We start from the raw sequence: 57,671 nt of genomic DNA on the forward strand, positions 1-57,671 counted from the left end.
GAAATCTACAGTCAGATTCAATACTTGATCTGCCGTGCATTCGTCATTTGTTATTTTTAGACCTGTTTGCGATGTAGAATAGATGATTCCATTAGCAGGCCATGTATAAGTCTGTCCAGAACATATCGATTCTGCAGTTACGATATCGGCGGGTTTAGAACCTACGGTCAGATTCAATACTTGATCTGCCGTGCATCCGTCATTTGTTATTTTTAGACCTGTTTGTGATGTAGAATAAGTGATTCCGTTTGCTGGCCATGTGAAGGTCTGTCCAGAACATATCGATTCTGTAGTTACAATATCGGCAGGTTTAGAACCTACAGTCAGATTCAGAACTTGATCTGCCGTACATCCGTCATTAACTATTTTTAATGCATTTTGTGATGTAGAGTAAGTGATTCCATTAGCAGGCCATGTGAAGGTCTGTCCAGAACATATCGATTCTGTAGTTACAATATCGGCAGGCTTAGGAGTTACAGTTAGATTCAGAACTTGATCAGCCGTGCATCCGTCATTTGTTATTTTTAAACCTGTTTGCGATGTAGAATAAGTGATTCCATTAGCAGGCCATTTGAAGGTCTGTTCAGAGCATATCGATTCTGAAGTTACAATATCGGCGGGTTTAGAACCTACGGTCAGATTCAATACTTGATCAGCTGTGCAACCGTCATTTGTTATTTTTAGACCTGTTTGCGATGTAGAATAAGTGATTCCGTTAGCTGGCCATGTATAAGTCTGTCCAGAACATATCGATTCTGTAGTTACAATATTGGCAGGTTTTGGAATCATAACATATTCATATACAATATCAGCAGTACATCCGTCATTTATATCTTTATGCAGACTATAATGGAATTCTCCTTCACAATATGTTATTGTCTCAATAATATCTGCTGGTTTAGGAGTTATGGTCAAATTCAATATTTGATCCGCCGTACATCCGTCATTGTTTTTAGTATATGTTCCAGTTGCATTATAGTCTAGTCCAGTAACATTCCAATGGAAGGTTTCACCAGAACACCTTGTTTCGTTAGTTGTGATATCAGCTGGCTTATTTTTGATGGTCAATTTTAAAACCTGATTAGCCGTACACCCGTCATTCGTTTTGGTGTATGTTCCAGACGAGCTGTAATCCATTCCGGTCACATCCCAATGGAAAATTGTTCCTGAACAGATTGATTCTGTTGTCACAACATCAGCAGGTTTAGAACCTACAGTCAGATTCAGAACTTGATCTGCCGTGCATCCGTCATTAACTATTTTTAATGCATTTTGTGATGTAGAGTAAGTAGTTCCGTTAGCCGGCCATGTATAAGTCTGTCCAGAACATATAGACTCTGTAGTCACAACGTCAGCATCTTTAATAGGCAGACTATTAATTTTTGCATATGCTGAAATAATTGATCTGCAAGATCCTGATTTTGCTGCTATAGTATATGTTCCCGATGAAACAGTTATCTGATTTCCTATTATTGTCCCAGTTGGTGGACTCATTTCGTACGTATACGCAGGATTATAATTGGTAATCGTAAAACGTCCTATTTGATTTGTGCATGTAGGCTGCGTTATGGCGCTTAAAATTGGAGTGGCAGGTGTTTCGGGCTGCGCGTTTATTGAAATTGTTGCTTCGCTAGATACACAGGTTCCTGATTTTGCAACTAAAGTGTAATTTCCTTCTGGTGCAGTTACTTGATTTCCAATAATAGTAGTTCCAGCCGCAGGATTCATTTCATAAGTATACGCAATGTTATAATTAGTAATGGTAAGGCTTCCCATTACTTTTGAGCAAGTTGGTTGTATTATAGTGCTTATAGTTGGAACTGGTGGCAATGAAGATTGTGTGCTAATTTGAATAGGCAATGAAGTACTAGAGATGCAATTTTCTACTTTAGCTACAACAGTATAATTTCCTGCCGGAGCATTTATTGTTTCTCCGTTTTGTACCACTCCTGTGTTTGGCAGTATTTCATAAGTAAACAGAGGATCATAATTGATAATGGTAAAAGATCCTTTGGCATTAGTACAGGTTGGTTGAATTACATTGTTTAATATGGGTTGTTCTATTGAACTTTTTGAAATTATTGACACAACATTACTGATACTAGTGCATGTTCCAGAAGTAACTTTTCTTCTGAAATAAGTAGTAACGTTAAAAGGATTTGGAGCATAATTTCTGGTAATGCCATCCGTTGATTTAAAAGTTATATTGTCTGTACTGCTTTCCCAGAGATAGTTTACGGATGATGCATCTAAATTTGAACCCATAATCATAACTCCATTTCCAGAATCATTATTGCAAAAAAAAGGAAGTGACTGTAGCGTAATCGTGTTGTCTGCAATTGTCGTACAAGTAGGTGTATAGGTTATTGTTGAAGTATTGGATGTTTTTCCGTAGGAATCGTTAAAATTATAATAAATGGTTACAGGAGTAATTACCTTATTGTCGACGGGTGTGAATGTAACTTTTCCTGTTACGGAGTCATATGTAAATGTTCCTTTTTCAGCAATAGTTGTAGTAGTTTGAATTCCTGGAATAGAAGGATCTAAATCTATAGTTTGCTTATTTACAGTGCCAAACTTATTTACGGCGCCATTATCGTTCGCAGTTATATCGCTGGAAATTGCGATTTGACCAGCAGGTCCTGAAAAAGCATCAGGATTTGCAATTGGATTAAGTAGTGTCGTTAAATCGGTAGTAATTTGTAAATTACGGATCTCATGGTAACTTGTTAACGCTCCAGTTGAAGACGTAATTGCCATTTTCAATGAAGGAGGAGGAGGTGTTGTATAAGCATAGTTATTAATTACTAAAGTCTTAATTTTGTTGTGCGTTATGTATACGTTAATAAAAAAGCCTCCAGTAGGACGTGGTGTTAAAACTATTTCGGCCTTTCTAAACCCGTTCAAGTCGCTAGAAACAGTTACATCTCTTATGTTACCTTTAACAAAAAAACCGCCTGGAAGTGAGGTAGTTTGGATTGAGGTTAAATAAGGATAACCGGTAAGCCCTGTTCCAGCACCTCTTAAAGTAATTCTATCGTATTCTAAACTCACACCACCAGTTTTACCGTCAGAAGTAGTAGAAAAATTACCAGATTCATCTAATCCAATTCCTAAATATCCTTTCGAAAATCCGTTTTGTTTAGGATTAGAGCTTGTATTTTGCGCATAACCTAATCCAGAACCGTAGGCACCTGGGGTTATGGGACTCGCTGTAGCATCAAACAAAACGAAAGCGATTCCATCAGCAGCACGTGTTCCAGGATAATTTCCTCCAAAACTGTAATATTCAAATGAAATGGTCATTCCATTGCCAGATGGAAAAGCAAGTTGATCCCACCAGACAAAGCCTTTTTGGTCTTCTTTATAATTGGTTAACCTTAGGTATCCTTCACCTTCAGCATCATTATAATTGTCTTTTAAACCTGCTCCTGCAGTTAAAAAGGCGGTTGGGGAACCGCCAAATTGTGTGCTAGGAGCAGTTGAGTTTTTAAAGCTTTCAAAAAAAGGAAATTGTGCCTTTGCCTGAAAAGACAATAAAAACGTCCATAAAAAAAATACAAGTTTATAGCCTGTCAGATTGTTTATAGTAATTTTATGCATAATGAAAATTATTATAGAGATTAGGAATATTATTAATTGCAAAACATGAGATCAACTTATGCGTTGACATATAGATGTTTTATTTCAAGTAATTCGAAAAGGGTAAGCGGAGAAATTTGTTAGTGGAGAGGTAATTTTTTTCTTGGTTAAGAAAAAGATAAAGTCACAAATATCAAACTTTTTTGTAGTTATTAACCTACATATAAAGTCATAAAAGTATTAGAATAAGCCAAGTTTTTTTTAAACCAGTAAATGGTTTATTGCATTGGTTATATTATCCAATTGTCTGTGTGTAATAATCGATTAAATAGAAAATAAAAAAATACTATCTTTACCGATCAAACGTTTATGAACTTAAGCTGCATTTTGGCAGCACTACATATATAATTATGGCATGTACAAGTTGTTCAACCTCAGACGGTGGCGCACCAAAAGGTTGTAAAAATAATGGGACTTGCGGCACCGATAGCTGCAATAAATTGACGGTTTTTGACTGGCTTTCTAACATGAGTCCGTCTAATGGAGAGGCGATTTTTGATTGTGTTGAGGTTCGTTTTAAAAACGGACGCAAGGAATTTTTTAGAAATTCAGAGAAATTAACTTTAAGTATTGGTGATATTGTAGCAACTGTTGCTTCGCCAGGACATGATATTGGAATTGTGACTCTTACAGGAGAATTAGTAAAGATTCAAATGAAGAAAAAGGGAGTGAATTACGAAAGTAACGATGTTCCAAAAATTTACAGAAAAGCATCTCAAAAAGATATCGATATTTGGTCTGTTGCCCGTGATCGTGAAGAACCAATGAAGGTTCGTGCGCGTGAATTGGCGATTCAGCACAAATTGGAAATGAAAATTTCGGATATCGAATTTCAAGGAGATGGATCTAAAGCGACTTTTTACTACACAGCAAATGATCGTGTCGATTTTAGAATGCTGATTAAAGATTTTGCGAAAGAGTTCAGCACCAGAGTAGAAATGAAACAAGTTGGTTTCCGTCAGGAAGCGGCTCGTTTGGGTGGAGTTGGTTCTTGCGGACGTGAGCTTTGCTGTTCGACTTGGCTTACAGATTTCAGAAGTGTAAATACCTCTGCAGCTCGTTATCAGCAGTTATCATTGAATCCGCAGAAATTAGCGGGACAATGCGGTAAATTAAAATGCTGTCTAAACTATGAGTTAGACACTTACATGGACGCACTAAAAGATTTTCCTGATTACGATACAAAATTGATTACGGAAAAAGGCGATGCTGTCTGTCAAAAACAAGATATTTTTAAAGGATTAATGTGGTTTGCGTATACAAATAATTTTGCAAATTGGCACGTTTTAAAAATCGATCAGGTAAAGGAAATCATTGCTGAAAATAAGCAAAAGAATAAAGTTTCTTCTTTAGAAGATTTTGCTGTTGAGGTAGTTGCAGAGCCAGAAAAAGATTTCAATAACGCAATGGGACAAGAGAGCTTGACTCGTTTTGACCAGCCAAAAAGAAAGAAAAAACCAAATCGCAAACGTAAACAAAATGCAGAAGCGGCAGGTGTTGCGACTCCAGTAAAACCACAACAAGAGAAAAATGTAAACAGCGCTAAACCAGCAGGGAATAATAATCCAAACAACGCTGGAAATGCGAATAATGGTAATTCTGGAACTAAACCAAACAATCCAAACAAGCCAAATCATAAGAAAAAGCATAATTCGAATAAAAATAATCCGAATAAGCAAAATTCAAATGAAAATAAACCTGCTGAACCTAGAAAACCAATAACGAATACTAAAAATGAGAATAAAAAATAGCGGAATTCTTCTCTTGGCAGCAATACTTCTTTTTTCTTGTGATAAAAAAAGAGTATTTGATGAGTATAAATCTGTTGGAAGTGCGTGGCATAAAGACAGTATTATAAGCTTTGATCTGCCGGTTTTAGATTCTACAAAAAAATACAATGCCTTTGTAAACATACGAGATAACAACAATTATCCGTTTAATAATTTGTTTTTGATTGTGGCTTTAGAAACTCCAAGCGGTTTCACAAAAGTAGATACGTTAGAATATCAAATGGCAGCACCCGACGGGACTTTATTAGGAAACGGATTTTCTGATATAAAAGAAAGTAAGCTCTTTTATAAAGAAGATGTAAAATTTACAGGAAAATACAAAGTTCACATCAAACAAGCTGTTAGACAGTCAGGTAAAATTCCTGGGGTTGAAGCTTTGCAAGGAATTACAGACGTTGGTTTTAGAATAGAACAAAAAGATTAGAAAAATAGTTATGGCTGCTAAAAAAAACAATCCATCAAATAAAACTAAGGATATTAATTATTACAAGAAGAAATTCTGGAGAGTATTTGCTTACTCTTTATTAGGAGTTTTAGCTTTCTTCTTATTTGCTTCATGGGGTTTATTCGGATCTATGCCTTCATTTGAAGATTTAGAAAATCCAGATTCTAACCTTGCTACAGAAATTATTTCTTCTGACGGAGTAGTATTGGGTAAATATTTCAAAACCAATAGATCTCAGCTTAAATATTCAGATTTGCCAAAAAATTTGGTAGAAGCACTTGTTGCTACTGAAGATGCGCGTTTCTACGAGCATTCAGGAATTGACGGACGAGGAACTTTAAGAGCCGTTTTTAGTTTAGGAACAAATGGTGGTGCAAGTACATTAACACAACAGCTTGCAAAACAATTGTTTCACGGTGAAGGATCTAAGTTTTTACCATTTAGAATTGTTCAAAAAATTAAAGAATGGATTATCGCCATTCGTTTAGAAAGGCAATATACTAAGAATGAAATCTTAGCGATGTACTGCAACGTTTATGACTTCGGAAATTATTCTGTTGGAGTAAGTTCTGCGGCTCAGACTTATTTTTCTAAAGATCCAAAAGACTTGACAATTGATGAATCGGCTATTTTGGTTGGAATGTTCAAAAACTCAGGTTTATACAATCCAGTTAGAAATCCAGAAGGAGTAAAGAATCGTCGTAATGTGGTTTTATCTCAAATGGCAAAAGCAAAAATGATTTCAGAAGCGGAGAAAGAAAGACTTCAAGCTTTGCCAATTACTTTGAAATTTAAGCTAGAAAGCCACCGTGAAGGTATTGCAACATATTTTAGAGAGTATCTTCGTGATTACATGAAGAAATGGGTTGCAGAAAATAAAAAACCTGATGGCTCTGACTACGATATTTACAAGGACGGTCTTAAAATCTATACTACGATAGATTCTAGAATGCAAACTTATGCTGAAGAGGCTGTTGCAGCACACATGCAAAATCTTCAACAACAGTTTTATATTGATCAAAAAAACAATAAAAATGCTCCTTTTGTAAACATTACACAAGCTGAGACAGATAGAATCATGATGCAGGCGATGAAGAATTCTGTTCGCTGGGCTCAGATGAAAGAAATGGATAAAAGTGAAGATGATATTATTGCTTCATTTAAAGTAAAAACAAAAATGCGTGTCTTTACTTGGAAAGGAGAAAGAGATACTGTAATGACTCCGCTGGATTCTATTCGTTACTACAAGCACTTTTTACAATCTGGTTTAATGTCGATGGAGCCTCAAACAGGAGCAATTAAAGCTTGGGTTGGAGGAATCAACTATAAATATTTCCAATACGATCACGTAGGACAGGGAGCAAGACAAGTAGGTTCTACTTTCAAACCTTTCGTTTATGCAACAGCAATCGAAGAATTGAATATGTCTCCTTGTGATTCTATTTTGGACGGACCGTTTATGATTCATAAAGGGCGTCACCACGTAACAGAAGATTGGGAGCCAAGAAACTCAAACCATACTTACCGTGGTATGGTAACTTTAAAACAAGCTTTGGCTGGTTCTATTAATACAGTTTCGGCTAAATTAATTGACAGAACAAGCCCTGAAGCAGTTGTAGAATTGACGAAGAAATTAGGAGTTAAAACAGAAATTCCGGTACAGCCATCTATCGCACTAGGAGCTGTAGATATTACGGTTGAAGACATGGTTGCGGCGTATAGCACATTTGCAAACCAAGGAGTTTATGTAAAACCACAGTTTTTAAGCAGAATTGAGAATAAAAGCGGTGAGGTTATTTATGAGCCGATTCCAGAGTCTCATGACGTTTTAAATAAAGATATTGCTTTTGCAGTAATCAAATTGCTTCAAGGGGTTACAGAAAGTGGTTCTGGTGTGCGTTTACGTACGCAAGGCGGTGGAAGTGGAGATAACCGTTGGACAGGATATCCATACATGTTTACAAATCCAATTGCAGGTAAAACTGGAACAACGCAAAACCAGTCTGATGGTTGGTTTATGGGAATGGTTCCGAATTTAGTGACTGGAGTTTGGGTTGGATGTGAGGATCGTTCAGCACGTTTCAAAAGTTTGACTTACGGACAAGGAGCTACGGCAGCTTTACCAGTTTGGGGTTATTATATGAAAAAGTGCTACGCCGATAAAGATCTTCAGATTTCAAAATCTGAATTTGAACGCCCAGCGAACCTTTCTATTAAAGTAGATTGCTATCAAAGACCAGCTGTCGTGAAAGACACTACGCAAACTGAACAAAATACTGACGAGTTTGAATTGTAACATTGTTGCAATAATGCTTATCTAATTATATGTCAATCCCTTTACTAGTCTTTTGAAAGATTTGTAAAGGGATTTTTCTTTTGGTTTTATTTTTACGAAATCGTTATAATTTAATCTAAAAATCTTATTTTTATCAAAAATATTCAGCAATAAAGATAGTTTGTTATGATAACAAAAAAAGTAAATAGTGTTCAGGAAGCTATTGAAGGAATTGAAAACGGTATGACCATCATGTTTGGCGGTTTCGGATTATGCGGCATTCCTGAAAATACAATTGCAGCGTTGGTAAACACATCAATTTCAGATTTAACCTGTATTTCTAATAATGCAGGTGTAGATGATTTTGGTTTAGGATTATTGTTGCAGAAAAAACAGATCAAAAAAATGATTTCTTCGTATGTGGGAGAAAATGCAGAATTCGAACGTCAGATGCTTTCAGGAGAATTGGAAGTTGAATTGACACCACAAGGAACTCTTGCAGAACGCTGTCGTGCGGCTCAAGCAGGAATTCCAGCATTCTTTACACCAGCAGGTTATGGAACTGAAGTGGCGGAAGGAAAAGAAGCAAGAGAGTTCAACGGAAAAATGCACATCATGGAAGAAGCTTTCAAAGCCGACTTTGCCATTGTGAAAGCTTGGAAAGGTGATGAAGCGGGAAATCTGATTTTCAAGGGAACAGCCAGAAACTTCAATGCTTGTATGGCGGGTGCAGGAAAAATAACAATTGCAGAAGTTGAAGAACTGGTTCCAGTTGGGACTTTAGATCCAAATCAGATTCATATTCCGGGAATTATGGTGCAACGTATTTTTCAAGGAGAAAAATTTGAGAAACGAATTGAACAACGTACTGTAAGAGCTAGAAATTAGAAAATGAGAAAATGTGGCAATTAGATAATTAATTCAGGATTGTGTATGGAATTATCTTATTATCAAATTGACTAATTGGCAAATTAAAAAATATGACTAAATTTAGTATAGCTCTTTTTTCGTTTTTATCGTTTCAGGTTTTTTCTCAAGGCACGAATGAACTTCGAGATCAATTGCAACAAATTATTTCGAGTAAAAGTGCAACTTTAGGTGTTTCTATTAAAAGTATTGAAGATAAGGATACTTTAAGCATTAACGGACATTTAAAAATGCCGATGATGAGTGTATTTAAATTTCATATTGCTTTGGCGGTTCTGCATAAAGTTGATGAAGGAAAACTTAATCTTGCTCAGGAAATCTTTGTGAAAAAGAAAGATTTGAAGGAAGATACATGGAGTCCGATGAAAGTAGATTATCCAGAGGGAAATGTAAATTTGACTTTAGATAAAATACTTCGCTACACGGTTTCGCATAGTGACAATAACGGATGTGACATTTTGATCGATTTAGTCGGAGGTACAAAGTACATTCAAAAGTTTATAAGTGATCAGGGTATCAAGGATTTCGTTATTAAAATGAACGAAGACCAAATGAAGACGTGGAAAAATCTTTATGTCAATACCACAACCCCAATGGCAACAACAGAATTGCTGGAGAAGTTTTTTAAAGGTGAGGTTTTAAAAGAAGAAACAACAAAGTATTTATATCAAATAATGGTTGAAACTTCAAGAGGTCTTACTTGGATGAAAGCTGGACTTCCTGAAAACACTGAACTAGCACACAGAACTGGAATTTCGGGAACAAATGATAATAATCTGAGAGTTGCAATGAATGATGTTGGAATTGTAAAACTTCCAAATGGAAAACATTTTATTCTTTCTGTTTATTTGAAAGATATTACAGAGAAAAAAGAGGACACAGAAAAAATAATAGCGGACGTAACAAAAGCAGTTTGGGATTATTTTATTAGATAATTAGACAATATGTCAATTAGATAATTAATTTAGATTGTGTTAAGCATTTTCTAATTATCAAATTGACTAATTGGCACATTAAAAAGACACATTAAAAAATTATGGCACTTAGTAAAGAAGATATAGCAAAGCGAATTGCAAAAGAGGTAAAAGACCGTTATTTCGTGAATCTTGGAATTGGAATTCCAACTTTGGTAGCGAATTATGTTAGGGAAGATATAGCAGTAGAGTTCCAAAGTGAAAATGGAGTTCTTGGAATGGGGCCTTTTCCTTTTGAAGGAGAAGAAGATGCCGATGTTATTAATGCAGGAAAACAAACTATTACGACGCTTCCAGGAGCAAGTTTCTTTGATTCGGCTTTTAGTTTCGGAATGATTCGCAGCCAAAAAGTAGATTTGACAATTCTAGGAGCAATGGAAGTTTCTGAAAACGGAGACATTGCCAACTGGAAAATTCCTGGCAAAATGGTAAAAGGAATGGGAGGCGCAATGGATTTGGTAGCTTCTGCTGAAAATATCATCGTTGCCATGATGCACGTAAACAAAGCAGGAGAGCCAAAAATCTTAAAAAGATGCACTTTGCCATTAACAGGCGTAGGATGCGTTAAAAAGGTTGTAACCGAGCTTGCAGTTCTCGAAGTAACAGAAAAAGGTTTTAAGCTCTTAGAACGAGCGCCAGGTATCTCAGTTGAGCACATCGTTGCTTCAACTGAAGCTGATTTGATCATTGAAGGAGAAATTCCTGAGATGTCAATTTAGAGGGAATTGCCGCAAAGGTACAAAGACTCAAAGTTTATTAAATAAAAAAACCGTCCAAAAGGGCGGTTTTTATTTTTACTTAAAAAATCTTTGAGTCTTTGTGCCTTTGCGGCAAAAAAAATATTATAAATTAAATGAAGCTCCTAAACTAAAAGTCGCTTGATTATTTAAATGATAGAAAGGATCATTATTTGAACCGTATTTTGCGATTGGGAATCCGATTTCTGTGAAAACACCAAATCCGTCAGTAAAGAAGTAACGACCTCCAACATGACCTCCAAAATTATGTAAACCTAAGCTTAATCCAGGGTAAACGTCTAATTCTTTTACACCAATCACACTAGATAAGTTAGCATTGATTCTTGCTTTTGCATCAAAACGATCTGAGAAATCTGGCTCAGCATCATAGTAAGCATCAGAACTACCGTGGTAGAAACCATTAAAATTATCAAATCCTAGGATGTAGTTAGCCACAAAACCAAAAGAGAAATTTTCTCCTAAACCAAAATCAACAGAACCTTGAATTCCAGAACCACCATCTTGTAAATTAGCTCCTACGTTTACTTTAATATCTCCCTTTCCTTTGAAAGCTTCTTGAGCATTAACAAATCCGAATGTCACTAAAAACAAAAGTGTAATAACCTTTTTCATAAAAATTTAATATTAATTATTGTGGCAGCAAATGTAATTTTTAAATAAATTAATTCCTACCTTTTTCGTTAAAATAGAGTTCGTTTAATGGCTCGCTTTGCCAGTATTCCTTGGTATCGATGTCTAGAATAGTAAGCGGACCTCTAAATGCAGCGCCTGTATCTACATTCCATACACAAGCTCTATTTACAGGAACCGTTTCGCCGATTCGGGTAACTGGAGTATGGCCAATATAAACTTCCTTATAAACGGTAAATCTTTTAGGATAGTGTAAGTCGTCTTCCTTTAATTTTGGGTCTAATGAAAGAGCTGTTTCCCAAAGCGTTCTGTCCCAGTAAAATAGCTTTGAAAAATATTCCCATTTTATGCCATTTAAATTAGTGAATCCAGCGTGTACAAACAAACGATTCTGCTCATCAAGATAATAATCCTGAAGACTTTCTAGGAATTCGATATGAACTTTCTTTTTCTCTTCCGAAATCTTGGCATAACCTTCAACAGTCGCTTTTCCGCCATGTTTAAACCATGTTTCTTCGTCTAGATCATCGTGTCTGTTTTCTAGCCACTCTAAAGCAAGCTGGTCGTGATTTCCTCTTATGCAGATGCAGTTTTGTTTGCTTTTTAAATCAATCAAATAGTCAATTACTTCAACAGACTGACTCCAGCCGTCAACATAATCGCCCAAAAAAATTAGAGTATCTTCTGTAGTAACTTTGGCTCTCTCGAGTACTTGTTCAAGTGCAAGTAATCCGCCATGAATGTCACCTATAACAAATGTTCGCATTATTTAATTTTTCGAGTAGAAGAACAAAAATAGAAAGAATAATTGGTTTGAACTCATCGAATTCAGATTCTTTAAAAATTGATATGATTTATAACTGTTTACAGTACTTTTTTATTGTTTTTCCTCAGTAAATTTGCAAAATGTCTGACACACCAACATATCGCAAAATCATTCACATCGATATGGATGCTTTTTATGCATCGGTAGAGCAGATGGACAATCCAGAATTAAGAGGAAAACCTGTTGCTGTTGGTGGTTCTGAGAATCGAGGCGTGGTTTCGGCAGCAAGTTACGAAGCTAGAAAGTTTGGCGTGCGAAGCGCTCTTAGTGGGGTTTTGGCCAAAAAGTACTGTCCTGAAATTATATTTGTTAGACCAAGATTTGATCGATACAAAGAGATTTCATCCAAAATCCATAAGATCTTTCATGATTACACTGATTTAGTCGAGCCACTTTCGCTTGACGAAGCTTATTTGGATGTTACCAAAAACAAAAAAGGAAATCCAAGCGCTAGTCTTTTGGCTCAGGAAATTAGACAAAGGATTTTTAATGAAGTGGGGCTTACTGCTTCTGCCGGCATTTCAATCAATAAATTTGTTGCCAAAATTGCCAGCGATTATAATAAGCCAAACGGACAAAAAACAGTAAATCCAGATGAAGTAGAAGCTTTTCTGGAAGATCTGCCTATTCGTAAGTTTTATGGAGTTGGGAAAGTCACGACAGAAAAAATGTATCAGCTCGGAATTTTTACTGGAACCGATTTGAAAAGCAAATCTCTAGAGTTTTTAGAGAAGCACTTCGGAAAATCTGGAACCTTTTATTATCATGTTGTTCGCGGGATTCATAATAGCGAAGTGAAATCTTCTCGAATCACTAAATCAGTAGCGGCAGAACATACTTTTGATGTGAATTTGTCTTCTGAGATTTTTATGATGCAACAGTTGGAGCGTATTGCAACTTCGTTAGAAAAACGCCTGCAAAGACATAATATTTCGGGAAAAACCATTACGCTCAAAATCAAATACAGCGATTTTTCGCAACAGACAAGAAGCAAAACTCTGCCTTATTTTATTTCTGATAAGAGTTTGATCATGGAAAACGTTGAGGAATTATTATATCAGGAAAAGATGAAAGATTCTGTGCGATTGCTCGGAATTTCGTTGAGCAATTTGAATAACGAGGTGAAAAAAGCAGTTGTAGTGCAGTTAAAGTTTACTTTTTAATAACAATTTTGAAAAGTTCAAAAAAAGGTTTTAGATATGAATAACAAGATTTTTCTGCTATCTTTGAGTAAAAAGATTTTATCTGTCTTCTGAATTGATTTTGTATGAAAAATAGAAATTCCGATGATCCGCTACAGCGAAATTCAGTTCCAATTCTTTCTTGGGATTTTCACTACGAATATCTGAACGAGCTAAAAGCATTAAATACTGATTTAAAAAGGGTAAGCCAAATCTCTAATGAATTTATCTGGGACGAAAATGAGCTTAACATTCAGGAAAGAATCAAAAATGAAGTGGTTTTAATAACCGACTTAGATTTGAAAATAGTTTTCGCGTCAAGCGGAATAAAAAAAATGACGGGCTATAAGGAAGAAGAAATCTTAGGAAAAACGCCAAAGATGTTTCAAGGCCCAGCAACTTCGCAAAAAGATTTAAAGGAAATTAGAGAAGCGGTAAAAAAGCAAATTCCTTTTGCCAAAACCCTCGAAAATTATAGAAAAAACGGCCAAACGTATAAGTGCAAAATTGATGCTTTGCCAGTTTATAACTTGAAAGGCGAAATATCACATTTTATAGCCTTTGAAAAACAGGATTTAAGCTCGTAGTTATTTTGCAACAAAGGCACTAAGACGCGAAGATTTTTTTTAAAGAAGGGAAAAAGAAAGCCACCTATTGGTGGCTTTTATTATAAAAAACTTTGTGTCTTAGTGCCTTTGTGGCAAAACACTTTTATAAGTTAGCAAAGAAGTCATTTCCTTTATCATCAGTGATAATAAAAGCAGGGAAATCTTTAACCGTGATTTTACGTACAGCTTCCATTCCTAATTCTTCAAAGTCAACCACTTCCACTTTTAAGATATTATCTTGAGCTAGAATCGCAGCAGGCCCTCCAATAGAACCTAAATAGAATCCGCCGTATTTGTTGCAGGCATCAGTAACTTGTTTAGTACGGTTTCCTTTTGCCAGCATAATCATACTTCCGCCATTTTTCTGGAATTCATCTACATAAACGTCCATACGTCCAGCAGTTGTTGGTCCGAAACTTCCAGAAGCCATTCCGTCTGGAGTTTTTGCTGGACCAGCGTAATACACTGGGTGATTTTTGAAATAGTCAGGCATTGGTTTTCCAGCGTCTAACAATTCTTTGATTTTTGCGTGCGCAATATCTCGAGCTACAATTACAGTTCCGTTAAGTTTTAAACGAGTTTTAACTGGATATTGAGACAATTTTGCTAGAATATCTGCCATTGGCTGATCTAAATCAATTTCTACTGGAGCCTCCAAATGTGGAGCCGTTTCTGGTAAAAACTGTTTTGGGTTTACTTCTAATTGCTCAACGAAGATTCCATCTTTCGTAATTTTTCCTTTAATGTTTCTGTCTGCAGAACAAGAAACCCCTAATCCAACCGGACAAGAAGCCGCGTGACGAGGCAAACGGATTACACGAACGTCATGTGTGAAATATTTTCCTCCAAATTGTGCTCCAATGGCACTTTCTTGGCAGATTTTCTGAACTCTTTCTTCCCATTCGTGATCACGGAAAGCTTGACCAGCCATGTTTCCTGAAGTAGGCAAGTGATCATAATATCCAGCAGAAGCTTTTTTAACAGCGCTTAAGTTGGCTTCAGCAGAAGTTCCACCAATTACTAATGCTAAGTGGTATGGAGGACAAGCAGAAGTTCCTAAATCTTTGATTTTTGTGCGAATGAATTCGTCAAGCGATTTTTCATTCAACAAAGATTTAGTTTGCTGATATAAATATGTTTTGTTTGCAGATCCTCCTCCTTTTGCCATAAACAAAAAGTCGTAAGAAGTTCCTTTTTTAGCATAAATATCAATTTGCGCCGGAAGATTTGATCCTGAGTTTTTCTCTTCAAACATCGAAATCGGAACAATCTGCGAATAACGTAAGTTTCTTTTTTGATAAGTATTAAAAATACCGCGGCTTAACCATTCTGCATCATCAACACCCGTAAAAATGCTTTCGCCTTTTTTAGCCATTACGATAGCAGTTCCCGTATCTTGACAGCTTGGTAATTGGCCTTCGGCAGCTACAGAAGCATTTTGAAGCAAATTGTAAGCTACAAAACGATCGTTGTCTGTTGCTTCTGGATCGTCAAGAATTTTTCTTAGTTTTTGCAAGTGAGTCGTTCTCAACATAAACGAAACATCTGTCAAAGCTTCTTCAGCTAATAATTCTAAACCTTTTGGGTCAACGGTTAAAACTTCACGTTCTCCAAATTGTTCTACTTTCACAAAATCAGAAGTGATTTTGCGGTACTGCGTATCATCCTTTAAGATCGGATAAGGATCTTGGTATATAAAATCGATCATTGTTTTGTTTTTTTACAAATTTAGAAATTATTTACCTAAGAAAGAATTTGAATTAGAACTCTTCTGCAGATGTTTTTATTCTGAAGCATTAAATTGATCAAACGTCATCTTTTTTTCAAAGTACGGTTTGTCTCTGGCTGACAATAACATCTTTTTCCATTTTTTGTCTTTAAGTTCAAAAGATATTGAGTCTGAGTGAGAAAGGATTCCCATGTCAAGGTTCTCGTCTTCGTCTGCAGGTACAAATGCAACAGTTTTGCAATAAAAGGATTTTGGGTCAGAATCGGTAGAAGGGTTTATTATTTCAACCCAGCTTCCCCAGCCGCTGTCAGACATAGAGCTCCATTGGTGAACCAATTGTAATCCGTTATTTTTTAGATAAAACAAGTAGTTGTCATGCGAATAACCGCAAGCAGGATATCCAAATGTGATCTGTATAAACGGAGAATTTTTAGAAGTTTCAGATGTTAAACCATAAGAGGCTGTCCACTCAGAACCTTTTTGAACACTTTTTATCGCAACTTTAGAAGATGCGGTTTTGGTTTTATTCTGATAAAAGTCTAAGCGGTATTTTGCAGTAACAATACTGTCTTTATCAGCTTGCTGATCTACCAAATGTGCTAGGATAAAATCTGTAGAAGATTCTGTTTCGCCAGTAAAAATGGCCACAGTGTCTGTTTTAATAATTTTGTCATCAGCTGAAACTTCTAGGGTCTCTTGAGGTTCAATGATTTCTGCTGTTGTTGGTGGTGCAGCATCTGTAGGTTTTGTTTTTTGGCATCCGATAAAAATAAGTAGAGAGAAAAAAAGAATGTGGCTTTTCATTTTTTGGGGATATTTTAATTGTTTTTTTATTTCTAGAGAAACCTCTAAAATATAAAATTATCGGAATTTTTTGAAGAAAAAATCAAAAAGAAGCACATGAATAATTTGTATAATTACATTCATGGCTTCTTTTAAAACTTTAATTAATTGCTCTTTATTCTTTGTAATAAAGATATTTATAGGGATTTTTTTAGTGAAAGAAATTATTCTTTTTTAAAAAAACCAAGTCGCTACAAAAATCGCTGTAATAACGCAGATCAAATCTACCAAAAGCATTGTGCCAAGGGCGTAACGTGTGTTTTTGATATTTACAGATCCAAAATAAACTGCAATTACATAAAAAGTACTTTCAGCACTGCATTGGAAAATACTGCTCAGTCTTGCTGTTAAAGAATCGGCTCCAAAAGTATTCATCGAATCAATTAAGAAACCTCTTGAACCTGCAGAACTAAACGGACGAAGCATGGCAACAGGAAGCGCATTTGTAATTTCTTTGCTTACACCAAGATTCGAAAAGATAAATCCGATTGCATCACTGATGATTTCAAATAAACCGCTGTTTCTAAACAATGAGATTGCAACTAACATTCCTAAAACATAAGGGAAAATTGTAACTCCAGTTTTAACTCCGTTATTAGCGCCCACTACAAAAGTGTCAAAAACTGTAGTGTCTGCTTCTCTGAATTTTTTCTCATGTCTGAAAGAAAAAATCAGTGTAAAGACAATAATAGCCAATAATATTAATCCGGAAAGGTTAGAAGTGAAATAGTTTTTTCCAATTAAATCTAAATGATTTACATACATCAGCAATCCAACAATTGCCGCAATTAACCCCATTAACCCTATTAGAAGTGAAGCGCTTTTGAAATTGATTTTCTGTTTGACTCCAACAATTAAGAAAGCGGCAATGGTTCCGATAAATGAAGTAATAATACATGGCAACATCACATCGGCAGGATTACTTGCATTTGCAGCCGCACGATAACCGATAATTGAAGTTGCGATTAAAGTTAAACCAGAAGCATGAAGACACATAAACATAATTTGTGCATCGCTGGCTTTATCTTTTTCGGGGTTTATTTCCTGTAAACTTTCCATGGCTTTCAATCCAAATGGTGTTGCAGCCGAATCCAATCCCAAGAAATTGGCAGCAAAGTTTAAGGTCATGTAGGATATCGAAGGATGGTTTTTAGGAATACTTGGAAATACTTTTACAAATACCGGACTTAAAGCTTTTGCCAAGTTTCCAGAAGCTCCAGAAACGATTAAAAGTTCCATTAATCCGCAGAAAAAAGCTAGGTAAGCAATAAGAGGCAAAATTAAATCGACTAAAGTGCTTTTGCAAGTTGGCAATAAACCATCAGATTTCTGAAGACCGCTGTAAATTTTTACGGTTTTGTTTTTGTAAACATAAGTCGTGTCGGCATTTAGCGTATCACGATTGATGATCATGGTTTGATCTGGCGCTTTTTTTATACTGTCTTTTAAGAAGGCGGGAAGCTCTTCAATGTATTTTTCAGAAACTAAAACAGGATCGTCTTTTTTTCCATTTAAGACAGAATCAATGGTATAAGTATTGGCAGTAAATAAACTGACTACAATAAAAAGAATCGAAGAAATAAAAATAACTAACCAAAATCTGCTCAATACCATAATTACAATTTTTTGTAAATGTAATTATTTAGCAATAAAATGCATAAATATTTTGTTTAATGAGCGGTATTTGATGGTTATAAAAGATATAAATGTTTGCGAATTTGTATTTTTAGGAAAACTCAAAATGTTTATATATCGCTCCGCTGGAGCTTTTGTATACTGTGAAAATTAGATTTTCTATAAATATTTCGCTCTTCCAGAGCTATTAAACTTTATAAAATAAAATTATATGCAAATGAAAAAGCTCTGGAAGAGCGAAATATTTATAGAAACCATTCAAGCTATAATTAAAGAGCCCCAGCGGGGCGAAATCTACGGATCTATTTTTGAAATTGATTATTCAATTACAACTTTGGTTTCCAAATAAGTTTCAAAAGCTTTAATTCCTTCAAAGAGAATTTCCTTTTTTGAATTTTCAGTTTCATTAAAAAACTCCGTTTCAATTTTCACATGATCTTTTTTAATGGTTCGTTTCCAGATTCCAATCACTTTTCCATTTTCTAAAATGATAGGTTTAAAAATGCCATTATTGGTAAAAGTTTTAGATTGGTGATCTCCTGAAAATGAAACTTCACGCGTTTTGTATGAAATCAAAATTTCGTCGAATGCTGGCAGAAAATGAACGCTTTCGCGAAAGTGATCTTCTAAAGAACGATCTTTAGCAAACCAATAAGTCTGATTATCAATGGTAACAGAACTTAATTGCAACTCAATTGCGTTAACTGCTTTTTGGCATATTGTTGGTGCAAAACCTGACCACCACGAGAAATCAAGTACGGTGGCTGGGCCATGACTCTCAAAATAGCGCTGAGCGAGTTTTGCTATTCCTTCTTCTTTTGATAATTTAGTTTTTGGTTTAGAAACTCTTTCTTCGAGCAAAGCATAAGTAATTTGTTTGCCTTTCATTCTTCCATTACAGACCAAACCATCCAACTCTGCATTCATCATAATGGCCGCACCTAGAAAATCTTCTTTCGATGTTTTTTTGATGTTAAGCTCTTGCATAATTTCATCCCGAGTCAAATGATTGTTTCCCGATAACAGCTTTTCAATTGTATTGTTGATCTGAGTGAGCTTTTTTTCATCAACACCAAATTTTTTAGCGCCAGAAATAGCAAGCTTTTTTATTTGCGGAGCAGAGACTTCTAGCATCCAATAAATATCATTGGCAGAAACAAAATGCCAAGTTGGTCGCAGAATATGAGTTCGGATAATTTGAGCTGAATTTATTGCTTCCTCAATTTCTTTTTCGCTTGAATTGCAACGAGAACCAATTGCCCATTTTGCCATAGCATAATCCTGAGCCTGCATAGCGCCAAAATGATACACGATTTGCTCAGGAGAACATCGGTTTTCCTGATAAAGCTTCTGAGAAGCCATACGATGATGTGAAATTTCGGAATGAATCATTTTTTTAAACCATATAAGTTATGTGAGTTCATGCAAAAGGATCTTAGAATCTTAGTAACTCAGAATCTTAGCATCTAAAGAAGTTACACATGAATGATTTCATCATCAATTAGCAAATCTTCTCGACGTAAACGCAAGAAAATCTGAGCTACAGCAATTGTATCTTTTTCGCAATAGGTAATGATTCGGTCAATATCTTTTTCGACATAATAGACATGAGCAACCTGACTTCCGTCAATATCGCCTTTTGGCGATGGAACGCCAAGAATTTTGGTTAGCAATTTTAAAGAAGTATAATGTTTATAATCGCCAAACTTCCATAATTCTAAAGTGTCTAGATGTGGAATTTCCCAAGGTTTTTTTCCAAATAAATTCAATTTGTCGGGAATTGGCATTTGATTGATGATCATTCTTCGGGCAATAAACGGAATATCAAATTCTTTAGAATTATGCCCGCACAGCAAATGTTGGGGTTGATTGAAATGATTGTTGACTAGATTAGAAAAGTCTTTTAGGATTTTCTTTTCTTCACCAAAAAACGAAGTCACTCTAAAATTGCGTACATCTCCTTTGATGGTAAAAAAACCGACAGAAATGCAGATTATTTTTCCGAATTCGGCCCAAATTCCGGCGCGTTCGTAAAATTCTTCTGGAGAGAATTCGTCTTTTCTTTGATATTGTGTTTTCAAATCCCAAAGCGATTGCATTTCCGCGTCAAGCGAATTGAAGTTTTCTTCTTCGGGAACAGTTTCTATATCTAGAAAGAGAATGTTATTTAGGTTTATCTTTTCAATCATATTTTATTGGCCACGAATTCACGAATTGAACTAATTTTTTATTCTGTATAAATGTACACAAATTTAAATTTTTAATCTATCGTAAATAAAAACTGAATGAATTATCCTTCTTTTCAGGTGAAATTTAGAATAAACTTTGTTGTAAAGACGGGCTTTCATGTTCCAAAAGCCATTTTTTGCGGGATAAACCTCCCGCGTAACCGGTCAAAGATCCATTTGTGCCAATAACGCGATGGCAAGGAACTACAATCCAAAGCGGATTCTTGCCATTTGCCGAAGCTACAGCACGAATAGCTTTTACATCTCCGAGTTTTTTGGTCTGATCCATGTAGCTTACCGTTTTTCCGTACGGAATTTCAAGAAGAGATTTCCAGACTTTCTGCTGGAATTCGGTTCCTTGCGGATTCAGTTTGAGATCAAAATCGGTTCTTTTGCCTTCAAAATATTCATTCAACTGCAAAACGGCTTCTTTTAAAACTTCTGGAATTTCCTTAGAAACTTCATTCGTGCCAACATCAGAAACAGAAATTACGGCAATACCATTTTCATCTCCAATTATTTTGGTGATTCCTAGAGGCGAATTGATATAGACTGTTTCCATGATTTTTAACCGCAAAGGCGCAAAAGTTTATCGCGAAGTTCGCAAAGTTTTTTTAAATCGATAAATTATATAAGTTAAATCTGGGAAGGATTTTACCAGCCACCACCGCCTCCGCCTCCGCTACCACCGCCAGAGCTTCCTCCTCCTGAGCTTCCACAGCTGGAAGATGTCGAATAAGTAGTGTACGAGGTGCGAAAACTCATAAAAAACGCTGGAGAAGAAACATAGTTGCTACTATCCGTTTTAATCCATTTATTGGTATAATTTAGTTTTTTAAGAATATCAATAAATTTTAGATTCCATTCATCTTCAATTCCTAATGCAAAGGCGTAAGGTAGATTTTCTTCGTAAACACTAATTGCGGAACTTTCTTCTGGTTTATAGTTTAATAGATATTCTTTCAGCTTTTCGATTTCAGTTTTTGTTTCAAGTCCAAGTTCTGTGTAAGCTCCTATTAGACTTAAATAGATGCTAAATCCGATAATTATTAAAAAAAGCACTAGCAAAGTTAGAACCGAATAACTTTTGTCAACATTGCTCGCAAGATACCAGCTAGAAGAAAAAATACCTGTAAATAGGGATAAGAAAAGACAAAAAGCAGTTGATTTATAATCTTTTTGAACAAATGTTTGTACAGCGCCTTTAAGCAATAAATAAGTAAATACGAGCATTGTAAATCCGAAAATAACAGCCCAATAAATAGTACCTTTTGAATATTGGCAATAACCCAATAAAGCACCAATTGTAATTACAAAACCAATTGACATTTGTTTAAAATTAATAGAATGATAATCTTCTAAATTATACTGCTCTTGCAATGGTTTTTCAAGTGCCATTTTTGCTTCATTAAAGATCTTATACGTTTCTTTATCTAATTCAAAAGAATCTTTTTCGCTAAATAAAGTATTTAGAACTGCATTTTCTTCTTTGGAAAGACCGTCTGTTTTATTTCCAATTTTAAGTGAATATTTAAAATCATCTGCCCAAGTTTCTTTTCCATTATCTGAAATTTCGAGAGCGCCTTTTAAGGAAAGGTTGATTATGGTAACTAAAAGGGTTTGAGAATTAATGCTTTGATTGTGGATGTATTGTAAAGACGTTGCCGAATAGAGGCTTTTTAAATCAATAGTTCTGCTTTCGCTTTTTAACTTCGGATCTTTGCCATATCTCTTCCATGAAAAAAAGTAAAATGCAAAGCAGGCGAAAACGACAGCAATTGCAAACCCTATTTTATCAGCTTCTAAAAATTCTTCCATTTTATAGTGAGGCCTAAAAAACGGCTGATTAACAATACCTTTAGGAAAACCTGCCGCAATGGTAAAACCTTCTTCTTTTTTTAGATTTTTAGAAGTGAAATAGACAGTATTATCTATGGTTTTTGAATCGCATTCGTGCGCTTTCGAACCCAAAATGCCAGTATAACAAGCTGTTTGGAATGCTTTTGCAGATTTTGGTAAGGTTAGTTTTGCTGTAACATTGTCAATTTCAAAATCCCAATAATTTCCGGTTACATTCCAGTAAACTTCATCAAAGTCATTGTAAGAATGTATTTGGGCTTCTACTTCGTAAGTTATTTTGTAAGTGTGATTTCCTTTTGCAATAGAATATTTTTTGTCACCAATATAGATTTCAAAATTTTCAAATCCTGAAGATACGCGATATGGCTCATTAAAGCCATTTCGGGTAACATTTAAAACCGTGTAGTAATTGTTTTGGGATGCTTTTGGAGAAGTGCTCTTTATGGGAAGTTCCCTAAAGATGCCACGGTGTATTTGTGTGCCATTAGCATAAACTTTAATAGTTTCGGTAACAATTAGATTTCCATTTTCTTTAACAACGATATCGGCGTGAAATTGTTTTATTTTTTCTACTTCCTCGGGAATAGAATCGTTTTGGGAGTAACATTGGAAAAAAGTAAACAGTAAAATACTGATTGAAAATAGAAACCTGAATTTTTTCATCTGGGAAAACACTTATTTTTTTATGAAGGAAAAATAGTGTTTTTATTTAATCTTTATTTGAAAGTTTTAATATTCTTCTAAGATAAATTTATACTGTAATGTGCGTTCTATCTTTTCACTCGAAATCACCTTTTTAATATTAGATTGCCGAGAACTGAATTTCGGTAAAGCCAAATCCATTTTAATAGCTTTTGAAGTGTAATATTCTTCTCTTGTTGGATGAAAAGGAGCAACGGCATTAAATACTTCGTTCCATTTAGATTGATTTATGATGGCTTCAATAACGCCAATGGAATCTTTCTGATGAATAAGATTAACGGGAGCATCTGGATTTTCTATGTTTTCTTTTCCTGCTAAAAACTTAATAGGATGACGATCCTCGCCAATTAATCCACCAAAGCGTAAAATTGTGGTTTCGAAGTTTTGATTTTCAAGAAGAAGATTTTCTGCTAAAAGTAATTGTTTGCCGCTTTCAGTATCAGGATTCGGAATGGTTTCTTCTGTTATAAAGCCATTATCATCACCATAAACAGAAGTAGAACTTACAAAAAGGACCTTTTTAATGGTTGATTTTTCGATAAAAGGAATCAGATTTTTGATTTTTTCTACAAATTTTTTTTTCTCAGACTTTGGATCGACTGCTCTTAATTTTGGGGGAATGTCTATAATTAAGATTTCGCTTTCAGCTAAAAAATCAGTAATGTTTTCAGAAACACTTTCGCTTTCAACAGTCACTAAAAACGGATTTATTCCCGCATCTTTTAAAATTAGAAGTTTGTTCTCCGAAGTTGTTGATCCGTTTACCGAATTTCCTTTTGCAATTAATGCTTTAGCTAAAGGAAGTCCTAACCAACCACAGCCAAGTATACTTATTTCTGTCATTTTTCTCTTTTAAGGTGCAAAGTTACAAAGTTGCAAAGGTTCAAAGGTTTTGTTTCACGCAGATTTAAAAGATTTAAGCTGATATCCGCAGATAATTATTTGCAAATTGAATCTGCAAAAATCTGCCGAATCTGCGTGAAAAAAAAAAGATTTATAAAGTTAACGTAAATCTCACTTTGTCTTTTCCTTTTGCGCCCATTCTGTTATAGAATTTAATGGCTCTTGTATTGAATTCGGGTGTTTGCCATTGAATATTGACGCAGTTATTTTCGGTTCCGATTTCTTTTAGCTTTTCTATTAACTTTTCGCCAATTCCTAAACCTCTCGTTTCTTCTTCCAAAAACAGGCAGTCCATATAGAGAAATGTTTGTGCGTTCCAAGTAGAAAAATCAAAAGTGTAGGACGCGTAACCAACGATAGTTTCTTCTGTGGCAACAACCAAGCAGAATAATTTTGGATTCTGGCCAAATATAGCATTCTTTAAACCTTCTTCTTTTCCTTCTGGAGAAAATTCAGCTTTTTCAAATTCGGCGTGTTTTTGACATAAAATAACCAATTTAGGGAGGTCGGAGACTTTACAGTTTCTTATTGAATATTCCATTGTAAATTGATTTCGTTTTGTAAAAAGCTGATGAAGTGATGAAAATAATCGGGGTAATTTTCATTGGCACGCGTAGCAATAAAGTGTTTTCGCTTCAAACCATTTTTTCCAATTTTGATTGCTTTAATCGGATTGTTTTTTAAATGTGGCTGCAGTGCCCATTTTGCCATAGACATAACGCCCATATCTGCTTTTACCATTTCTAGAGAAGCTTCTGTTAAAGGCATTGGAGTTATTTTCTTCGGATTTACTTTGGCTGGAGCCAAAAGAAACTGATAAATGGTAACGGTTTCCAGCGGAAGTGAATGGATAATCAAATGTTCGCTGATGAAATCCTCAGCAATTACATATTTTTTGTCTGCCCAAGAATGATTTTCGGAAACGACCATTACCATTTCGTCTTGAAAAAGTTCGGTGTATTTGATATGGTTGTCTTTAATGGTATCGCTTACAATGGCAATATCAATGGTGTTTTCTAATAATTTCTGTAGCGGAATGTGTGTTGCTTCGGCTACAATTTTTAATTCTACATTGGGATATAAAAGATGAAATTGCTTTAAAACCGATGGAAGCCAGTGATAACTCGAGAAACATTCGGTACTAATCCTGATTTCGCCAGATTCGCCAAAAACCATTTGTTTGATCTGAGTTTCAGTTTCAGCAAGCTTCGTAAGGATTTCATTGGCTACGTCATAAACTTTCTCGCCCGCTTTTGTGAGAACCAATTTTTTATTGACTCTCAAAAAAATAGCAGTGCCCAATTGATATTCGGCCTCTTTGAGCTGATGACTTAAAGCCGATTGCGTTAAATGGAGTTTATCGATCGCTTTCGTGATGCTTCCTTCTTCTACGATTGCTTTTATCAACTTTAAGTGGCGGATTTCCATTTTTTGACGAATTAATACACAAAGAAACAAAATTTTAGATTGGCTTTTGTATGAAAAAAAGTAATGCTTTTGATGAATTCTTTTCGTTTTTATGGCATGAAATCATCTGCTACTTTTGGAAAACAAAATCAATAAAACACAATCAAAATGGAAGCACAAATTAAACATTACGAAAACAAGTTAGCTTATGAAATGGATCCTTCAGATTTATTTGAAGCTTTAAACGATGGTGAAAAAATTATTGTAATCGATGCTAGAAGAGCTTTTGGTTACGATGAAGAACATATTCCTAATGCGATTAATATTCCGCACCGCGAAATGAATGCAGAAACCACTAAACATTTAGATAAAGAGGTGTTGTATGTAACGTATTGCACCGGAATTGGCTGCAATGCTTCAACAAAAGGCGCTTTGAATATGACAAAACTAGGATTTAAGGTAAAAGAATTAATTGGTGGTCTAGAATGGTGGAAAATTGATGGTTTTGCAACTGAAGGCACAAAAGGAGAAAAACAAGGCTTAAAAATAGAATGCGCTTGCTAAAAAAGAAAAAGGCAGACTTTATAATTACAAGTCTGCCTTTTTTATTTGTGATTATATATGGCTTTAAAAGTATTGCAGAAAATTTGTTGCCATAACATAAGTTTTAGCTTTTATTAAGGTTGCGGTTGCGTAACGGGCTTGATGCTGTCTTTTGGAACAGCCAAGCTATCTGCCGGAACTACAGGCTCAATTGGTTTTACAGGTGGTGTGTATCGTTTGATTTTCTGCTGAATCATAACAGCATCATTTAATACAAACGGTGTTGGCATCATCCAATTTTCTCTTGGCTTAACATTTAATAACGGATTGCTCATTAAATCAAAAGAGCTTTCAATTAAATCCATATCAAAAATAGCCAATTTGTTGATGTAGAAATCCATTTCAAGCGGTTCGTTGCCTACAACATAATAGCATAAAATTTTGCTGCCTTCTCTTTCAAAACGATTTCCTTTTTCGCCAGAAGTTGACACTCCATTTGCTTTAAAGTTATAGAACGTCATTTTTGGATTTGCATAAATATCGTAACGGTTTACTTTTCTGTTTGGAGTAATTCGGATTTTTAAATATCTATTATTTCCAATAACGCTGTCTCTCAGAAACTGAATTGTTGGTTTTGGCAGATTAACAACAGGGGCAAAAGCGCTGTACGTAAATGTTGTATTGTATTTGCTTGATAGCGGAAGTGTATTTAAACCCACTGCTTTTTGGTTTTTCTCACCTAGATAAGATCTGGTCCAATCGTCCAAATTCGTATCATAAGTCGTCCAAACAGCAGAATTATTGTCGGCATTATAAACATAAAGTAAGCTGTTTGATTTGGCTTTGCCGTATTCGTAACCTGAGTTGTATCCTGCGTAAGCGAAAAATGCGATAGAAGTAAGGAAGAATACAATGATCCAAGCTCCTTTTTTAGCAAAATCTCCAAATATTGGAAGTAATAATCCGAACAATAGAACGGTTAAAATAGCACTTCCATACAATATTTTAAGACCTAAACCAATTGGAAACATTACAATAAAAGGTGCTACAATGGCTAAAGCAGGAATAGAGAATATTAAATTCATTGCTAAACTATAATGTTGCGTGAAGACAAAAATTCCGAATAGCAATATTCCGAAATAAACAGGAATAATTAAGAAACCAGCCCCCGTTAAGCTGTTGGCTAAAAAGGCGTTAATGATAATCCAAAGCAATAAAGGAGCCACAAAATGGTTCATGGTAGTTTTAGCTTCAGAGAAATGATGGTAGAAAGCAAAACAAATCGCAATGCTTAAAGTAACAAAAGCACCAATATAAGCATGACCATTATAGGTAAATCCGTTTAAAAGATCAGAGTACTGCGGATAAATTTCAAGAATAAGTTTCCATCCTAGAAATGTGACCAATCCTGCAATTATAATGGATCCTAAAAGCGGAACAAAACCTTTGAATATTTCGGTGAAAGTGATGATTCTTTTTACTCTTCCGACAAAAATGAATAGAACCAATAGTCCAAAAGCAATCAGCGTCATTGGCATTACCCAAGTAAACGGATAACTAATGAATGAAAAAGGCGCACTGAAATAAACATTATCTTCTGTAGATTCTGTTTGGTTCAAATCAATGTTTGTAAAGTATTTTAGCAAAGGCATGATGTAAGTGCCTTGATGCGCTAAGGTAGTTTTGTTTAAATGTTGAATATCATCTTGCTGTGTATGATAGTTGAAATGTCCATCAATAAAAGCAAAATTGAATCCCTGAATATTTCCTTGTTCTCTAAAAACAGTTAAATCAGTATCATTTGGAAGCATTTTATAAATGCTGTACATCAAAGAATTTGAAACAGGATGAGAAGGCTTTGCTTTAGTAAATTCCTCAACCAGAGCCTGATTTCCTTTGTTGGTTTCCATCAGCATATAACTTGGACCTGAAGTTCCTCTTGCTTCAAAGTTTAAAACCAAACCAACGTCTTTTGCCCAAGGATGTTTGTTTACAAATAAAGCAGCACCGTTTAATCCTAATTCTTCGGCATCAGAGAACAATATGATAATATCGTTTTTTTGAGGATGTTTGGAGTATAAAAAGGCACGTACACCTTCTAAAATTGTTGCAACACCAGAAGCATCATCGCTAGCACCTTTTGAGAAAGAATGCGGTGCACTGTCATAATGAGAAAGAAGTAAAAGTGCTTTTGTATTGTTTGTTCCTTTAATACGAGCCAAAATATTTTTTGACTTTACCAAAAGACCTTTATCATTTAGAGTAAAACCTTCCTGAACACTCGTTTCTAATCCAATTCTGTTTAATTCTAGTGTAAGATAATTAGCAACAAGTTCGTGATTAGTAGATCCAACATAGTGTGGTTTCTGTGCTATAATCCCAACCTGGTTAAAAGCTCTTTCGGTCGAAAATTCGGCAAGCGCTTCGTCGTCCTTAGAGATTCCTTGCGGCATCATCGTGGCGTATATAATGCCAAGTAAAGCTAAAACGCAGACTATGGCTAGAATTGAGGTGGGGTTTTTTCTCATGGTAAATTAATACTAACTATATTTCTTTTTTAACAAGCATAAAATAATCATTGTCCAAGGAACGGTAGCCTTGGTCATACAAGAAATAATATGTATTTCCTGTCTTGGTCTGTAAGATGTTTGTAAAGAACTCAAAATCAAATCCTTTTGTTAATAGTTTGTCTCGAGAAGCTTTAGATTTTCCATCTACATTTAACTCTGCCAAAATACGGTAATTTTTGCGTAACTTGTTGTTTATATTTCGCATGAAATTCGTGCTATCTTTATTTATTTTGTTATTGTAGGCATTTCGACAACTATCAGAACAGAATTTCTTGTCTTCTCGGCCGAAAATTTTGGTAGAACATTCGAGGCATGTTTTCATGAATTCATTTTTTTAATTTCGTAAAGATCTGTTCTTCGGTCTTTTAATGTTTTTACGCTACCATGTTCGTGAAGTTCTTTCAATAAATTTAAATCAACATCAACAATAAGCGTCATTTCTGTGTTTGGAGTAGCTTCAGCTTTGATTCCATTACTTGGAAAAGCAAAATCAGATGGCGTAAATACAGAAGATTGCGCATATTGAATATCCATATTGTTCACTTTCGGAAGATTTCCAACGCAACCTGCTATGGCTACATAACACTCATTTTCGATGGCGCGTGCTTGCGAACAATGTTTTACACGGGTATAACCATTTTGAGTATCGGTCAAAAATGGTACAAAGAGAATATCCATTCCTTCATCTGCCAAAAGTCTCGAAAGTTCTGGAAACTCGACATCATAGCAAATTAGAATTCCGATTTTTCCACAATCGGTATCAAAGGTTTTAAATTGAGATCCACCTTTCATTCCCCAATGTATAACTTCGTTGGGTGTGATATGAATTTTGGTATACATTTCTGAAGTTCCGTCTCTTTTGCATAAAAAGCCAACATTATAGAGATTTCCGCCTTCTAAATAAGGCATACTTCCTGTAATAATATTGATGTTGTATGAAATGGCAAATTCCTGAAACTTTTTTCTAATAGGATCAGAGTGGCGAGCCAATTCTCGAATGGCTTCTGCTTCAGATAAGTGATTATAATCGGCCATTAAAGGCGCAATAAACAATTCCGGAAATAAAGCAAAGTCAGAACCATAACCCGAAACAGCATCAATAAAAAATTCTGCTTGTTCAAAAAGTGCTTCAACATTATTAAGCGGACGCATCTGCCATTGAATTAATCCTAAACGGATAATGTTTTTCTTTAAATTAATCAGTTTCGGACTATCATCATAGTAAATATTGTTCCACTCTAATAAAACTGCAAATTCTTTCGATTCTTCGTCACCTTCCAAATAATTTTTGATGACTCTCAAAACGTGAAAATCATTGCTCAATTGAAAAGAAAGAACAGGATCATACAATTCTTTGTTGCGCACTTTTTCTATATACGCTTTTGGAGACAGTTTTTTGGCGTGTTCTCTGTAATTTGGAATTCTTCCCGCAAAGACAATTGCTTTTAAATTCAGCTGTTCGCAAAGCTCCTTTCTTGCATCGTACAATCGGCGTCCTAAACGTAAGCCTCTATAATTTGGGTGAATAAAAACATCTATTCCGTATAAAATTTCCGCATTTGGATTATGGGTCGAGAAGGTATAGTTACCGCTAATCTGCTGATAATTATGTCTTTTTTCTACCAATTTTTCATCAACAATAAGAGATAGGGCAGAGCCAACTACTTTTCCATCAACCAAAATAACCAGCTGTCCTTCTGGAAAAATAGAAAGCAGTCTTTCTATGTCGTCAGATCCCCAATAAGAATCTGCCATTTCTGGATATGATTCAATCATCGATTTCTTTAATTGTCTATAGTCCTCAATTTCAAGGTTTCGTAACTCTACTTTTTTAATTTTTGCCTGCATATCGTAAGATTTATCTCAAATATACAAAAAACAAATTCCATTTACAAACGGTTACAAATAGTTACAGTCGATAGTAAATAGTTAATAACCGACTGCCAGTATTGAGGTTTGCCATCTTTGCAGTGTTGAATTCGATAATCGATTCAAATTAATAGTAACATTAAAATAGTATACGCCATGAGTGCAATTAGAAACAAAGTACAATTAATCGGGAATGTTGGTAATGACCCAGAAATTAAAACATTAGAAAGTGGTAGAAAACTTGCTCATCTTACGATCGCAACAAATGAGATTTATAGAAACGATAAAGGCGAAAAAGTAGAACAAACAGAATGGCACCGAATAACAGCGTGGGGTAAAACGGCTGAGATAATTGAAAAGTATGTTGTAAAAGGGAAAGAAATAGCTGTTGAAGGGAAACTAACACACAGAAGCTATGATGATAAAAACGGAGAAAAGCGTTATATAACCGAAGTGGTTGTAAATGAAATTCTACTATTGAGTAAATAACGCTTTTGCTATATAAATTTTAAAATATTCCATTAGGAATATCTCATCGGTAGAAAAAAAAGGTTTTGTTTACGTTGTGTCCTGTAGGGACACCTGATTTATGGAATAACAGATCTTTTTCACCAATCAAACGTTCCTACGGAACGTAAAACCGCAATTTAAATTGAATTCTACCAATGAGACATTCCTACGGAATGATTTTTTAGAAGTAGAAAATGATTTGCTAAATCGGAAAGTCCCAAAGTTCGAATTAAACCCGACAGGTTTTAAAAACCTGTCGGGTTTAATATTTTAAAGAAATTTTTTTTATAAAATTGAAACGCCATTAGCATCGGTTGTAAGCACTTCGCTCATATAATCAAAAAAAGGCCTCATATTTTTGAATGCGTCCAAAGCCATTTCTAAAAATTGCGGACTGAATACTTCATCATCAGTAAAACGTTTTATGACTAAGAATTGTTTGAAACGTAGTAAATCAATAGCTGGATGATCAACATCAAAACCTTTTGGTTTTGTTTTGAGCTGTTCTCCTTGCAGAGTGCCAAAATTGCTTTTGAAAGAATCTGAATTCAGGATTTCCTGAAAGGTTTCGGGATCGTGGGCAAATTCAGTTCTTATTCGTTTTAAATCTGCAGCATTTGGCCCCCAAAATCCACCAGCGAAAAAATTGTTCCCTTTTTCCAGATGGAAATAGTAACCGCCGCGTCTCGCTGCAGTTGCTCGAGTATAACTTCCGCCCCAAAATGTTTTGAAAGGAGTTTTGTCTTTAGAAAAACGTATGTCTCGATAAATTCTATAAACACTTTTTTTGCCCGAAGCATTTTCTAGAACATCACTTTTGGAAAGTTCTTTAAGTAGTGCGCCAGCAAAATTTTCAATATGATTGAGTTCTATCAAATATTGTGGTTTATGCTCTTCAAACCATGGTTTATTGTTGTTCATTTTCAGCTCAGCCAAAAAATCAAGACTGGATTTGGGAATTGTAATATCGTTTTCCATAATTGAATTTAAAAATCGAAAAATAAACTGCAATTTAAAACTAAAAAACCCACCAGAGAAATCTGATGGGTTTTTCTATATCGCGTTAAGCAGTTTTTTTGAATAAGTCAAACATAGGACAGCGCGAGCAGCGTTTCTTTTCGCTCTTTTTATATTTCTCACAGCAAGAAGATTTACAGTTTTCAATCTTCTTAATTTTATCAAGGATATCTTTCTTTTTCTTTTTATCCTTTTTTTTGTCCTTGTCTTTTTCTTTCTTGCTCACTTTTTCCTCTGAATTTTAAAAACAGAGACAAATATAAATCAAAAAAGTTATTTTTAAACATTCTAAATAAACTTTAACTTTTTTTATTTAGGATTGATAGCAATTGAACTTGTAACTGTTAATTGCTGAATATCACGATCAAACAAATAAAGTCCACCTTTGTCATCGCCAATTAAGTTGATTTTATCCAAAATAGATTTAGCTGTAGCCTCTTCCTCAATTTGTTCAGAAACGTACCATTGCAAGAAATTGTGTGTCGCATAATCTCTTTCTTCAAAAGTAATGTGCACTAATTCGTTGATAGATTTCGAAACAAAAAGTTCGTGATTGTAAAGCTCCTCAAACATCTCTTTAAAAGTAGTATAAGTTGTTTTTGGCGCTTTAAGATCTGTTACCTGAGCGTGTCCTCCGCGTTCGTTTACATACTTAACTAGTTTAAGCATATGTGCGCGCTCTTCATCTGACTGTGTATACATAAATTGAGAGATTCCCTCTAATCCTTGTACTTCAGCCCAACAAGCCATAGAAAGATACGTTTGCGAAGATTCTGCTTCTATGCGGATTTGCTTGTTTAAAGCCGATTCAATATTTTTTGCTAACATAATAAGTGTCTTTTTTGTAAAATTAAGAAAAATTATTCATTTCATTTTTTAGAAACCTTTAAAACATTAGACTTTTGGGTTAACTCTCAATAAAATTTTGCTAATGAGACAATTTCTGGAATTATTTCTTAAACCAAAAAAGCCCTTAAGAGAATATCTTAAGGACTTTTTAATTCAAATCTAAAAATGAACTATTTTACAATAAAAGTAACTCTTCTAGCTAATCTTCTAGCTTCATCAGAATCTTTTTGAATAGATGTATCTGCGCCATTCGCAATAACATTTAAACGAGAAGAAGCGATTCCAGCTTTTTCAAAAATAGTTTTTACGTTTGTCGCTCTCGTGTTAGATAGTTTTTCATTGTACTCCGCTTTTCCAACTTGGTCTGCATAACCAATAAGATCAAGAGAAGCAGAAGGGTTTTTTCTTAAGTAATTTAAAACCACATCAATAGCAGCAGTTGAGTTCTCGATTGGAGTTGTTTTGTTGAAATCGAAATAAACGCTGTAATACTTGTCATTAATCATTCTTCTGATTAATTCATTATCACTTGGTTGAGGTGTTCCTACTTGTTTTTCAATAACTACTTCTTTTTGCGTAGGTCTGTTTTTGATTTGTGTTTCAAGATCAGCTATTTTGCTTTCTAGAGCAGAAATATCGGCATTGTTGCCCTCACTTGCGATTACAGTCCAGTCAGCATGTTTTGTGTTTTTACCTAAGTAAACATTTAAGCCAACAGTTCCGTTAAAAATCAATCCAGAAAAACCTCTGTTTTGAGCAACATACGCTCCATTAAAAGTATGGTCTTGTGTTGAATTTAGAATAGTTGAGAAATCTCCAGTTAAAGCTATTCTGTCTGATAATCTTATCTGCCCAGTTACACCAGCAATAAAGTTACCTACTTCGTCTGCTCCTTTAAAATTATCATTTCTTAACTGACCATAGCCAAAACCAGCATGTCCTAATAAACCAATGGTATTTGTCCAAGTTTCAAAATTCATGATGCGTCCTAAGTTGGCAACAGCTTGTAAATCTACTCTATAGTATTTTGAGTCAAAATCAATAGAGCTTCCTTTTGCAGTAAAACTGTTGTATCCAAAATCTGCTTTCAAACCAAATTTGTTGTTAAACATATAGCGAACTCCTAAATCTCCTGTCCATGGACTCACAGTGTTAGTTGTATAACCGTTATTAAATGGTCGTTGCGGTTTGTTAAAACCTGCGCCTAAATCTACAGACCATTTATTATAATTGCTATTGCTTTCTGTTTGTGCATGTACTCCAGTTAACGCTAGTGCAAATGCAAGAGTCATTACAATTTTTTTCATTATTTTTTGCTTTTAAATTTTCGTTCAAAACAACAACAAATTGTAAGTAAAAACTTTCTCTAAAAGTCAAAAAAGTATTAAAATAGGACAATAGCTTAAAGTTAACGACTTGAAATAAGGAGAATATTAAAAATAAACAGGAACTAGATGTTTTAAATTACTGATAAACAATAGTTTAATTTAGTTTGTCATCAAATTTGCGTAGAACCAGTTGTTTCGCAATAATGTTGTAATAACTTAAAATGGTATAATTACTAAGTTTGAGGGTATAAGGAAGAACAGCTTCTTTGTGCGAATCTAGAAAATAATAGATTTTATCAGCAGCAAAAGGCTCTTGTTTTTCTTGGGTTAATTCTAATTTTTTGGTCCAGATGCTCTCGAAAAAAGCAGAGTAGTTTGTTTCAATATTGTAATAACTGTTGGAAGGGAAATCTCCAAAAGGGTCATTAAAATTGAAACCATTGAGAGAAACTGATTTTAAATCGCTACCCGATCCTCCTAAGGTGATAAATAGATTTTTCTGGTTTTTATACACCGAAAGACCGGCATCAAGAGAAGATAAGACTTTTAAAAATTTTGCAGTATTTTTTAACTGCTTAGGTTCATGATCTTCAATCTGCATGAGTAGAGGCGAATTACTAAAACGAATAGTGTCGTTTTTTGAAACTGTAAAAGTTTTTATAGAGGCGCCAGATGCATAATCTTTAATATCAAACAAAAGTTCGTCACCATTAACATTGATTTGATACAATTTGTTTTCGTGGTAAAAAGAATTAGTCGTTTTTGGATTTTTATTTCCAATAGGTTTCATAAACGTTTTTTCTTTTATTTCCAGACTTTCCAAATCGATATCAAATAATTGGGTTTTTCTAAAACTTTGGTCCAAAGTTAGAATCAAACGGTTTGGAAGCGTATAAATTTTGCTTTTTGCACTTACTTTATATAACGGATTATACTCGCCAGAATCCATTTTTTCAATCGGGTTTTCATTCAAAATTTGGTTGAATGTTCTCGGTTGGGTTTTTCTATCTATAAATTTGAAAGAGCTGAAATCGAAAAATCTTTCCTCTGCCATTCCGTTTTTAAAAACAAAAGCAGTCAATGCCTGTTTTGTTTTGCTTTGCATCAATAAATAAAAATTGTTGTCTTTTTGATATTGCGTTAAAAGATAATTGTCTTCAAGCGGAATTTGAAACTTTAATGCTCTGGAAGTTTTATTTTCCAGATAATATTTAATCAAAATGATTGTTTTTTCTTCTTTCGAAAACCAATACAAAGTCGGATTTCCGTCTTCGCTAAAGCTGTATCCCATCAAAGATCTGTTTTTTATGTATTGGCGGGAAGTGACAAATTTATCTCTTAAGAATAAAGCGCTATTGTATTTTAATATGGAAAGGCTGTCTGCACTTGCGGCAAAAACAAATACATCGTGAGTAGCTGTATTTTCGCCAGTTATGATTTCAGATTGTCCTATTTCGTTTTTTAAATCGATGGTATAAGAGGTCAGCACTGTTTGACTTAGCAAAGCAGTACTGGAGATTAAAAACAAAAAAAGGAAAATTCGTTTCATATGCTTTTAGGCGCAAAAATCATTCCGATTATTATTGATTCATAAGCTCTTGAAAAAGATCTACAAATTGACCCACATGCATTCCGTCCATTAAACCGTGATGCACATAAACAGCCATAGACATGGTTCTTTTTCCCGTTTCGGAAACCATCATTTTGCCAAACGAAATTTTTGGACAGCTGTCAGGATATGTAAAACTGCGTGCATGTGTGATTGAACTAAAATTCAACCACGGAATTGCCGAAAAATGAATTAGATTATCATCATCAAAAGATCTTGTGAAAAGTCCAGTTGTGTTTTGAATGCGCTCGATTTCGGTTAATGCAATTTGTTCGAATGTTTTAAAATCTGGGTGATATTCAATTAAAGAAAACCCAAAAGTGCCATCTTCACGACCAATTGTTGCCGAAGCATCGATCTGGTCATTGATATATATTTTATTTTCTGAAATTCGATATCTAAAATTTTCGATTGCGTTTACCGCAGTCAAAGTTTTATGCAAATAGAAAATGAAGAAAGAAGCATTTATATTTTTTGCAGTTTGATACGCTTTCGTACAATCGATTTCTACAGTGGCACCAAAAAAAGGTTCTTCCATTTGTTTAAAATGGGCAAAATGCTCTTTTCTATTCCAATTTTCTAGGTCTAAAAGTGTTTTCATTATAATAAATTCGGAACCACTTCTGCAATAGTTTCAAATGAACTAAAATGCTCGTGTTCTATAGTGTGATTAATTTTTTCGTGTTCCCAGGTAGTATGAAACGGAATATGAACGGCGTAACCGCCGATTCCTAAAACTGGCAGAACATCTGATTTTAATGAATTTCCGATCATTAAAAATTCGTGCGCCTGAATGTCTAAACGTCCTAAAAGTTTCTGGTAATCGATTTCTTGTTTGTCTGACATTACTTCGATATGGTGAAAATAATGTCCCAAACCAGAACGATGCAATTTACTGTGCTGATCTTTTAAATCGCCTTTTGTAGCAACGACCAATTTATATTTTCCTTTTAAAGCAGCGAGAGTTTCTTCAATTCCGTCTAGAAGCTCGATTGGTTTTTCTAGTAATTCTTTTCCGTATTGGATAATCTTTTCAATGACTTCCATCGGAATAGTATTGTTCGAAATGTTCATTGCCGCTTCAATCATCGAAAGGATATAACCTTTGATTCCGTAACCGTACAGAGGCAGATTGGCAATTTCTATTTTAAATAATTCTTGCGAAATGCCTTGATGCGAAAGATAATCTTCCATCAAAGCGCAAAATTTATGTTCGGTTTCCTGAAAATAAGGTTCGTTTACAAACAAAGTATCATCAGCATCAAATGCGATTACTTTTAGGTTTGGTATTTTAGTTTTATGTAACATAATGTTTTTTGTTTCAAGTTTCAAGTTTTCTTTGTTTCAAGTTTTTTTAGTCACGAATTCACTAATTTTTTGACTGCTTCTGACAATTGAATCGTGAATTACACTAATTTTTTGCCACTCCCGATAGCTATTGGGATATTAAGATTAGAATGATTTTTTAAAATCTGCTCAAATCTGCTGAATCTGCGTGAAACCTTTTTCTTAATCCTTAGAAAAAAGCCCTTTCAAAGAAATTGTTTTATCGTAAAAAGTAATTCGGATTCCGAAAAGCAGAATAATTCCGCCGAAAACCATTTGTAAAGTTATTTGTTCTTCCAAAAACAACCAAGCTAAAATTGAGGTAATTACAGCTTGACTCAATAAACTTAGCGAAACTCTCGTTGCACGCATGTGCTGAGTCGCATAACTGATCGAAAGCCATGCACACAATTGACAAATTACTGCTTGAAGAACAAGTACAAACCAACCTGCATTTGAAAATCCGGTGAAAGGTTCGCCTAATGCGTAACATAAAATTCCTAAATAGATGCTTGAAGCGAATAAACTAATGGTCATAAACGAAAGAACATCGACTTCTGAAAGAACATTTTTGCTGACCAAAAGATAAATGGAATACAGAATTCCAGATAAAACGGCAAATAGAAATGCTTTATCGAAGTTTAAATCGATAAAAAACTCAAAACCGACCAAAGTTACCATTCCGAATAAAGCGACTAATGTTCCGATCCAGAAATTTGTTGCGGGTTTTGCTTTCAGAAAAAAGAAAGAGCCAACTCCAACCCAAACTGGAGATAAATTGGTTAACAATGAAGCCTGAGTCGCACTTGATTCCTGAATGGCGATATTCCAAACGGCAACATCAGACGAAAATAAAACACCGCATAGTATTGCCAAAAGAGCAAATTTTAATTTTGGAAGTTTGAAATTACGGCTGAAAATGACATAAGGTAAAAGCAGCAGTACAGCAAAAAACATTCGGTAAAATGCCGAAATCAATCCTGGTGTTAAACGTAATTTTACCAATATCGGAAAAATAGATATGCAGAGTATACCGCAGATTAGGGCTAATCTTGGTTTTGTGAGTTTCATTTTTAGTTTATTTTTTCAAGTTTTTTTGGTGCATAGTTTAAAAAGAAAATTGCGTGAATCAATTAAATTTTAATCGACTCACGCAATTTATAAATATACAAATATTTAGTTTACAGTCGCTCCATTTGGCGCATCAGCATCTGGATTTACAAAAACCAGTTTCCCTTCAGCATTTGTTGTCATCAAGATCATTCCTTGGCTTTCAACGCCACGTAAAGCTCTTGGAGCAAGGTTTGCTAATACAGAAACACGTTTTCCGATAATTTCTTCTGGCGAAAAACTCTCTGCAATTCCCGAAACAATCGTACGAACATCAATTCCTGTATCTACTTTAAGAACCAAAAGTTTGTTTGCTTTTGGCATTTTTTCAGCTTCTAAAATAGTTCCAATACGAATATCCATCTTTGCAAAATCCTCAAACTGAATTAAATCTTTTTGCGGATCTGGTTGTTTGCTTTCAGCTAAATTAGCTGTTTTTGTTGCTTCCAATTTATCTATTTGCTTTTGTATTTCTTCATCTTCGATTTTAGCGAAAAGCAATTCTGCTTCACCAATTTTATGTCCTGCTGGCAACAAATCTGAGTTTTCAGAAATATCATTCCAACCTAATGTTTTATCAAGAATAACATCTGTAGCTCCAGGATGATTTTCTTTTAAGAATTTACTAAATCCTTTAAAGTGTTCTTTAAGATCATTAAGATTTAAGATTCTTGACAATTTAGCAGCTGTAAACGGTAAAAATGGTTCTGCTAAAACGCTTAACGCAGCAGCAATTTGCAAGGCCACATACATTTGAGTTTTTACTCGCTCTGGATTGTCTTTCATAACTTTCCAAGGCTCTTCGTCAGCAAGATATTTATTTCCTAAACGAGCTACATTCATCAATTCGCCTAAAGCTTCACGGAATCTATAACGTTCAACCGAACTTGCAATTACAGCAGGATACGCTTTTAATTCGTTTAAAGTAGCTTCGTCAATTTCAGTTAATTCATTTGGAGTTGGAATAACGCCATCATAATACTTATTTGTTAAAACCACAACGCGATTCACGAAGTTTCCGAAAACGGCAACCAATTCGTTATTATTTCTAGCTTGGAAATCTTTCCAAGTAAAATCGTTATCTTTTGTTTCAGGAGCGTTTGATGTTAAGGCATAACGCAAAACATCTTGCTTGTCTGGAAACTCTTCTAAATATTCGTGTAGCCAAACTGCCCAGTTTTTAGAAGTCGAAAGTTTGTTTCCTTCCAAGTTCAAGAATTCATTTGCTGGAACATTATCTGGTAAAATATAACTTCCTTCAGCTTTAAGCATTGCTGGGAAAATGATACAGTGAAAAACAATATTGTCTTTCCCGATAAAGTGAACCAATTTAGTTTCTTCATCTTTCCAATACGGTTCCCAATCTTTTCCTTCGCGCGCTGCCCATTCTTTCGTAGAAGAAATGTAACCAATTGGCGCATCAAACCAAACATAAAGTTTTTTGCCTTCGGCACCTTCAACAGGAACATCAATTCCCCAATCCAAATCACGTGTTACGGCACGAGGTTCTAAACCTGCGTCGATCCAAGATTTTACTTGTCCGTAAACATTAGTTTTCCAGTCGTTTTTATGACCAACTAAAATCCATTCGGTTAAGAAATCAGAATAACGGTCTAAAGGTAAAAACCAGTGTTTTGTTTCTTTAAGAATTGGAGTTTCGCCCGTAATAGTCGATTTTGGATTGATCAAATCTGTGGCGTTCAAAGTAGATCCGCATTTTTCGCACTGATCTCCGTAAGCTTCTGGATTATCACATTTTGGGCAAGTTCCAACTACAAAACGATCTGCTAAAAACTGATTTGCTTTCGCATCGTATAATTGTTCTGTTACTTCCTCAATAAAATCTCCTTTATCATACAATGTTCTAAAGAATTCTGAAGCAGTATCGTGATGAATTTTTGCTGAAGTTCTTGAATAATTGTTGAATGAAATTCCGAAATCTTCAAATGACTTGCGAATAATTCCATCATATTTATCAATAACTTGTTGTGGTGTAACTCCTTCTTTTTTGGCTTTCATAGAGATTGCAACCCCATGTTCATCGCTTCCGCAGATAAATGCTACATCTTTTCCTTGTAATCTTAAATATCTCGAATATATATCCGCAGGAACATAAACTCCCGCCAAGTGGCCAATATGTATAGGTCCGTTGGTGTAAGGTAATGCCGCCGTGATAGTATATCTCTTAGGATCTTGTATCATAATTCAATTTTATTGAGTGCAAAAATAAGCAATAGAATTGAGATTTTAATATTACGCTTGAATTCGCTAGAGTTTTTAATGGGAATTATGATTTTTTTATCTCGCAAAGACTCAAAGTCGCAGAGTTTTTTATAGCCACTCCCGATAGCTATCGGGATAAGAGGATTAAAAAGATTTTAATTTTAGACATGAATTGCCTCCAGCTTTAGCTGGAGGGTTTGTAATTATAAGGTGATTCGGCTTTAGCCAAACCCACGCATTAAGCTAAAGCCATTTTGTAGAATCCTTATTATTACATCCAGCTAAAGCTGGACGCAATTCAAAAAAAACTTTGCGATCTTGCGTCTTTGCGAGATTATTTGACGCCAATAAATAAAGTGCTTTGAGAGGACTCTGACTTCGCTCAGTCTGAAAAATAGTAGAAAAGAAGCTTTCTAATCCTTTTAATCTGTAGCCAAAATACATCTTATAGTCTTTTTGACTATATTTGAAAAAAAATATCAAAACATGAATAAAATATATATAACCTTTTTAATGCTGTTTTCGTTTTATGGTTATTCTCAATCACAATCAGAAAAGAATTTAAAGCAGGGGCAATATTCAAACCCAATTTTTGCGGGAGATTATCCAGATCCGAGTTTGTTGAGAGACGGAAAAGATTATTATGTTGTGCATTCTTCATTCGATTACTATCCCGGACTTTTAATTTGGCATTCGACCGATTTAATGAATTGGGAACCGATAACCAATGCGCTTCATAAATATGTTGGAGCTGTTTGGGCGCCAGATCTAATTAAGTACAATAACAAATACTACATTTATTTTCCAGCGAATAATACCAATTTTGTAGTTACGGCAGATTCTATAAACGGTCCGTGGAGTGAGCCTGTAGATTTGAAAATTGGAAATATTGATCCAGGACATGTGACAGATGACAAAGGAAATCGATTTTTGTATTTTAGTAATGGAGGCTATGTGGCTTTATCAAAAGACGGACTTTCGGTAACAAGCGAATTAAAGCATGTGTATGACGGTTGGAAAATTCCGCGCGAATGGAGTATTGAATGTTTCTGTATGGAAGGCCCAAAACTTTTCAAGCGAGGAGAATATTACTACTTAACTGTTGCCGAAGGAGGAACCGCTGGTCCGGCGACAAGTCATATGGTGATTTCGGCAAGATCAAAATCGCCTTTAGGGCCTTGGGAAAATTCGCCTCATAACCCGATTGTGAGAACGAACAGCAGTTCTGAAACTTGGTGGTCAAAAGGGCATAGTACCATTTTTGAAGATATAAACGGAAAATGGTGGATGATTTTTCATGGCTATGAAAAGGATTATTACAACTTAGGGCGTCAGACTTTGCTTCAGCCAGTAGAATGGACAAAAGATAATTGGTATAAAATTCCAGATAATATAGAGACTGATAAACCAATTGCAAAACCGCAAGGAAAAACACTTCCTGAATTTTCTTTAAGTGATAATTTTGAAGGTTCAGCTCTTAAACCGCAATGGAAATTTTATAGTGGGGTAGAAGCTTCAAGATTTAAAGTTGCTAATAACACTTTAACTATTGAAGGAAAAGGCGACGGAGTAGGAAACAGTTCTCCTTTAGTAGTTGTTCCAGGCGGACATTCGTATACGGCTGAAGTTGAAATGGAAATCGAAGGCAATGCAGTAGGCGGATTAACGCTTTTTTATGATAATAAATATTACTCTGGAATACTAGCAGATCAGAATAATATTTTGGCAAACTTGAGAGGATGGCAGTTTCCAACAGAAAAGAATACACATAATCGAAAAGTCTTTCTTCGTTTGAGGAATATCAAAAACACCGTAGATATGTTTTACAGTATTGATGGAAAAGACTGGAAGAAAATCGAGAATTCAGTTGAGGTTTCAGGATACAATCATAATGTTTTAAGCGGATTTTTGGGATTAAGAATTGGTCTTTGTTCAATAGGAAAAGGAAGTGTGAAGTTTAAGAATTTTGTTTACAATACACTATAGGTTTTTTGCCGCTAAGGCACAAAGTAGCTAAGATTTTTTATTAAGAATCTAAGTTTTTTAAGTTAGTTATCTGTGTTAATCTGCTTAAATTTTTTAATCTCGATAGTTTTCGGGAGCGTAAAACAATAATACTTTGTGCCTTCGCGTCTATGTGGCAAAAACCAATAAAATAGAACCAGTTTAAACTACGATTGACGTTTATAAATGACAATATATTTCGCAATCTTTGCATCCGAAAAAAACAAAATTTATGAGCAAGACTAAATTAATCATCAATAAAAACGGATCAATCAAAATTGAAGGAGATTTTGAAATCATGGATCCAGAAGGAACACTTTACGGTTTACAAGGAAGATCTGCATTAGGTCTTTGCCGTTGCGGACATTCAGCCAACAAACCATTTTGCGATGGAGCACACAGAAACAACTTCGAACACGATTCAAAGGCTTTCGATTTGCCGCCAATGAAAACGAACTAAGAAGTTCCATAGTTTTAAATATGTAAACCGCATTCTGCCAGATGCGGTTTTTTTTATGTAATTTTTTATAAAAGTAAGGTATTACTTAGAAAAAACAATATTACATTTACTGCAACATTAATTTCCTAAAAATGAAAAAACTAATAATACCACTACTATTTTTATTTTTTAGCATGAGTCAGGCTCAAACTGTAAAAACGGTTTCTACAGATTGGACATCTATAAGCCAGACCATTGCTATTCAGACTTCTGTGAAGAAAAAATTTAAAGTAACTGCTTATGTAAAAGTAGAAACTACAGAACCAAAATCATGGGCAGGAGTTTGGGCTCGTGTTGATACCAAAAACGATGAAGATGGCTTTTTTGATAATATGAGAGACAGACCGGTAAAATCTAAAGAATGGAATTCATACACTGTTGAAGGAACTGTCGATAAGAATAGTAAATCATTAAGTTTTGGAGGTTTATGTCTATTTGATGGGAAGTTTTATTTTGACAAGTTTGAACTTTTTATCGAAAATGATAAAGGTGTTTACGAACCTGTGACTGTTTTAAATTCAAGTTTTGAAAGTCCGATAAGTAATGGAGATGTGCCAAAATGGATTCAAGGAATAAGTAACGATGCTATTGTTAAAGTAAAAGAATATAAAATTACTTCGGACAAATCGAGTGTTGATGGAAAAAGCTGTTTGCTTATAGAAGGAAAAGGAATAAAACCGAGGTTAGAAGCTAAAATTGGAAATGTAGAAGGAGCGTCTCCAAAAATTGGTGATATGATTTCGATGTTGGAAGATCTTAAAGCCCGTGTTGAAAGAACAGTTAAAAACATGAGCCAATATGAAATCGATTATCTTCATGATGCAGAAGCAAACCGAATTGGAGCTTTGGTAATGCATTTGGCTGCAGCCGAAAAATATTATCAGGTCTTTACTTTTGAAAATAGAGATTTTAATGAAGAAGAAAAGAAAAAATGGGGGCCAGCATTAGATCTTGATCAGGCAGGAAGAGAAATAAAAGGACATGATATTCAGTATTATTTGGATATTTATAATGAAGTACGAGCAAAAACAATCGAAGAATTAAAGAAAAGAGACGACGCTTGGTTTGCAGAAGTACAAACAAGATACGATTGGACAAACCAATATTGCTGGTTTCATGTTATGGAACATCAATCGAGTCATTTAGGCCAGATTTTGTTCTTGAAAAAAAGAATTCCGCTAGAACAGAAAAAAACGTTACCGCAAGAGATTAAGAAATAAAAGAAAAGCTGCATTTTTTAAGATGCAGCTTTTTTAATTTATATATAAAGTTCTCCTTTCATGGTAATAATCGAAGAACCGCCTACTAAAATATCTTCTTCACGATTCATAACTTCAATCATTGAAGGCTGTTTTAATTTTACACCTTGAAGAATTTTATATTCTTGATCGGATTTAGTGAATTTCTTTTGCGTCAAAAAGCCAATTAACGGACCTGCTGCGGTTCCTGTTGCCGGGTCTTCATTTATTCCGATTATGGGATTAAAAAATCTTGTTTCTATTATGTGATCTAGACCTTCTTCAGCTGGAGTGAAACAATAAAATCCTTCAAAATCGTATTCTTTTGAAATTTCAATTAAAAGCTGATTGTCGGGAACAAAACTGTTAAGTATTTGACTGTTTTTTATAGGAACCATTGTATGTGCAACTTCTGTTTTAACTATTGTTGGCACAAAAGCATTTACATCTAGATCTTCAATCTTTAAGCCCAGCGCTACTGCAATTTTATAGGTTGGAATTTCTTGTTTGATAACCGCCGATTTTTGATGCATTTGGACAATTGGGTAAAGAGCCGTCAAATCAAAACTTACTGTTACCGGAATTGCCGAATGTTTCATAATTACAAAAGGCTCACTTTCATTTTGCTCCTCAAAAATAGGCATTCCTTTTAGCAGAGCGCCGCAAACTGCGCCTAATAAATTATGTCCTGCACCGTCGATTTCGATTCCGGTTGGAGTAAATGAACGCACTACAAGTGCTTTTTCTCTTGTAGAATAATAGACAAAAGAAGTTTCAGAATAGCGAAATTCTCTAGAAATATCCTGATAGGTTTCTAAGTCTAGATTTCCATCTGTAAAAACCACAGAAAGCGGATTCCCTTTGTAGCTTTCGTTTGAGAATACGTCTAAAACGTAGTATTCTAATGCCTTTCTTTTCCCCATATTTTTGTGTTTTGAAGCTAAACTAATTCTGAATGCAATAAAATTACGTTTTATTCTTGTATTTCATAGACACGTTTTGTTTTCAAGGCTGTTTTAAGTTTGCTTTTAGATTGAAATTTTACTTTCTGAACCAAAAAATGAAATTAGAAGAAGTTAAAAATCAATGAACAAGCATCTTATTTTGAATTAATTCGATTAATTTTAATTCGTTGTAAATAATATCTATTTATGGAGGAACTTACACATGTCAAATCAATTATCGGAATCATTTTAGGTTTGAGCTTAACTCATCTCATAAAAGGTTCGGTAATTTTTATTCAGCATCCTGGGCGCAAGAAGTTTTATTTTGTACATGCTTTATGGGTGTTTTACGTATTCCTGATGCTTATTCATTTTTGGTGGTGGGAGTTTAATCTAAAATTAATTCATAAGTGGTATTTTGCAGATTATTTCTTCATTATCTGTTATATCTTAATCTATTATTTGCTATGCGCGATTCTTTATCCCGACGATTTAGTAGATTATACAGGATATGAAGATTATTTTTACTCCCGAAAAAAATGGTTTTTCTCGGTTTTGGCAATAAGTTTTGGAGCCGATATAATCGATACGGCAATTAAAGGAGGCGACTATTTTTTATACAACCAAAACGAATATTTTGTTCGGGTTATAAGTCATATTGTTTTATGTTTATTGGCAATAAAAATAAATAATAAAAAGTTTCATACTATTTTAGCACTACTTTTTATTGCTTACGAACTCTCGTATATATTGAGATTATTTAATGTTGAATAGATAATAATTAAATGGAATTTAAGATGAAAATTAAAAGTCTTTCTCTAGGATTCTTTTTTCTTGTTTTAATAAATGAAGGAATTGCTCAAAATAAGATTAATCTTTTTTCTGAGATTAACTATAATTCGATTCCGTCAGTCAATTTAAACGAATACAAATCGGTTCAAGATCGCGATAGCCGACTTCAAAATCCTAATATTGCTTTGGGGGTTGCCATTTCTGGCGGCGGATCGAGAGCACAGTTTTTTAGTATGGGTGTTCTTTTAGGTTTGGAAGAAATTCAAGAAGAAAATTCGAACCGTAATTTTCTTAATGAAATTGATTATTTCTCGACGGTTTCAGGAGGATGTTATTCGGCTGGATATTATTTGACGATCTTGAAAAACAAACTGCAATATGACAACTGCAGTTTTAACGAATTTTACTTTTCAAAAGCCGATGCTTTCAAATCGGATGTCAATAAATCAGCTAACATTTTTTCTCTTTTGAATAATAGCAGAAACGAAAAAGGAGAAAAAATCTCTATGGCTCAACGTTTGGATTTCGAAGTTTTGCAGTATGACAGCGGCAATCCGGAGAATCAGAATAAGTTTAAAACTCAAATGCTTTTGTCTGATTTTTTTATTCCGAGAGAGAGCAAACTCAATCCGCAATTGCCCATTATGGTGGCCAACGGAACGGCTTACAACAATGGCGAGCGTTTTCCGTTCATGCCGCATATTATTCGCGCCTTAAAAATTAATTCATCTCTAGCTCCAAATAAAGCATCACTTTCGCTTGACGAAAATAACATCAATAACGGTTACGATTTTCCGCTCACTTATGCAATAACGGCGAGTTCGGCTTTTCCAGGAGTTCTTCCTAAAACTAAATTCGGAATCAAAAATCAAGATAAAATTTTATGTGTGATTGATGGCGGTGCGTCTGATAATATGGGTTACGAAACTTTGATAGAACTGCTTCACAATGATTCTAAAGTCAAAGACAAAAACAAAAAAGCGCTTTTTATTGATTGCTTGGGGCAAGGAAAGAAAGCGCCTTTTATAAATGATGGTAAAATTGGATTGCTTTCTTTATTGGAAACAGCTTCTTTATATACGGTTCAGACAAGATACATGACTTTTGAAAAAGATGTCGAAAATGTGTTGGATAAATACAGAATTCCGACTTCAAATTATCAAGTTATTGGTTTTACCACTTTAAGGGATTATTTGTTAACTCTGAAAAAAGATCAGAAATATGAAAATTTAGTTGCGCAACTCAAAGAAACCGATGATGAAGCTGCAAATTGGCTGAAACTTCATGACGATTTTAAGACAGAATTGATTGCAAAGTTTGGAACAGATAGTTTTAAGAAAGACAAATACGGCGAACCGCTACTTTCTAGTTTAGATAAAGGAAAATTTAAAGATTTTGATGCAAGCGAACTTTTAATGCTTTACGAATATGCTTCGCATGTTGAAACCAAACTAAAAACAACTCCAGAAGAAAAAGAGATGTTGTTGCTATCTGGACGTTTTGCGGCGTATTTAAAAACGAATGAATTGAAAGCTTTACTGATAGAAAATAAAGGGATTTAGTTATTGCTCAAAAATAACTTTTTTGTCTGTTTTATCAGTTTTGATAATGTCGTAAGGTCTTGATAATTTTAAAGTGCTATTTCCGTTTTGTAGTTTTTCGACTTTTACGATAATGGTATTTCGATTTTCGGTAATTTCAACAATATCAATAGAATGCCCTGCTGTGTTTTGGGTTTTATCGATTACTGCAATGACTTGATATTTACTGAAATCAATATTGATTTCAGTAAAATCTTTGGACAAATCGTTAGAAACATTCATTTCTGTAATTAATTTATCCCAAGCTTTTTGATCCTTAATAATTAGATGTCTTGGCGCAAGACTTTCATCATTAGGAAAAGAATCTCCTTTAGCTATTAACGAATATTGCACATCAGAATTTGGTAAATCATCATTCTCGCAACTTGTTAAAGCTAGCAATATGCTAAATATTAGGATAATCCTTTTCATGATTTTGGTTTTGGTTTTAAAACTTTTGCATAAAGTTTTGTCTATATAAACAGATGCATTTGTATCCAAATAGTTGCGTCAAAGGTGTTTAGTTTTATTGGCATCTTTATATTAGATAAAGATAACGCTAATTTTGATTAAAGATTGTGATGACTTAATGAAATATGCCAAAAACTTTATTTTCTTCCAAATTGTATTATTATTTCCCAACTTTGCACTAAAATCCTTTAAATAAAAACTAAAATGGAATTCGGTAAAATCATTATTTCAGAAACGGCGGCAAATAGCGAAAATCCTCAAGACATTGTTAATTCGAATATTTCGGTAATCAATTTAATGCGCGAAGAAAAAATAGACGACGATTTAATTCACGAAGATGCTTTAATGAGTTATTATTTAGATTTTTATGCGTCAAAATATGCTGAAGGAAATTTTTCGAAATTCGTTCATGATTCTGGCTGGAATAAAGAACTTAATGAATTAATCGAAGAAGGTTTGGCTTTAATTGGTGCCGAAAAGCATTTGGAATTATTTAAAGAACAAAGCCGCAAATTGCGTTTGCAGAGTAATATTAAATTAGGTAAATTTCTAAAAGAAAAATACGATGCTCCAAATGCTTTTAAAGATTTGCTGAATAACAATGCTTATTTTGAATTGGACGAAAATTTGGCCGAATTGAATGCTGCATTTTTAAAATCGCATCCCGATACAGAAGTTCTTTCGGTTGAAGAAATGTTTAAAACACTGGAAGAGTTTGTAGGCCACGAAATTAAGAGAGATTAAATTTTAATTTTTCTGCCGAGGTTTGTAAGAAAATTATATATTTGAAATGCCCTAAATTTCTAACAAATCAAAGCCTATGAAAAAAACGATTCTTTTAAGTGCCGTTTTGATGTTTTTATTTTCCTGCGGGAAGAATGAAAAAGCTAAAAACGATGCGGAAGTTCAGTATCAGGAACTGCTTTCAGAAACAAAAGCACATCTTGGTCATAATAAAAAGCCATTAAGAAAACTCATTTTTAAAAATCTGGATGAGATAGAAGATTCTAAAGAGATGAATCTTAATCTGCTCTCAAAAGTGGCATTAAACTTAAAAATTAAATATTCAGATATTAAAATTGCCGAATCAAGTTCGATTAATTATGATGATCAAATCACTTTTTTTGTTCTGACAACGGTATCACACGATAAAAAAGCATTCCGATCAGATGATGATGAAGAATTGGGAGATTATTTTCAGAGAAAATATCTCTTTGTAAATCGAGAAAATGGAAGCATAATTGCCGAAGAATTTGATGAAAATCTAGGTTATTACGATAATGAAGCCATTCAGTTTTCGAAATCGCATATTTTGAAAGATCTGTTTTTTTTAAACGAAAATACTCCTGCAATTGCTTTTTATACCGAAGCCAATGCCAGCAGCCGAATTGTTTTGTATTCGGAGAAGAAATTTACACTGGTTACTTTGGTTGACAACGAAATTAGAAAGGTTTTATATGAATACCCGGTTCGATTGACCAATGGTGATTCTAACGGAAGCGGCACTTTTCAAATTGAAACTTTAGAAACAGGTATGAGTATTTCTGATGATAAAACAAATGGTTATTTTGATTTGATCATATCTAAAAACTTTTCTTATGAAGAAGCCGTAGAAAATGATTTAGAAAATGGTATCGAAGAAAAAAGCGACCTAAAAATTAAAAAAGAATTAGAAAAGCTAAAGTATAACGGACGAGAATATGCTTTTCATAGAGATGACAGACACCGTTTTCTAGAATAAAATTCGAAAAAAATCAAATAACATCAAGAGCACTTTTACAGTGCTTTTGCTGTTTATAGGAGATTTCGGTTTTACTGCAAAACTTTGACCTAATGTTAACAAACATTTCCTTAAATTTGCTTCCGTTATAAAAAATACAATAGTTATAAAAATCAAGCTATGTTACAAATTGCATTTATTAGAGAAAATCAAGAGAAAGTAATCAAAGCTTTAGCAAAACGAAATATCGATGCTAAAAGCGTTGTTGAAGAGGTGGTTCAATTAGACGAAAATCGTCGTGCTGCACAGGTGGAATTAGACAATACTTTATCAGAATCTAATAAATTGTCCAAAGATATTGGTGAATTGATGAAAGCTGGAGAGAAAGCGAAAGCGGCAATCTTAAAAGAAAAAACAGTTTCACTAAAAGAAAAAAGCAAAGAACTGAGCGAAAAAGCTGAAGCTTTGGCTGTTGAGTTAACCAATAAATTATACACTTTGCCAAACCTTCCGGCAGATATTGTTCCTGAAGGAAAAACGCCAGATGACAATTTGAATGTTTTTCAAGAAGGTGATATTCCTGCTTTACACGAAGGCGCACAACCTCACTGGGAATTGGTAAAGAAATACGATATCATCGATTTTGAATTGGGTGTAAAAATTACTGGAGCAGGATTCCCTGTTTATAAAGGAAAAGGAGCAAAGCTTCAACGTGCTTTGATCAACTATTTCTTAGACAAAAACACCGCTGCAGGATACAATGAAGTTCAAGTTCCTCATTTAGTAAACGAAGCTTCTGGTTACGGAACTGGACAATTGCCAGACAAAGAAGGCCAGATGTACCACGCTGGAATTGACGATTTATATTTGATTCCAACGGCTGAGGTTCCAGTAACCAATTTATTTCGCGATGTCATTTTAAACGAAAGCGAATTGCCAGTTTTACAAACTGCGTATACGCCATGTTTCCGTCGTGAAGCAGGTTCTTACGGAGCACACGTTCGCGGATTAAATCGTTTGCACCAATTTGATAAAGTAGAAATCGTTCGTATCGAGCATCCAGATAATTCTTATGCAGCTTTAGACGGAATGGTAGAGCATGTAAAAGGTATTTTGAAAGAATTGAAATTACCTTACAGAGTTTTACGTCTTTGCGGTGGGGATATGGGATTCACATCTGCTTTGACTTATGATTTTGAGGTGTTTTCTACTGCGCAAGATCGTTGGTTAGAAATCAGTTCTGTTTCTAACTTTGAAACGTTCCAGGCAAACCGCTTGAAATTACGTTTTAAAGATAAAGACGGAAAAAATCAGCTGGCACACACGCTAAACGGAAGTTCATTAGCGCTTCCACGTGTTTTGGCTGGAATTATTGAAAATTACCAAACTCCAGAAGGAATCGTAATACCAGAAGTTTTACGTCCTTACTGTGGATTTGATATTATAAACTAAAAAAAGTATAGTTTTTAAGATACAAACCTAACAGGCTTTTAAAACCTGTTAGGTTTTCTTAATTTATAGAAATTAAAAAACGGAGCATGATGAATGGAATTTTAAACTGGAACGTAGATCCTGTTATTTTCTGGATTACAGATAGTTTTCCCTTAAAATATTACGGAGCTCTTTTTGCCTGCGGACTTCTTTTGGGCTTTTATATTGTTAGAAATATTTATAAAAAAGAAAATCTTTCGCTAGATAATCTCGATACTTTATTGATTTATGTAATTGTCGGAACCGTTTTAGGTGCCAGACTTGGACATTGTTTCTTTTATGAACCGGAGTATTTCTTAAAACATCCGATAGAAATTCTTTTGCCAATTCAGAAAATAAAAGGCGTTTATCAATTTGTGGGGTACCAAGGTTTGGCAAGTCACGGAGGTTCTATTGGAGTACTTACGGCAATGATTTTATACTGCCGAAAATACAAAGTGCAATTTTTAGGACTTTTGGATAAAATGGCTGTTGCGGTTCCTGTAACGGGCACATTTATTAGATTAGGGAATTTTATGAATTCTGAAATCTATGGAAAACCAACCAACGGAAATTGGGGAGTAGTTTTTGAAAGAGATGATTTAATTCCGAGGCATCCAACACAATTGTATGAAGCATTTGCTTATTTACTGATTTTCGGAATACTGTTTTATATGTACAAATCAGAAAAAATTAGAAATGCACAAGGATTAATCTTTGGAACTTTCTTAACTTTATTATTTACAGCTCGTTTTATAATTGAATTTTTCAAGGAAAACCAGGAAGCTTTTGAAAACAGTATGCTGATTAATATGGGACAGATTTTAAGTGTTCCGTTTATTTTAATCGGTTTAGTTCTGATTTTTTGGAAAACTAGGAAAGTCTCAGTTTACAGTAACTAAAAAAGTCTCAGTATACAGTGACAGTTTACAGTTGCTGAAGACTAAAAATTTTCCAGTTTGCAATTTCAGGTATTGACTGAAAACTGCGACTGCGACTGAAAACTTAAAAAATATGAGAAACATATTGATTTGTATCGTTTTGTTATGTTCTGGTTTTGCGTTTGCACAAAACGAGCAGCTGGCGCAATATTATTACGATAAAGGAGACTTTGATAAAGCTAAAATCAGTTATGAAGAGCTTTTAAGAGGTGCGCCATCCAATACGCAGTATTTTTTAAGAACGGTTGACTGTTATCAGCAATTGCAACAGTTTGCCAATGCAGAAAAAGCAATTCAAGATCGTTACAACCGATACAAACAAGGCGTTTTCTTGGTAGAGTTAGGATATAATTTTCAGTTGCAGAAAAACGATTCGAAAGCCAAAAATTACTACGAACAGGCAATAGAAAAAATAAAGGTCAATCCGAATGATGTTTACGGAATTGCAAGTTCATTTGAGAAAAAAGTATTGTTAGAATATGCTTTAAAAGCGTATCAGACTGCAATGGAGGTTCAGCCAAATTTCAATTTCAATTTTCAAATCGGAATGCTTTACGGGCAGTTAGGAAAAACGGATCTTATGATTGATTTGCTATTGACTGAGTCTTTCACAAATCCGCAAAACACTAATCTGATTCAGACACAATTATCTCGATTCATGAATGGCGAAACGGATAATACGGCTTTTAAAGATGCAATGCGAAAAGCATTAATCTTAAGAACCCAAAAAGATCAGGACGTTTTCTGGAATCATTATTTAAGCTGGTTTTATGTACAGCAGAAAGAATTCGGAAAAGCATTCATTCAAGAAAAAGCTATTTACAAACGAGAACCAGAATCGTTGATGAGTATTGTCAATTTGAGTCAGTTTGCTATGAATGAAGGGGACAATGATACAGCTGAAGAAATTCTGAATTTTATTCTCCAAAACACCAAAGATTTAGGTTTGCTGATTCAGTCGAACGCGTATTTGATGCAGATTAAAATTGATAAAGCTCAGGAAAAAGATTATCCAGTTATCGATCAGGAATTGAAGCAATTGTTAGCGACTTACGAAATCAGTCCTTTTACCTTATCTTTGCAAATCATTCAGGCGCATTTTCTGGCCTTTAATTTGAAAAAGACAGAAGAAGGAAAGGCAGTAATCAAAAAGGCTTTAGAATTAAATTTAAACGAATATCAAAAAGCCGATGCTAAAATGGAATTGGCAGATATTCTGCTTTTAGAAGAAAAATACAATCAGGCGCTGATTTACTATTCGCAAATTCAATTGGATTTAAAGAATGATGTGATGGCGCACGAAGCAAGTTTGAAAGCAGCCAAAACAAGTTATTACAAAGGCGATTTTGAATGGGCAAATAAACAATTCAAAGAATTAAAAGCGGCAAATACGCAATTAATAGCTAATGATGCTTTAGAATATTTTCTTTTGATTAATGATAACACCGCTGCAGACTCAACCCAAGTGGCTTTGAAGCAATTTGCAAAAGGAGATTTTTTAATTTATCAGAATAAAAAACAAGAAGCGATTACACAGTTTCAGAATATTTTAAAGACTTATAAAGGTCAGGAAATAGAAGCCGTAACGTTATTGCGTTTGGGAAAAGTTTACGAAAGCCAGAAAGATTTTGCTTCGGCTTTAAGTCAATACCAGCAGATTATTGACAATCACAGCGACGGAATTTATGTTGATGAAGCACTATTTTTCTCAGCAGAAATTTACAATGATGAGCTGAAAGACGTAGAAAAAGCAAAACCGCTATATGAAAAGGTAATTTTTAATCATCAAGACAGTATTTACTTTGTTGATGCCAGAAAAAAATACCGCGAGTTAAGAGGGGATAAGAATTTATAAATTCCAATTTATAAATTCCAAATTCCAAAGAATAAAAATTAATAAAATGATGATTTGAAAAGATTTAAGAGTCAAGAGGAAAAACTTAGAACCTTAGAATTTTAGCATCTCAGAACCTTAGAAAGAATGATTATTTACAACGTTACCACAAACATACACGAAAGCGTTCATGACCAATGGTTAAAATGGATGCAGGAAAAACATATACCAGAAATACTGGCTACGAATAAATTTTCTTCGGCAAGAATTGTAAAAGTTTTGGTTGAAGAAGAAATGGGTGGAGTTACTTATTCGGTACAGTATATAACAGACAGCAAGGAAACGCTGGAGAAATTTTATATTGAAGACGAGCCCGAATTTCACAGAGAAGCATTAGGTTTATTTGCCGATAAGATGCTTTCTTTTAGAACAGAATTGGAGGTTATTTCTGAGCACTAATTTTTTTAGTTTTCAGTCGCAGTCACAGTTTTCAGTTTTGTAATTGATAAAAAGGACTAGAAATTTGGCGTCTTTGAACCTTTATGGAAAGAAACAAAAAATAAAACTTTGTGTCTTCGAGTCTTAGTGGCAAAAAAATTTGAGCCTTCAGGTTAAAAAGAATACTTTTGCAGCCTGGTGGCAAACAAGAAATGAAATGGAAAAAGTAAAAGCAAAAAAACATTTAGGACAGCACTTTCTTAAAGACGAAAGCGTCGCAAAAGCTATTGCGGATACTTTGACTCTTAAAGGATATGATGAGGTTTTAGAAATAGGACCAGGGATGGGTGTGCTTACTAAATATTTACTTGAAAAGCCAATTACTACACACGTTATTGAGATCGATACTGAATCGGTAGCGTATTTGGATGCACATTATCCAAAATTAAAAGACAAGATTATTTCTCAGGATTTCCTGAAGTATAATATAAATGAAGTTTACCAAAATAAACAGTTTGCCATAATAGGCAACTTTCCGTACAATATTTCTTCGCAGATTGTTTTTAGGACATTAGAACTTAGAGACCAGATTCCTGAATTTTCGGGAATGTTTCAAAAAGAAGTTGCCGAGCGCATCTGCGAAAAGAAAGGCTCAAAAACCTACGGAATACTATCAGTTTTAGCTCAGGCTTTCTATGATACAGAGTATCTGTTTACGGTTAATGAAAACGTTTTTATTCCTCCGCCCAAGGTGAAATCGGGTGTGATGAGAATGACCCGAAAGGAAGATTATAGTCTTCCTTGCAGTGAAAAGTTATTTTTTACAGTTGTAAAAACAGCTTTTCAACAGAGACGAAAAACATTACGTAACAGTTTGAAAACATTAAATTTATCAGACAATTTGCGAGAAGACACTATCTTTGATAAACGTCCAGAGCAACTTAGCGTTGATGAATTTATTGAACTAACTCTAAAAATAGAAACCGATGGAGTTCAAAGTTAGTAAAGAATTTATACACCAGCTTGAGGAGCTGATTAATAAGAAAAACGACAACGAATTAGAAGTTTTACTTAATGATCTGCACCACGCTGATATTGCCGAAATTTTAGACGAATTAGATTTCGACGAGGCAACTTATATCTTTAAGGTTTTAGATAGTGATAAAACAGCCGAAATTCTTCTGGAATTGGAAGAAGATCTGCGTGAAAACATCTTAAGCCGACTTTCGCCAAAGGAAATCGCAGAAGAGCTTGATGAGCTTGAAACCAATGATGCCGCTGATATCATCGCCGAACTTTCGCAGGAAATTAAAGCGGAAGTTATCTCAGAGCTAGTTGACGTTGAACACGCCAAAGACATTGTTGATCTTTTGCGTTATGACGAAAACACGGCCGGTGGTTTGATGGGAAAAGAGCTTGTAAAAGTGAATGAAAATTGGAACGTTTTGACCTGCGTTAAAGAAATGCGAATTCAGGCAGAGAATGTTTCTAGAGTACATTCTATTTATGTAGTTGATGATGAAAACCGACTAAAAGGAAGACTTTCCCTTAAAGATTTATTGACTTCTTCGACCAAAACTCAAATTGGTGACGTTTATATCCGAAAATTAAATTTTGTAAAAGTAGATACCGAGGATGTTGAGGTTGCTCGTATCATGCAGAAGTATGACTTAGAGGCAATTCCTGTTGTTGATGAGTTAGGACGATTAGTTGGGAGAATTACCATCGACGACATCGTAGACGTAATCAAGGAAGAAGCTGATAAGGATTACCAGTTGGCTGCCGGTATTACACAAGACGTTGAATCGAATGACAGCGTTTATGAGTTAACCAAAGCGCGTCTGCCTTGGCTTTTGATCGGAATGGTGATTGAAATTGTTGCGTCTTTTGTCTTGAAAGGTAACGAAGCCACTTTTCAAAAATATTCTACACTAATCATATTTGTGCCTTTGCTTTCTGCAACAGCAGGAAATATTGGAGTTCAGGCTTCGGCAATCGTAGTACAAGGTTTAGCAAATGGAACGCTGAAAGATTTCAGCCGCGGTTATTTTACTAAAGAAATTACCGTTTCTATGATTTCGGGAAGTATCATTTCATTTCTTTTATTGTGTTATCATTCTATCATGTACCAGCAGTATTTAGTGGGATTTGCCATATCGATTTCGATGATTGTTGTAATTCTTTTTGCTGCCACTTTAGGGACTTTAGTACCACTTTTCTTGAACAAAAACAAAATTGACCCCGCAATTGCGACTGGTCCGTTTATCACAACGACCAATGACGTATTCGGAATCATGTTATACTTTGGAGTAGCAAATTTGATTCTCGGATTCTAGATTTTTGCCACAAATTACCTTTTTACAGTGATTTAAAATCTCTAAAATCTGCGTAATTTGCAGGCGGAAAATGCTGTTTACCAATCAGAAATAAATTAAAGCCAAACCAAAATGAAAGTACACATTATTGGAGGAGGAAACCTAGGAGTTTCTATTGCCTTGGGAATTGCTAAATTCTCGAAAAACAACCAAGTTACTGTCACAAGAAGAAACACTGCAAGTATTCAATATTTATCAGAATACGGAATCACGGTTTCTAACGATAATAAACATAACATCCAGGAAGCTGATGTTGTAATCTTAACCATAAAACCGTATCAGGTTGATACGGTATTGGCTGAAATCCTGCCAGTTGTCCAAAATAAAACAATTGCTTCTGCTGTAAGCGGATTGTCTTTGGATATGCTTCAAACCAAAACAAACTACGAATACCCAGTTGTACGTATCATGCCAAATATTGCGGCGCAGTTTGGAGAATCGGCAACCTGTATTTCTTTTCCAGAAAAGTATGGGGCAAATGCTTCGCCAGTTGTTGACTTATTTCAGGATTTGGGAACTGCTCCTGTAATCGATGAAAAACTAATGGATGCTGCAACTGTTTTAGGTGCTTGCGGAACTGCGTATGCATTGCGTTACATTCGTGCGTCTATGCAAGCAGGAATCGAAATTGGTTTTGATTCTAATACTGCTCTTGCAATTGCCGCTCAAACGGTAAAAGGAGCTGCTAAAATGCTTCTGGAAGAACGAGTGCACCCAGAACAATTGATCGACCGTGTAACAACGCCACAAGGCTGTACAATTGTTGGTTTAAATGAAATGGAACATAATGGTTTCAGTTCGTCATTAATCAAAGGAATCAAAACTTCTTTAAAACAAATTAAAGGTTAGGTTTTAAAGAAATTCTAATATTAAAAATTCCAAATTCCAATTTTAAAAGTGGAGTTTGGAATTTTTTTGTTTTAATATTCTCGTTTGATTGAGCAGTAATCTATATTAAAGCTAGTTCCTTTTCTTTTATGTCTTCTGTAAATTTTGTCCTGTGGAAATCCAACCCAAATTTTTCAATCTTTGCGCTATCTATTTTGTG

At 34.6% G+C, this 57,671-nt stretch carries 51 protein-coding genes and 1 pseudogene (1 of these 52 running past the window's edge); 24 read left to right on the forward strand and 28 right to left on the reverse strand.

Annotated features, from left to right (window positions below):
* Window positions 1-3,603 (reverse strand): annotated as a pseudogene (locus RB618_RS05920) (hypothetical protein); the annotation flags it as partial.
* Window positions 3,604-3,992: 389 nt separating this feature from the next.
* Here RB618_RS05920 and RB618_RS05925 point away from each other — a divergent pair.
* The 6 genes from RB618_RS05925 to RB618_RS05950 all read left to right on the forward strand — a co-directional run bounded on the left by RB618_RS05925 (window position 3,993) and on the right by RB618_RS05950 (window position 10,772).
* On the forward strand, window positions 3,993-5,393 hold the full coding sequence (locus RB618_RS05925) for a regulatory iron-sulfur-containing complex subunit RicT (RefSeq protein ID WP_308067913.1): 1,401 nt from the start codon (window positions 3,993-3,995) through the stop codon (window positions 5,391-5,393).
* Entirely contained in the window at window positions 5,377-5,856 is a 480-nt protein-coding gene (locus RB618_RS05930; protein WP_111377678.1) for a gliding motility lipoprotein GldH, read from the forward strand. The genes RB618_RS05925 and RB618_RS05930 overlap by 17 nt, the downstream gene beginning before the upstream one ends.
* A gap of 10 nt (window positions 5,857-5,866) precedes the next feature.
* Window positions 5,867-8,173 carry a transglycosylase domain-containing protein gene (locus tag RB618_RS05935; protein ID WP_308067914.1) on the forward strand — a complete coding sequence of 769 codons (2,307 nt, stop codon included), beginning with the start codon at window positions 5,867-5,869 and terminating at the stop codon, window positions 8,171-8,173.
* Window positions 8,174-8,338: 165 nt separating this feature from the next.
* Window positions 8,339-9,040, forward strand: coding sequence for a CoA transferase subunit A (locus RB618_RS05940; RefSeq protein WP_308067915.1), 702 nt, complete (start codon window positions 8,339-8,341; stop codon window positions 9,038-9,040).
* A 92-nt stretch (window positions 9,041-9,132) separates the two neighbouring features.
* Window positions 9,133-10,014, forward strand: a complete 882-nt coding sequence (bla, locus tag RB618_RS05945; protein WP_308067916.1) for a class A beta-lactamase, subclass A2 — start codon at window positions 9,133-9,135, stop codon at window positions 10,012-10,014.
* A 101-nt stretch (window positions 10,015-10,115) separates the two neighbouring features.
* Entirely contained in the window at window positions 10,116-10,772 is a 657-nt protein-coding gene (locus RB618_RS05950; protein ID WP_308067917.1) for a 3-oxoacid CoA-transferase subunit B, read from the forward strand.
* Between the two features lie 123 nt (window positions 10,773-10,895).
* Here the strand turns inward: RB618_RS05950 and RB618_RS05955 are convergent, their stop codons facing one another.
* Window positions 10,896-11,423 (reverse strand): DUF6646 family protein, encoded by a 528-nt coding sequence (locus RB618_RS05955; RefSeq protein ID WP_308067918.1) that lies wholly within the window; start codon window positions 11,421-11,423, stop codon window positions 10,896-10,898.
* A 49-nt stretch (window positions 11,424-11,472) separates the two neighbouring features.
* Window positions 11,473-12,207, reverse strand: a complete 735-nt coding sequence (locus RB618_RS05960; protein ID WP_308067919.1) for a metallophosphoesterase family protein — start codon at window positions 12,205-12,207, stop codon at window positions 11,473-11,475.
* A 140-nt stretch (window positions 12,208-12,347) separates the two neighbouring features.
* Here RB618_RS05960 and dinB point away from each other — a divergent pair, with 140 nt between their 5' ends.
* Entirely contained in the window at window positions 12,348-13,430 is a 1,083-nt protein-coding gene (gene dinB / locus RB618_RS05965; protein ID WP_308067920.1) for a DNA polymerase IV, read from the forward strand.
* Between the two features lie 104 nt (window positions 13,431-13,534).
* On the forward strand, window positions 13,535-14,035 hold the full coding sequence (locus tag RB618_RS05970) for a PAS domain-containing protein (protein WP_308067921.1): 501 nt from the start codon (window positions 13,535-13,537) through the stop codon (window positions 14,033-14,035).
* 124 nt (window positions 14,036-14,159) lie between these two features.
* Here the strand turns inward: RB618_RS05970 and RB618_RS05975 are convergent, their stop codons facing one another.
* From RB618_RS05975 to RB618_RS06020, 10 genes are all read right to left on the reverse strand, one after another.
* Window positions 14,160-15,764, reverse strand: coding sequence for a fumarate hydratase (locus RB618_RS05975; protein WP_308067922.1), 1,605 nt, complete (start codon window positions 15,762-15,764; stop codon window positions 14,160-14,162).
* Between the two features lie 75 nt (window positions 15,765-15,839).
* The gene (locus RB618_RS05980) at window positions 15,840-16,589 is read right to left on the reverse strand and encodes a hypothetical protein (RefSeq protein WP_308067923.1); all 750 of its coding nucleotides are present in this window, start codon (window positions 16,587-16,589) and stop codon (window positions 15,840-15,842) included.
* Window positions 16,590-16,802: 213 nt separating this feature from the next.
* Window positions 16,803-18,242, reverse strand: coding sequence for a nucleoside recognition domain-containing protein (locus tag RB618_RS05985; RefSeq protein WP_308067924.1), 1,440 nt, complete (start codon window positions 18,240-18,242; stop codon window positions 16,803-16,805).
* Window positions 18,243-18,581: 339 nt separating this feature from the next.
* On the reverse strand, window positions 18,582-19,655 hold the full coding sequence (locus tag RB618_RS05990; RefSeq protein ID WP_308067925.1) for a winged helix DNA-binding domain-containing protein: 1,074 nt from the start codon (window positions 19,653-19,655) through the stop codon (window positions 18,582-18,584).
* An 83-nt stretch (window positions 19,656-19,738) separates the two neighbouring features.
* On the reverse strand, window positions 19,739-20,452 hold the full coding sequence (locus RB618_RS05995) for a 3'-5' exonuclease (RefSeq protein ID WP_308067926.1): 714 nt from the start codon (window positions 20,450-20,452) through the stop codon (window positions 19,739-19,741).
* A gap of 124 nt (window positions 20,453-20,576) precedes the next feature.
* Entirely contained in the window at window positions 20,577-21,053 is a 477-nt protein-coding gene (locus tag RB618_RS06000) for a methylated-DNA--[protein]-cysteine S-methyltransferase (RefSeq protein ID WP_308067927.1), read from the reverse strand.
* 92 nt (window positions 21,054-21,145) lie between these two features.
* Window positions 21,146-23,014, reverse strand: coding sequence for a DUF2207 domain-containing protein (locus RB618_RS06005; protein WP_308067928.1), 1,869 nt, complete (start codon window positions 23,012-23,014; stop codon window positions 21,146-21,148).
* A 66-nt stretch (window positions 23,015-23,080) separates the two neighbouring features.
* A complete protein-coding gene (locus RB618_RS06010) occupies window positions 23,081-23,896 on the reverse strand; it encodes an SDR family NAD(P)-dependent oxidoreductase (protein WP_308067929.1) in 816 nt (271 codons plus the stop codon).
* 151 nt (window positions 23,897-24,047) lie between these two features.
* Complete coding sequence (locus RB618_RS06015; protein WP_308067930.1) at window positions 24,048-24,497, reverse strand: GNAT family N-acetyltransferase; 450 nt, start codon at window positions 24,495-24,497, stop codon at window positions 24,048-24,050.
* Window positions 24,482-25,384, reverse strand: a complete 903-nt coding sequence (locus RB618_RS06020) for a LysR family transcriptional regulator (RefSeq protein ID WP_308067931.1) — start codon at window positions 25,382-25,384, stop codon at window positions 24,482-24,484. The genes RB618_RS06015 and RB618_RS06020 overlap by 16 nt, the downstream gene beginning before the upstream one ends.
* A gap of 147 nt (window positions 25,385-25,531) precedes the next feature.
* Between RB618_RS06020 and RB618_RS06025 the strand changes: the two genes are divergently transcribed.
* A complete protein-coding gene (locus tag RB618_RS06025; RefSeq protein ID WP_308067932.1) occupies window positions 25,532-25,927 on the forward strand; it encodes a rhodanese-like domain-containing protein in 396 nt (131 codons plus the stop codon).
* Window positions 25,928-26,040: 113 nt separating this feature from the next.
* Here the strand turns inward: RB618_RS06025 and RB618_RS06030 are convergent, their stop codons facing one another.
* Genes RB618_RS06030 through RB618_RS06040 form a run of 3 tightly spaced genes read right to left on the reverse strand, consistent with a single transcriptional unit; the run spans window position 26,041 to window position 30,324 of the window.
* Entirely contained in the window at window positions 26,041-28,434 is a 2,394-nt protein-coding gene (locus RB618_RS06030; RefSeq protein ID WP_308067933.1) for a M28 family peptidase, read from the reverse strand.
* Window positions 28,435-28,450: 16 nt separating this feature from the next.
* Window positions 28,451-28,798 carry a hypothetical protein gene (locus RB618_RS06035; RefSeq protein WP_308067934.1) on the reverse strand — a complete coding sequence of 116 codons (348 nt, stop codon included), beginning with the start codon at window positions 28,796-28,798 and terminating at the stop codon, window positions 28,451-28,453.
* The gene (locus RB618_RS06040) at window positions 28,795-30,324 is read right to left on the reverse strand and encodes a bifunctional GNAT family N-acetyltransferase/carbon-nitrogen hydrolase family protein (RefSeq protein WP_308067935.1); all 1,530 of its coding nucleotides are present in this window, start codon (window positions 30,322-30,324) and stop codon (window positions 28,795-28,797) included. Before RB618_RS06040 ends, RB618_RS06035 begins: the two co-directional genes overlap by 4 nt.
* Window positions 30,325-30,501: 177 nt before the next feature.
* On the opposite strand from RB618_RS06040, the gene RB618_RS06045 reads away from it, so the two are divergent.
* The gene (locus RB618_RS06045) at window positions 30,502-30,834 is read left to right on the forward strand and encodes a single-stranded DNA-binding protein (RefSeq protein ID WP_177211631.1); all 333 of its coding nucleotides are present in this window, start codon (window positions 30,502-30,504) and stop codon (window positions 30,832-30,834) included.
* Between the two features lie 306 nt (window positions 30,835-31,140).
* Here RB618_RS06045 and RB618_RS06050 read toward each other — a convergent pair whose 3' ends face one another.
* The 9 genes from RB618_RS06050 to metG form a co-directional block, all read right to left on the reverse strand.
* A complete protein-coding gene (locus tag RB618_RS06050; RefSeq protein WP_308067936.1) occupies window positions 31,141-31,833 on the reverse strand; it encodes a DUF2461 domain-containing protein in 693 nt (230 codons plus the stop codon).
* A gap of 85 nt (window positions 31,834-31,918) precedes the next feature.
* A complete protein-coding gene (locus RB618_RS06055; protein WP_308067937.1) occupies window positions 31,919-32,098 on the reverse strand; it encodes a hypothetical protein in 180 nt (59 codons plus the stop codon).
* Window positions 32,099-32,181: 83 nt separating this feature from the next.
* Window positions 32,182-32,700 (reverse strand): ferritin, encoded by a 519-nt coding sequence (locus RB618_RS06060; RefSeq protein ID WP_008465537.1) that lies wholly within the window; start codon window positions 32,698-32,700, stop codon window positions 32,182-32,184.
* Between the two features lie 191 nt (window positions 32,701-32,891).
* Window positions 32,892-34,028: an OmpA family protein gene (locus RB618_RS06065; RefSeq protein WP_308067938.1), complete on the reverse strand. Its 1,137-nt coding sequence runs from the start codon at window positions 34,026-34,028 to the stop codon at window positions 32,892-32,894.
* Between the two features lie 175 nt (window positions 34,029-34,203).
* Entirely contained in the window at window positions 34,204-35,598 is a 1,395-nt protein-coding gene (locus RB618_RS06070; protein WP_308067939.1) for a hypothetical protein, read from the reverse strand.
* A gap of 31 nt (window positions 35,599-35,629) precedes the next feature.
* On the reverse strand, window positions 35,630-36,259 hold the full coding sequence (locus RB618_RS06075; RefSeq protein ID WP_308067940.1) for a chloramphenicol acetyltransferase: 630 nt from the start codon (window positions 36,257-36,259) through the stop codon (window positions 35,630-35,632).
* Window positions 36,259-36,966 carry an HAD family hydrolase gene (locus RB618_RS06080; RefSeq protein WP_308067941.1) on the reverse strand — a complete coding sequence of 236 codons (708 nt, stop codon included), beginning with the start codon at window positions 36,964-36,966 and terminating at the stop codon, window positions 36,259-36,261. The genes RB618_RS06075 and RB618_RS06080 overlap by 1 nt, the downstream gene beginning before the upstream one ends.
* 201 nt (window positions 36,967-37,167) lie before the next feature.
* On the reverse strand, window positions 37,168-38,055 hold the full coding sequence (locus RB618_RS06085; protein WP_308067942.1) for a DMT family transporter: 888 nt from the start codon (window positions 38,053-38,055) through the stop codon (window positions 37,168-37,170).
* A gap of 105 nt (window positions 38,056-38,160) precedes the next feature.
* A complete protein-coding gene (gene metG, locus RB618_RS06090) occupies window positions 38,161-40,296 on the reverse strand; it encodes a methionine--tRNA ligase (protein WP_308067943.1) in 2,136 nt (711 codons plus the stop codon).
* A 507-nt stretch (window positions 40,297-40,803) separates the two neighbouring features.
* Between metG and RB618_RS06095 the strand changes: the two genes are divergently transcribed.
* The 3 genes from RB618_RS06095 (at window position 40,804) to RB618_RS06105 (ending at window position 44,040) form a co-directional block, all read left to right on the forward strand.
* Entirely contained in the window at window positions 40,804-42,303 is a 1,500-nt protein-coding gene (locus RB618_RS06095; RefSeq protein ID WP_308067944.1) for a family 43 glycosylhydrolase, read from the forward strand.
* Between the two features lie 250 nt (window positions 42,304-42,553).
* On the forward strand, window positions 42,554-42,781 hold the full coding sequence (locus tag RB618_RS06100) for a CDGSH iron-sulfur domain-containing protein (RefSeq protein WP_290963233.1): 228 nt from the start codon (window positions 42,554-42,556) through the stop codon (window positions 42,779-42,781).
* 131 nt (window positions 42,782-42,912) lie between these two features.
* Window positions 42,913-44,040 (forward strand): DUF664 domain-containing protein, encoded by a 1,128-nt coding sequence (locus tag RB618_RS06105; RefSeq protein ID WP_308067945.1) that lies wholly within the window; start codon window positions 42,913-42,915, stop codon window positions 44,038-44,040.
* Window positions 44,041-44,078: 38 nt separating this feature from the next.
* Here the strand turns inward: RB618_RS06105 and RB618_RS06110 are convergent, their stop codons facing one another.
* Entirely contained in the window at window positions 44,079-44,981 is a 903-nt protein-coding gene (locus tag RB618_RS06110; RefSeq protein WP_308067946.1) for a PhzF family phenazine biosynthesis protein, read from the reverse strand.
* A 228-nt stretch (window positions 44,982-45,209) separates the two neighbouring features.
* Between RB618_RS06110 and RB618_RS06115 the strand changes: the two genes are divergently transcribed.
* Both RB618_RS06115 and RB618_RS06120 read left to right on the forward strand, forming a co-directional pair.
* Window positions 45,210-45,776 (forward strand): hypothetical protein, encoded by a 567-nt coding sequence (locus tag RB618_RS06115; RefSeq protein ID WP_308067947.1) that lies wholly within the window; start codon window positions 45,210-45,212, stop codon window positions 45,774-45,776.
* A gap of 23 nt (window positions 45,777-45,799) precedes the next feature.
* Window positions 45,800-47,356 (forward strand): patatin-like phospholipase family protein, encoded by a 1,557-nt coding sequence (locus RB618_RS06120; RefSeq protein WP_308067948.1) that lies wholly within the window; start codon window positions 45,800-45,802, stop codon window positions 47,354-47,356.
* Here RB618_RS06120 and RB618_RS06125 read toward each other — a convergent pair whose 3' ends face one another.
* Window positions 47,357-47,806 carry a protease complex subunit PrcB family protein gene (locus RB618_RS06125; RefSeq protein ID WP_308067949.1) on the reverse strand — a complete coding sequence of 150 codons (450 nt, stop codon included), beginning with the start codon at window positions 47,804-47,806 and terminating at the stop codon, window positions 47,357-47,359.
* A gap of 243 nt (window positions 47,807-48,049) precedes the next feature.
* Between RB618_RS06125 and RB618_RS06130 the strand changes: the two genes are divergently transcribed.
* The 9 genes from RB618_RS06130 (at window position 48,050) to proC (ending at window position 57,472) form a co-directional block, all read left to right on the forward strand.
* Window positions 48,050-48,589 (forward strand): hypothetical protein, encoded by a 540-nt coding sequence (locus tag RB618_RS06130; protein ID WP_308067950.1) that lies wholly within the window; start codon window positions 48,050-48,052, stop codon window positions 48,587-48,589.
* 76 nt (window positions 48,590-48,665) lie between these two features.
* Entirely contained in the window at window positions 48,666-49,586 is a 921-nt protein-coding gene (locus tag RB618_RS06135) for a hypothetical protein (RefSeq protein WP_308067951.1), read from the forward strand.
* A gap of 159 nt (window positions 49,587-49,745) precedes the next feature.
* Window positions 49,746-51,017, forward strand: coding sequence for a serine--tRNA ligase (serS, locus tag RB618_RS06140; RefSeq protein WP_008465517.1), 1,272 nt, complete (start codon window positions 49,746-49,748; stop codon window positions 51,015-51,017).
* 86 nt (window positions 51,018-51,103) lie between these two features.
* Complete coding sequence (lgt, locus tag RB618_RS06145) at window positions 51,104-51,937, forward strand: prolipoprotein diacylglyceryl transferase (RefSeq protein WP_308067952.1); 834 nt, start codon at window positions 51,104-51,106, stop codon at window positions 51,935-51,937.
* 112 nt (window positions 51,938-52,049) lie between these two features.
* Window positions 52,050-53,831: a tetratricopeptide repeat protein gene (locus tag RB618_RS06150; protein WP_308067953.1), complete on the forward strand. Its 1,782-nt coding sequence runs from the start codon at window positions 52,050-52,052 to the stop codon at window positions 53,829-53,831.
* Window positions 53,832-53,957: 126 nt separating this feature from the next.
* Window positions 53,958-54,269, forward strand: coding sequence for a DUF4286 family protein (locus tag RB618_RS06155; protein WP_308067954.1), 312 nt, complete (start codon window positions 53,958-53,960; stop codon window positions 54,267-54,269).
* 196 nt (window positions 54,270-54,465) lie between these two features.
* Window positions 54,466-55,251, forward strand: a complete 786-nt coding sequence (rsmA, locus tag RB618_RS06160; protein WP_308067955.1) for a 16S rRNA (adenine(1518)-N(6)/adenine(1519)-N(6))-dimethyltransferase RsmA — start codon at window positions 54,466-54,468, stop codon at window positions 55,249-55,251.
* Window positions 55,235-56,584: a magnesium transporter gene (gene mgtE, locus RB618_RS06165; RefSeq protein WP_111377632.1), complete on the forward strand. Its 1,350-nt coding sequence runs from the start codon at window positions 55,235-55,237 to the stop codon at window positions 56,582-56,584. The genes rsmA and mgtE overlap by 17 nt, the downstream gene beginning before the upstream one ends.
* A 111-nt stretch (window positions 56,585-56,695) precedes the next feature.
* Window positions 56,696-57,472 (forward strand): pyrroline-5-carboxylate reductase, encoded by a 777-nt coding sequence (proC, locus tag RB618_RS06170; protein WP_308067956.1) that lies wholly within the window; start codon window positions 56,696-56,698, stop codon window positions 57,470-57,472.
* A gap of 100 nt (window positions 57,473-57,572) precedes the next feature.
* Here proC and RB618_RS23705 read toward each other — a convergent pair whose 3' ends face one another.
* On the reverse strand, window positions 57,573-57,671 hold the 3' end of the coding sequence (locus tag RB618_RS23705) for a c-type cytochrome (protein WP_374121103.1). 288 nt of this gene lie beyond the right edge of the window; the window shows 99 of its 387 coding nt (coding positions 289-387); its start codon lies off the right edge, out of view; the stop codon is at window positions 57,573-57,575.

The sequence above is a fragment of the Flavobacterium sp. LHD-85 genome (genome assembly GCF_030929595.1).
GTDB lineage: Bacteria > Bacteroidota > Bacteroidia > Flavobacteriales > Flavobacteriaceae > Flavobacterium.

Bases quoted from the DNA above. Each gene is read 5' to 3' on its own strand.
- RB618_RS06065 (WP_308067938.1), bottom strand. From the start codon at position 34,028: ATGAAAAAAATTGTAATGACTCTTGCATTTGCACTAGCGTTAACTGGA.
- bla (WP_308067916.1), top strand. From the start codon at position 9,133: ATGACTAAATTTAGTATAGCTCTTTTTTCGTTTTTATCGTTTCAGGTT.
- RB618_RS06010 (WP_308067929.1), bottom strand. From the start codon at position 23,896: ATGACAGAAATAAGTATACTTGGCTGTGGTTGGTTAGGACTTCCTTTA.
- RB618_RS05995 (WP_308067926.1), bottom strand. From the start codon at position 20,452: ATGATTGAAAAGATAAACCTAAATAACATTCTCTTTCTAGATATAGAA.
- RB618_RS06105 (WP_308067945.1), top strand. From the start codon at position 42,913: ATGAAAAAACTAATAATACCACTACTATTTTTATTTTTTAGCATGAGT.
- RB618_RS06040 (WP_308067935.1), bottom strand. From the start codon at position 30,324: ATGCAGGCAAAAATTAAAAAAGTAGAGTTACGAAACCTTGAAATTGAG.
- RB618_RS06100 (WP_290963233.1), top strand. From the start codon at position 42,554: ATGAGCAAGACTAAATTAATCATCAATAAAAACGGATCAATCAAAATT.
- mgtE (WP_111377632.1), top strand. From the start codon at position 55,235: ATGGAGTTCAAAGTTAGTAAAGAATTTATACACCAGCTTGAGGAGCTG.
- RB618_RS05985 (WP_308067924.1), bottom strand. From the start codon at position 18,242: ATGGTATTGAGCAGATTTTGGTTAGTTATTTTTATTTCTTCGATTCTT.
- RB618_RS06005 (WP_308067928.1), bottom strand. From the start codon at position 23,014: ATGAAAAAATTCAGGTTTCTATTTTCAATCAGTATTTTACTGTTTACT.
- RB618_RS05935 (WP_308067914.1), top strand. From the start codon at position 5,867: ATGGCTGCTAAAAAAAACAATCCATCAAATAAAACTAAGGATATTAAT.
- RB618_RS06150 (WP_308067953.1), top strand. From the start codon at position 52,050: ATGAGAAACATATTGATTTGTATCGTTTTGTTATGTTCTGGTTTTGCG.
- RB618_RS05955 (WP_308067918.1), bottom strand. From the start codon at position 11,423: ATGAAAAAGGTTATTACACTTTTGTTTTTAGTGACATTCGGATTTGTT.
- lgt (WP_308067952.1), top strand. From the start codon at position 51,104: ATGATGAATGGAATTTTAAACTGGAACGTAGATCCTGTTATTTTCTGG.
- RB618_RS06015 (WP_308067930.1), bottom strand. From the start codon at position 24,497: ATGGAATATTCAATAAGAAACTGTAAAGTCTCCGACCTCCCTAAATTG.
- RB618_RS06130 (WP_308067950.1), top strand. From the start codon at position 48,050: ATGGAATTCGGTAAAATCATTATTTCAGAAACGGCGGCAAATAGCGAA.
- RB618_RS05925 (WP_308067913.1), top strand. From the start codon at position 3,993: ATGGCATGTACAAGTTGTTCAACCTCAGACGGTGGCGCACCAAAAGGT.
- RB618_RS06120 (WP_308067948.1), top strand. From the start codon at position 45,800: ATGAAAATTAAAAGTCTTTCTCTAGGATTCTTTTTTCTTGTTTTAATA.
- RB618_RS06095 (WP_308067944.1), top strand. From the start codon at position 40,804: ATGAATAAAATATATATAACCTTTTTAATGCTGTTTTCGTTTTATGGT.
- RB618_RS06025 (WP_308067932.1), top strand. From the start codon at position 25,532: ATGGAAGCACAAATTAAACATTACGAAAACAAGTTAGCTTATGAAATG.
- RB618_RS05980 (WP_308067923.1), bottom strand. From the start codon at position 16,589: ATGAAAAGCCACATTCTTTTTTTCTCTCTACTTATTTTTATCGGATGC.
- RB618_RS06075 (WP_308067940.1), bottom strand. From the start codon at position 36,259: ATGAAAACACTTTTAGACCTAGAAAATTGGAATAGAAAAGAGCATTTT.
- RB618_RS06155 (WP_308067954.1), top strand. From the start codon at position 53,958: ATGATTATTTACAACGTTACCACAAACATACACGAAAGCGTTCATGAC.
- metG (WP_308067943.1), bottom strand. From the start codon at position 40,296: ATGATACAAGATCCTAAGAGATATACTATCACGGCGGCATTACCTTAC.
- RB618_RS06085 (WP_308067942.1), bottom strand. From the start codon at position 38,055: ATGAAACTCACAAAACCAAGATTAGCCCTAATCTGCGGTATACTCTGC.
- RB618_RS06035 (WP_308067934.1), bottom strand. From the start codon at position 28,798: ATGAAAACATGCCTCGAATGTTCTACCAAAATTTTCGGCCGAGAAGAC.
- RB618_RS06000 (WP_308067927.1), bottom strand. From the start codon at position 21,053: ATGGAAACAGTCTATATCAATTCGCCTCTAGGAATCACCAAAATAATT.
- serS (WP_008465517.1), top strand. From the start codon at position 49,746: ATGTTACAAATTGCATTTATTAGAGAAAATCAAGAGAAAGTAATCAAA.
- RB618_RS05960 (WP_308067919.1), bottom strand. From the start codon at position 12,207: ATGCGAACATTTGTTATAGGTGACATTCATGGCGGATTACTTGCACTT.
- RB618_RS05940 (WP_308067915.1), top strand. From the start codon at position 8,339: ATGATAACAAAAAAAGTAAATAGTGTTCAGGAAGCTATTGAAGGAATT.
- RB618_RS06020 (WP_308067931.1), bottom strand. From the start codon at position 25,384: ATGGAAATCCGCCACTTAAAGTTGATAAAAGCAATCGTAGAAGAAGGA.
- RB618_RS06135 (WP_308067951.1), top strand. From the start codon at position 48,666: ATGAAAAAAACGATTCTTTTAAGTGCCGTTTTGATGTTTTTATTTTCC.
- RB618_RS06060 (WP_008465537.1), bottom strand. From the start codon at position 32,700: ATGTTAGCAAAAAATATTGAATCGGCTTTAAACAAGCAAATCCGCATA.
- RB618_RS05990 (WP_308067925.1), bottom strand. From the start codon at position 19,655: ATGATTCATTCCGAAATTTCACATCATCGTATGGCTTCTCAGAAGCTT.
- RB618_RS06045 (WP_177211631.1), top strand. From the start codon at position 30,502: ATGAGTGCAATTAGAAACAAAGTACAATTAATCGGGAATGTTGGTAAT.
- RB618_RS06050 (WP_308067936.1), bottom strand. From the start codon at position 31,833: ATGGAAAACGATATTACAATTCCCAAATCCAGTCTTGATTTTTTGGCT.
- RB618_RS06110 (WP_308067946.1), bottom strand. From the start codon at position 44,981: ATGGGGAAAAGAAAGGCATTAGAATACTACGTTTTAGACGTATTCTCA.
- RB618_RS05975 (WP_308067922.1), bottom strand. From the start codon at position 15,764: ATGATCGATTTTATATACCAAGATCCTTATCCGATCTTAAAGGATGAT.
- RB618_RS05930 (WP_111377678.1), top strand. From the start codon at position 5,377: ATGAGAATAAAAAATAGCGGAATTCTTCTCTTGGCAGCAATACTTCTT.
- dinB (WP_308067920.1), top strand. From the start codon at position 12,348: ATGTCTGACACACCAACATATCGCAAAATCATTCACATCGATATGGAT.
- RB618_RS06030 (WP_308067933.1), bottom strand. From the start codon at position 28,434: ATGAGAAAAAACCCCACCTCAATTCTAGCCATAGTCTGCGTTTTAGCT.
- proC (WP_308067956.1), top strand. From the start codon at position 56,696: ATGAAAGTACACATTATTGGAGGAGGAAACCTAGGAGTTTCTATTGCC.
- RB618_RS06070 (WP_308067939.1), bottom strand. From the start codon at position 35,598: ATGAAACGAATTTTCCTTTTTTTGTTTTTAATCTCCAGTACTGCTTTG.
- RB618_RS06115 (WP_308067947.1), top strand. From the start codon at position 45,210: ATGGAGGAACTTACACATGTCAAATCAATTATCGGAATCATTTTAGGT.
- RB618_RS06125 (WP_308067949.1), bottom strand. From the start codon at position 47,806: ATGAAAAGGATTATCCTAATATTTAGCATATTGCTAGCTTTAACAAGT.
- rsmA (WP_308067955.1), top strand. From the start codon at position 54,466: ATGGAAAAAGTAAAAGCAAAAAAACATTTAGGACAGCACTTTCTTAAA.
- RB618_RS06080 (WP_308067941.1), bottom strand. From the start codon at position 36,966: ATGTTACATAAAACTAAAATACCAAACCTAAAAGTAATCGCATTTGAT.
- RB618_RS05950 (WP_308067917.1), top strand. From the start codon at position 10,116: ATGGCACTTAGTAAAGAAGATATAGCAAAGCGAATTGCAAAAGAGGTA.
- RB618_RS05970 (WP_308067921.1), top strand. From the start codon at position 13,535: ATGAAAAATAGAAATTCCGATGATCCGCTACAGCGAAATTCAGTTCCA.